Genomic DNA, 57250 nt, shown 5'->3' with positions numbered 1-57250 from the left:
TGACCGAGGCCACCGAGGTGCTGCTGGAGTGGGCCGACCGCGTGCTGCCGGGCGCCGACCGGGACGCGGTCGCCTTCGCCACGGACTCGGTCGTCCGGTTGGTGATCAGCCACATCGTCCTGCCCGGCGCCCCCGTCGCGCAGACGGCCGCCGCCCTCGCCGACCTGGCGGTGTTCCTGCTCGTGCACGCGGTCACCCGGGGCGACGGGACCGGCTGACCGGCCGTCGGGGTCAGCGCACGACGCGGCCGCGCAGCACGATGCGGGCGGGGCTGCGTACGGCACGCAGGTCGGCGCGCGGATCCTCGGCGTAGACGACGAGGTCCGCCAGGCCGCCCTCGACCAGCCCGGGGAAGCCGAGCCACTCGCGGGCCCGCCAGGACGCGGCGGCGAGCACCTCCGTGGTGGACATGCCGGCCTGCTCGTGCAGCAGCAGCATCTCCTCCGCGGCGAGGCCGTGGTCGATGCCGCCGCCGGCGTCGGTGCCCACGTAGATCGGCACGCCGGCCTCGTGCGCCGAACGGACCACCTCGGGGAAGCGGTCGCGCAGGGCGAGCATGTGCTCGGCGTAGCCGGGGAACTTCTCCCGGGCCTGCTCGGCGATCCCGCCGAACGTCCGGATGTTGATCATCGTGGGGACCAGGGCGGTGCCCCGGCGGGCCATCTCGTCGATCAGGTCCAGGCTCAGGCCCGTGCCGTGCTCCACCGAGTCCACCCCGGCGCGCACCATGATCTCCACGGCCGACTCGGAGAAGGTGTGCACGGCGGCGCGTACCCCGGCGGCGTGCGCGGCCTGGACGGCGGCCGTCATGGTGTCGGCGTCCCACGCCGGGGCCAGGTCGCCGACCCCCCGGTCGATCCAGTCGCCGACCAGCTTCACCCAGCCGTTGCCGGCGCGCGCCTGCGCGGTCACCGTCGCCGCCACCTCCGCCGCCCCCACCTCGACGCCGATGTCGCGCAGGTAGCGCTTCGGCGGCGCGACGTGCCGGCCGGCGCGGGCCAGCCGCGGCAGGTCGGGCTCGTCGTCGAGTTCGGGGTACGGGTACGGCGACCCGGCGTCGCGGATGGCGAGGACCCCGGCGTCGCGATCGACGCGGGCCAGCTCGCGGGCCTGGTCGAGCGAGGTGACCGGGGCGCCGCCGCGGGCGATGCCGATGTGGCAGTGCGCGTCGATCAGGCCGGGCAGCACGAACCCGCCGTCGGCGATCGTCTCCGCGCCGGGGACCGGGGTGAAGGTGACCCGGTCGCCGACCAGCCACAGGTCACGGACCTCGTCGTCGGGCAGCACCACGCCGCGTACGTGCCAGGCCATACGTCCTCCGTCTGCGCGCAAAGGGGGGGTCCGCCCGCCATTCTTCCCGGTCGGCACGGGCCGGGGACGCCCGGGTGCAGCGGATGCGCCGGTCCGCCGGCCGCGCCCGGCCCCACCCGGCACGGCGCCCCCCGACTCCGCTGCGTAGTCCTCTCACCACCAGGTGACACGAACGGTTGATTGACAGATTTCTTTATTTACGCATGTCTTGATGAAGAGATCCTTCGTCACCAGGATGCTCCCAGGCGCCCGGACACGGGCGTCCACAGTGTCGCCTCACCTCAAAAGGAGCGTCGGGACAGTGTCACCACGACGATGGCGAATGGCCGCGGTCGGCCTGGCGGTCGGCCTCACCCTGCCGATCGGCGCCGCGGCGCCGGCCGCCGCCGCACCGGACTCCGCCGACACGAAGGTCAGGGCGGTGGCCGCGAAGGTCGACAGGAAGGTCACCACCCGGCTCGCCCACGAGAGCAGGGCCAGCTACTGGGTCTTCCTGGACAGCAAGGCCGACCTGTCCGGCGCGGCCAGCCTGCGCGGCAAGACGGAGAAGGCCGCTCACGTGCACCGCACCAAGACCGCCCACGCCGAGCGCAGCCAGGCCGGCCTGCGCGCCATGCTGACCCGCAAGGGCGCGGAGTTCACCCCGTTCTGGCTGGTCAACGCCATCAGGGTGACCGGCGACGCCGAGTTGCTCGGAGACCTCGCCGTACGCACCGACGTCGCCGAGATCCTCGCCGACGACCCGGTCGAGATCCCGAAGCCGCTGCCCGGCGAGACCGTCCCCACCACCAACGCCACCGAGTGGAACATCGACCGGATCAACGCGCCGCGGGTCTGGAACGAGCTGAACGTGCGCGGCGAGGGCATCGTGGTCGCCAACATCGACAGCGGCGTCGACGTCACCCACCCCGCCGTGGCGGCCAGCTACCGGGGACGCAACGGTGACGGCACCCTCGACCACAACTACAACTGGTTCGACCCGGCCGACGTCTGCCCCACCGACGCCCCGTGCGACAACAACAACCACGGCACGCACACCATGGGCACGATGGTCGGCTCGGACGGCGCCAACGTGATCGGCGTGGCCCCGGGCGCCCGGTGGATCGCCGCCAAGGGCTGCGAGACCAGCGGCTGCTCGCGGGCGTCGCTGCTCGCCTCCGGCCAGTGGATCGTCGCCCCCACCGACCTCAACGGCGCCAACCCGCGCCCCGACCTCGCCCCGGACGTCGTGAACAACTCCTGGGGCTCCAGCGCCTACGACCCGTGGTACACCGAGATCGTCTCGTCGTGGGTGGCCGCCGGCATCTTCCCGGCCTTCTCCAACGGCAACAGCGGCCCGAGCTGCAACACCTCGGGCAGCCCCGGGTCGTACACGATCAGCTACAGCTCCGGCGCGTTCGACGTGAACAACGCGATCGCCAGCTTCTCCAGCCGGGGCACCGGCGAGAACGGCGACATCAAGCCGAACATCGCCGCGCCGGGCGCCAACGTCCGCTCCTCGGTGCCGGGCGGCTACTCGGCGCTCAGCGGCACGTCGATGGCCTCCCCGCACACCGCGGCGACCGTGGCCCTGATGTGGTCGGCCTCGCCGGCCCTGCAGGGTGACGTCGCCGAGACCAAGCGCATCCTCGACGACACCGCGATCGACGTCGACGCGCTCACCTGCGGCGGCACCGTCGACGACAACAACGTCTTCGGCGAGGGCCGGCTCGACGCGTACGCGGCGGTCGACGCCACCCCCCGGGGCGCCCTCGGCGCGCTGGGCGGTCAGGTCACCTCCGGCGGCAACCCGCTGGCCGGGGCGGACGTGACGGTCACCGGCCCGATGACCCGCGTCACCAGCACCGGCGCCGACGGCTCGTACGCGCTCGACCGGCTGATGGTGGGCAGCTACACGGTCTCGGTGAGCAAGTTCGGCTACACCACGGCAACGACCTCGGTGACGATCACCGAGAACCAGACGGCCGACGCGGACGTCGCCCTCGAGGCGGCCCCCTCGGCCACGCTCAGCGGCACGGTGCGCACCTCGAACGGCACGGCCGGCGGCGCCACCGTCGCCGTCCTCGGCACCCCGCTCACCGCCACCGCCGACGCCGACGGCCGCTACCGGGTGACCGTGCCGCACGGCACGTACGACGTCCGCTTCGCGCACACGTACCGCTGCTCGGACGAGGTGACCAGGTCGGCGCAGGTCGGCGCGGACACCGTCCTGGACGTCACCCTGCCCGACCGGGTCGACTCCTTCGGGTACGCCTGCGGCCCGGCCGGCGGCTCGTTCGTCGCCGGCACCCAACTGCTGGAGACGCTGACCGGTGACAACAGGTCCGTCCCCGTCACGCTGCCCTTCCGGGTCCCGCTCTACGGCAACTCCTACCGGCAGGCGTGGGTGAGCACCAACGGCGTGCTCGGCTTCGGCACCTCGTCGACCAGCCGCCTCAACACCGCCCTGCCGAACACCACCAACCCCGACCTCGCGCTCTTCCCGTTCTGGGACGACCTCTACGTGGAGGAGGACTCGGGGGTCTACACGGCCGTCACGGGTGCCGCGCCGCGCCGCACCTTCGTCGTGGAGTGGCGCAACGTGTCGATCTTCGCCGACCGGTCGATGCGGCTGACCTTCAGCGCCGCCATCGGTGAGGACGGCTCGATCACCTACCGGTACGCCGACATCGACGGCGACGGCGCGGAGACCGGCACCGGCGCGACGATCGGCCTGGAGAACGTCGACGGCACCGTCGGCTTCGAGTACTCGTACAACGCCCAGGCGGTCGCCGACGGCACGGCGATCACGTTCCGCACCACCCGCAGCGGGGTGCTCTCCGGTGTGGTCACCGACGCCAACGACGGGCGCCCGGTCGCCGGGGCCACCGTGACCGCCCGGGTGGGCGACGCGACGGCCACCCAGACCACGGAGGCCGACGGCACGTACCTGATCCAGGCCCCCGCCGGCACGGTCGAGTTCACCATCGACAAGCAGCACTACGAGGCGGCGTCGGGCTCCGTGGCGGTGCAGGCCGGCGCGGCCGAGGTCCGTTCGGCGGCGCTGCGCACCGCACGCGTCGGCACCCCGACGAGCGAGCTGACCGTCGTCTCGGGGGCCGAGCAGACCCGGAGCCGACAGATCACCCTCAGCAACACGGGGGTGCTCGGCACCGACGTCACGGTCACCGAGCTGAACTCCGACGGCACGCCGCAGGACGTCAGCTGGCTCGGCCTGTCGGGTGCCACCGTCACCCTGGGCAGCGGCGGCCGGCACACCGTCGGCGTGGCGACCAGCACCGCCGGCCTGGCCCCCGGCAGCTTCCACCAGGCCAAGCTGCGGATCTCCTCGGCCAGCGGGCGCCAGCCCGTGCTGGACGTCCCGGTCACCCTGGTGGTGCCGCGCACCACCCTGGCGATCGACGCCGGCGCGACGTCGGCCCGGGCCGACGTCGAGGGCCAGACCTGGTCGCCGGACCGGGCCTGGACCGCCGGCGGCGCCGGCTACCTCGGCACCTCCAGCCGCCGGACGACCAGCACCCCGATCACCGGCACCAACGACCCGGCCCGCTTCGCCAGCCAGCGGGAGGGAATGTACGAGTACCGCGTCGACGGTCTCGCGGACGGCTACTACACGGTGGAGCTGGACTTCGCCGAGGTGAAGCGGCAGTACCCGGACCGCCGGGTCTTCGACGTGCTGATCGAGGGCCAGGAGGTGCTGCCGTCGCTGGACGTGGCCGGTGAGGTGGGCAGCTACGCCGCGCTGAGCCGGACGTACACGGTGCGGGTGATCGACGGCCAGCTCAACGTGCGGTTCGTGACGCACAAGGGTTACAGCGTGCCGATCGTGAACGCGCTGCGCGTCACCGACCGGCCGGACCTGCTGTCCTGACGGTCGTACGAGAAACGGGGCCCGGCCGGTGACGGCCGGGCCCCGCCCGTGTGTACCGCGGGGCGCTCAGTCCCCGGCGCGGTCGAGCAACCCGGCCCGCCGTGCCGTCAGCGCGGGCAGGTCGACGGAGACCTTCCGGGGCCGCTCGGTGACGAAGAGGTCCTCGGTGTGGGTCACCGCCTCGTACTCGCCGGATCATGTCACCCGCGGTCAGCGACACGCCTCAGCGGGGCCGGCCGTCGCCGCCCTTGCCGAGCTTGTTGAAGTCGATCTTCGGCAGCTTAAAGCCCGGCGGGAGGCCCTGGCCGGCGGCCAGGTCGTTCGGGTCCATGCCCGGCGGGAGCTGCGGCATACCGCCGGGGAAGCCGCCCGGCATCCCGGCGCCCGCCCCGGCGCGCGGCCGGTTGCCGCCCTTGGTGCCCTTGCGCTTGTTCTTCGGCGACTTGGTGGCCTTGCGCCGGCCGCCGCCCGGCAGGCCCATCATGCCGCCCATCTGCTTCATCATCTTCTGCGCCTCGGCGAAGCGGTTGAGCAACTGGTTGACGTCCATCACCGTGACGCCGGAGCCGTTGGCGATGCGGGCCCGGCGCGAGCCGTTGATGATCTTCGGGTTGGTGCGCTCGGCGGGGGTCATCGACCGGATGATCGCGGTGACCCGGTCGAAGTGCTTGTCGTCGACCTCGGCGAGCTGGTCCTTCATCTGCCCCATGCCGGGCATCATGGCCAGCACGTTGGCGATGGGACCCATCCGCCGGACCGCGATGAGCTGGTCGAGGAAGTCCTCCAGGGTGAACTGCTCACCGCCCATCAGCTTGGCGGTCATCTTCTCCTTCTGATCGGTGTCGAAGGCCTGCTCGGCCTGCTCGATCAGAGTGAGGACGTCGCCCATGCCGAGGATCCGGCTGGCCATCCGGTCGGGGTGGAAGACGTCGAAGTCCTCCAGCTTCTCGCCGGTGGAGGCGAAGAGGATCGGCTGCCCGGTGACCTCCCGCACCGACAGCGCGGCGCCACCGCGGGCGTCGCCGTCGAGCTTGGAGAGGACCACGCCGGTGATGCCCACGCCGTCGCGGAACGCCTCGGCGGTGCGTACCGCGTCCTGACCCACCATGGCGTCGATGACGAAGATGACCTCGTCGGGGTCGACGGCGTCGCGGATGTCGGCGGCCTGCTGCATCATCTCGGCGTCGATGCCGAGCCGGCCGGCGGTGTCGACGATGACGATGTCCCGGGCGGCCCGCTTCGCGTGCTCGATCGAGGCGCGGGCCACCTGCACCGGGTCGCCGGTGCCGTTGCCGGGCTCGGGGGCGTACACCTCGACGCCGGCGCGGCCACCGAGCACCTGGAGCTGCCCGACGGCGTTGGGGCGCTGGAGGTCGGCGGCGACCAGCAGCGGCTGGTGCCCCTGGGCCTTGAGCCAGCGGGCCAGCTTGCCGGCGAGGGTGGTCTTGCCGGAACCCTGGAGGCCGGCGAGCATGATCACCGTCGGCGGCTGCTTGGCGAACTGGAGCCGCCGCCCCTCGCCACCGAGGACGTTGATCAGCTCCTCGTTGACGATCTTGATGATCTGCTGCGCCGGGTTGAGCGCCTGGGAGACCTCGGAGCCGCGCGCCCGCTCCTTGACGTTGGCGATGAAGCCCTTGACCACCGGCAGCGCGACGTCCGCCTCCAGCAGCGCGAGGCGGATCTCGCGCGCGGTGGCGTCGATGTCGGCGTCGGTGAGCCGACCCTTGCCGCGGAGCTTGGTGAAGATCCCGGACAGGCGGTCACTCAAGGTGTCAAACACGCGAACATCCCGTTTGTCAGTGTTCCGGCAGGCACATCGGCGACCGGGCGAGGTGTCCGGCCACCGCTAGGGTAGCCGGCCGGCCGCACGGCCGCTCCGGGCCGGGCACAGCCGGGGCGACCGGCGCGGGCCACGGCGCACACCGGCCCGGACGCCGGGCGGACTCCCCCGGAGCCCGGCCCCCTCCTCACACCGCCGCCAGCACCGCGACCTCCAGCCGGGCCCGGTCCGCCTCGGCCGGCCAGCCGCCGACGAGGTAGAAGGCGTCGACGACGTCGCCGCCGAGGGTGGAGATGCGGGCCGCGCGCACCTGGGCGCCGGCCTCGTCGAGGGCGCAGGTCACCCGGTAGAGCAGGCCGGCCGCGTCGGCGGCCCGCAGCTCCAGCAGCACGGCGTCGGTGGCCGCCTCCCGGTGCCAGACCACCCGTGGCGCGGCCCCGCCGGCCCGCGCCGCCAGGGCCCGGCCGCGCAGCCGCTGGGTGACCGAGACGTCGCCGTTCACCGCGCGGCGCAGGTCGGCGCCGAGGGCGATCGGGTCGGGCGCGAGCCCGTAGCGGGGCTGCACCCGGCACTCGACCAGGGCCCGGCCGTCGACGGTCGAGGCGTCGGCGGAGAGCACCTCCAGCCGGTGCAGCGCCAGGCAGCCGGCCACCGTCGCGAGCAGGCCGCGCCGGTCCGCCGCGGCCACCGCCACCCGGTCGGCCGTCAGGTGTACGACCGGCAGGGGCCCCGCCAGCAGCGCCGGGTCGGGGGCGGGCGGGGCGGGCAGCACGCCGGTGTCCAGCGCGGTCCGCACCCGGGCGACCAGCTCGGCGACCAGCCGGCCCTTCCACTGCGACCAGGCGGCCGGCCCGGTGGCGGCGGCGTCGGCACGCACCAGGGCGTGCAGCAGGTCCAGCGTGGCCGGGTCGCCGACCCGTTCGGCCACGCCCGCGATGGTGACCGGGTCGGCGAGGTCCCGCCGGGTGGCCACGTCGGGCAGGAGCAGGTGCAGCCGGACCAGCGTGCCGATCAGCGCCACCTCCGGGGCGGGCAGGCCGATCCGGGCGGCCACCGCCTCGGCCAGTGGCGCCCCGACGGTGCTGTGGTCGCCCGGGAGCCCCTTGCCGACGTCGTGCAGGAGGCCGCCGAGCAGCAGCAGGTCGGGGCGGTCCACCTCGCGGGTGTGCCGGCTGGCCTCGTACGCGGTCTGCACGAGGTGCCGGTCGAGGGTGAACCGGTGCACGGGGTTGTGCTGCGGGAGGCTGCGCAGCCGCGTCCACTCGGGCAGCCAGCCCTCGATCAGCCCGTACCGGTCGCAGGTCTCCCAGGCCGGCACCAGGCCGGGACCGGCACCGAGCAGGGTGACCAGCGCGGCCCGGGCCTCGGCCGGCCACGGCGCCGGCAGCGGCGGGCAGTACGCGGCCAGCCACTCGCAGGTGGCCCGCGCGATGGGCAGCCGGGTGACGGCCGCGGCGGCGGCGACCCGCAGCGACAGGCTCGGGTCGGGGCGCGCTCCGATCGCCGTGCGGGCCAGCACCAGCTCGCCGTCGTGCTCGACGACGTCCCGGGCGACCGGTCGGCGCAGCGGCCGCCCGTCGGCGCCCCGGCGGCGACCCGAGCGCAGCCGGTCGGCGGCGCGGAAGGCGTCGTCGAGGGCGTGGCTGACGGTCCGGGCGTCCCCGGCGACCCGGCGCAGCAGCGCGTCGCCGTCCCCGACGGCCCGGGCCCCACGCGGAGCGTCGGACGTGTCCGGCCGCGCGGGGTCCGACGGCGGAAGGTGCCGCAGGCCGAGCAGCGCGGCCACCCCGTCGCGCTCCTGCGCGACCAGGCGGTCGACCCGGCGGCCGACCTGCCGGTGCAGCGCGTCGCGGGTGTCCAGCAGCCGCAGGTGCGCGGCGCGGACGGCGGGGCGCAGCGCGTCGGTGATCCCGGCGGTGGCGACCGCCCGCAGGATGCCCACGTCACGCAGCCCGCCGGCCGCCTCCTTCAGGTCGCCCTCCAACAGGAACGCCAGCTCGCCGTGGGCCGCCCAGCGGGCGGCGGTGATCTCCCGCAGCGCCGGAAGCTGCCGCACGGCGGTCCGCCGCCAGTGGTCGACGGCGGTCCGGACGAGGGTGTCCGCCAGCGCGGCGTCCCCGGCGACCAGCCGCGCGTCGAGCAGCCCGAGGGCCACCTTCACGTCGTCCTGGGCGACGGAGAGCGCCTCGGCGACGGTCCGGACGGAGTGGTCCAGCCGCAGTCCGGCGTCCCACACCGGATACCAGACGGAGGCGGCCAGCTCGTCCACGCCGGGCACCCCGGCGTGCAGCAGGACGAGGTCGAGGTCGCCGTACGGCGCGCACTGCCGGCGGCCCAGCCCGCCGACGGCGATCAGCGCCACCCCGGGCCGCCGGGGCAGCAGCCCGCGCAACCACCGGTCGTACGCGTCGGCCCGCGCCGCCCGCGCCGCCTCCCCGACGCCGACGACCTCGTCGACCAGGAGTCCGGCGCCGCCGGTGTGTGCCGACGCGTCCTTCCTGGTCGACGAGGTCATGTCGGTCGGTGCCCGGTCAGAGCGCGTCGAGGCCGCGCTCGCCGGTGCGGACCCGGACGACCTCCTCGACGGCGGTCACCCAGACCTTCCCGTCGCCGATCTTGCCGGTCCGGGCGGCGCCGACGACGGCGTCCACGATCTTGTCGACGTCCATCTCGTCGGTGAGCACCTCCACCCGGATCTTGGGCAGGAACTCGACCGTGTACTCGGCACCCCGGTAGACCTCGGTGTGCCCCTTCTGCCGCCCGTACCCCTGGACCTCGCTGACGGTCAGGCCGGCCACGCCGAGGGCGTGCAGGGCCTCCTTCACCGCGTCCAGCTGGTACGGCTTGATGACCGCGGTCACCAGCTTCATGTCCAACCCCTCCATCCCAGGAACGTTAACCGGCGACCTTCTCGTCGACCGGCGCGGCGGGTGCGGCCGGCTCGGTCGACTCCGCGGGCGCGGGTGCCGTCGGCGGCTTGGCGCCGGTCAGCCCGGCCATGGCGAACGCGCTGCCCCCGCCGCTGCCGGCGGCCGGCGACAGGTCGTAGCCGCTCTCGGCGTGCTCGGCGATGTCGATCCCGCCGACCTCGTCCTCGGCGCGCAGGCGGAAGCCGATCGTCTTCTCGATCGCGAAGGCCAGCACCCAGGCCACCGCGAAGGACCAGGCGGTGACGATCAGGCCGGCCAGGGCCTGCCGGCCGAGCTGGGTGACCCCGCCACCGTAGAAGAGCCCGTCGGAGGCGCCGATCACGTCGCCGATCGCGCCGTTGACGGAGTTGGTGGCGAAGAGGCCGAGCCAGAGCGAGCCGATCCAGCCGCCGACGAAGTGCACGCCGACCACGTCGAGCGAGTCGTCGTAGCCGAGCCTGTACTTGAGGCTGATCGCCAGCGCGCAGACCGCGCCGGCCACCAGGCCGAGCAGCACCGCCGCCCAGGGCGCGATGAAGCCGCAGGCCGGGGTGATGGCGACCAGGCCGGCGACGGCGCCGGACGAGGCGCCGACCAGGGTCGGCTTCCTGTCCTTGATCCATTCGACGACGATCCAGCCGAGCACCGCGGCGGCCGTGGCGAGCTGCGTGTTGACGAAGGCCAGGCCGGCGACCGAGTCGACGGTGAGTTCGGAACCGGCGTTGAAGCCGAACCAGCCGAACCAGAGCAGCCCGGCGCCGAGCGCGACGAGCGGGATGTTGTGCGGCTTCATGCCCTCCCGGGGCCAACCGAGCCGCTTGCCCAGCACCAGCGCCAGGGCCAGGGCCGCCGCGCCGGCGTTGATGTGCACCGCGGTGCCGCCGGCGAAGTCGAGCGCGTGCAGGTCGCCGCCGATGATGCCGCCGCCCCACACCCAGTGCGCGACCGGGAAGTAGACCAGCGTCGCCCAGCCGAACGCGAACAGCAGCCAGCCGGCGAACTTCGCCCGGTCGGAGACCGCGCCGCTGATCAGCGCGACGGTGATCACGGCGAACATCATCTGGAAGGCCATGAACACGTAGAGCGGGACGCCGATGCCGCTCGGGTTGTCGGCCGTGGCACCCCAGAGGTCGGTCTCGGCGAGGAAGGTCTTGGTGCCGAGGTAGGCGCCCGGGTCGCCCCAGAGCCCGTTGACATCGCTGCCGAAGGCGATGCTGAAACCGTAGAACCACCACAAAACGGAGATGAGCCCGATCGCGGAGAAGCTCATCATCATCATGTTCAGTACACCCTTGGCCCGGTTCAGGCCGCCGTAGAACAGCGCCAGTCCGGGCGTCATGAGCAGCACGAGCGCCGTCGACACCAGCAACCAGACGGTGTTGCCGGAATCGATCGTGGGTGCCTCAGGCACGCTGGCCTCCTAAAGGTGAAGTTCCCTCCTTCACGGCTTCCGGGGCAGCGTCGCCCGTACGCCGGATGCGCGGAAGCCTGCTCGCTCCCTGTTTCCCCCAGCGTCACCCGTCGATTTCCATGCTGTGACGGGTTGTTTCGGACGTGTGAAGCAATCCTCACCGGCCGGCGGCACGAACCGCTCAGCTCAGCGCAGCGCGTACTCCAGGGCGTTGCGCTCGTAGTCGAGCAGCCGCAGGTCGCGCATCGGCCGGCGCAGGTGCCCCTTGTGCACGATCCGGACGAAGGCTGGTTCACCGGCGGCGGCCATCCGGCGGATGCCCTCCACGTGGTCCACGATCCGCTTGCGGATGGTCCGGATCAGCCGGTGCCGGTCGCGGGGGATCAGCCCGTACGCGTCGGCGAAGAGGCGCAGCCGGCGCGGGCGGTCGGGCTGCTTCCAGCCGAGCGTGATCGAGTCCCGGTCGGAGAAGATCGGCACCCAGGTCCAGGCCGCGTACGCCACGTCGTAGATCCGGGCGCCGGGCGAGGCGAGGTCGAAGTCGATCAGCCCGAGGGTGCCGTCGGGCCGCCAGATCACGTTGTGCGGGGCGGCGTCGTGGTGGCAGATCACCTCGGTGTCCGGCGGCGGCGGGCCGAACGAGCGCCACACCGCCCCGGGCGGCGGCACGAAGCCGTACTGGGCGTCGTGGAACATCCGCAGCATGGTGGCGACGGTCACCAGCGCCTCGTCGGTGACCCAGTGCGGGGCCAGCGGATATTCCCCGCACTCCCCCTCCAGGTACGACAGGACCTCCCGGTTGCGCTCGTCCATGCCGAGCGCGCGGGGGGCGCCGGTGAAGCCCACGTATTCCAGGTGGCGCAGCAGGGCGTGCACGGAGGGCGTCCACGGCCCGGCGTTGCGCCGGACGGTGTCGCCCACCCGGACGACAGTGCTGACGTTCCCGCCGTGCAGCGGGATCTCCTGCGAAGTCACGTACGGTCTCCCGAGGCGCGGCGACGGGTGGCTGGGGTCGCGCCACCCGGCGTAGGCGCGATCGTCGGTCGTCACTGCGAGGTTACGCGTCCCGGGCGAGCGGCTCGGTACCGAGCAGCGCGTCGACGAACTGGGCGGGGTCGAACGGGGCCAGGTCGTCCTTGCCCTCGCCGAGCCCCACCAGCTTGACCGGGATGCCCAGCTTGCGCTGCACGGCGATGACGATGCCGCCCTTGGCGGTGCCGTCGAGCTTGCTGAGCACGACGCCGGTCACGTTGACCACCTCGGTGAAGACCCGGGCCTGCTCCAGCCCGTTCTGCCCGGTGGTGGCGTCGAGGATCAGCAGCGTCTCGTCGATCGGGCCGTGCTTCTCCACCACCCGCTTGACCTTGCCCAGCTCGTCCATCAGGCCGATCTTGTTCTGGAGCCGGCCGGCGGTGTCGATCAGCACGGTGTCGACGCCGGTGTCGATGCCCCGCTTGACGGCGTCGAACGCCACGCTGGCCGGGTCGGCCGCCTCGGGCCCACGGACGGTCTCCGCGCCGACGCGCCCGCCCCAGGTCTCCAACTGGTCCGCGGCGGCGGCCCGGAAGGTGTCGGCGGCGCCGAGCAGCACGGTGCGCCCATCGGCGACGAGCACCCGGGCGATCTTTCCGCAGGTGGTGGTCTTGCCCGCGCCGTTGACGCCGACGACCAGCACCACCGCCGGCACGCCCTCCTTCGGCGCGGTCCGCAGCGACCGGTCCAGGGTCGGGTCGAGCGCGTTGACCAGCTCGGCGGCGAGCAGGGCGCGCAGCTCGCCCGCGGAGCGGGTGCCGAGGACCCGGGTCCGCTCGCGCAGCCGGTCGACGATCTCCCGGGTGGCGTCGATGCCGACGTCGGCGGTGATCAGGCTGTCCTCGATCTCCTCCCAGGCGTCCTCGTCGAGGTGGTCGCGGCTGAGCAGGCCGAGCAGGCCCTTGCCGAAGGCGTTCTGCGAGCGGGACAGCCGCGAGCGCAGCCGGACCAGCCGCCCGGCGGTCGGCTCGGGGACCTCCAGCACCGGGGCCGGGGCCTCCACGACCGGCGGCTCCACCAGGATCCCGGTGGACAGTTCGGCCTCCGGCGCCTCCACCGGCGGGCCGGCGAGATCCTCCTCGGCCCGGGTCTCGACCTCCGTCTCGGGCAGCGGCGGCTCCGGTCGCCGGCGCAGCCGCGGCACGACCAGCCCGATGCCGCCAAGGATCAGCACGCCGAGCAGGGCGAGCGCGATGAGGAGGTATTCGGTCATGCCGGAATCCTGTCAGATGCCGGCGAAGCTGTCCCAGCCACCGCTCCCGGCCGCGTGCGGAAAGCCGGCGGTAGGCTCGGTCACAGCCAGCAGTGGTGCGACCGCCGGCCGGGTAGTAAGGATGAAGTCCGCTCATCTGGAGGTCGACCATGCCCGCGGCACACCTGCTCATCGGCCCGCTGCTTCGCAGAGTGGTGGACACGCGGGCCACCATCTGGGTCGAGACCAGCGCGCCCGCGGTGGTCACCGTCCGGACCGCCGACGGCGCCGGCGGCACCGCGCCCACCTTCTCGGCGTACGAGCACCACTACGCGCTCGTCGTGGTGGAGGGGCTCACCCCCGACAGCGCCACCACCTACGAGGTGCTGATCGACGACGAGGTCGCCTGGCCGGTGCCGAAGAGCAACTTCCCGCCCAGCGTGATCCGTACCCGGGCGGCCGACGACCTCGACCAGCCGGTCCGGTTGGTCTTCGGTTCCTGCCGGGAGACCACCCAGCACGCCACCACCCGGCGGCTGCCCCCGGACGCGCTCGACGCGTACGCCCGGCGGCTCATGGCCGACCCGGACGCGACCGAGGTGCCCGACCTGCTGGTGCTCCTCGGCGACCAGGTCTACGCGGACGTGACGTCGCCCACCGTCCGGCGGCTGCTGAAGCGGCGCCGCCGGCGGCCCAAGGGCGCGCCGAGCGACCAGGTGGTCAGCTTCGACGAGTACACGAAGCTCTACCTGGAGTCCTGGCGGGATCCGGAGATCCGCTGGCTGTTCTCCACCGTGCCGAGCGTCATGATCTTCGACGACCACGAGGTCATCGACGACTGGAACACCTCCGCCTCCTGGCGCTCCGACATGCGCGAGCAGCCGTGGTGGGCGGAGCGGATCACCAGCGGCCTCGCCTCGTACTGGGTCTACCAGCACCTGGGCAACCTCTCCCCCGACGAGATCGCCGCCGACCCGGTCTACGCCAAGGTCGTCGCGGCGGAGGACGCCACCGGCGTGCTGCGCGAGTTCGGGCAGCGGGTCGACACCGAGGCCGACCTCGCCCACGACACCGAGCGGTGGCGCGCGGTGCAGTACCAGTGGAGCTACGCGCTGGACCTGGGCCGGACCCGGCTGGTCATGCTCGACAACCGGTGCAGCCGGGTGCTGGAGCCGGGCCAGCGGGCGATGCTGCCCCCGGGCGAGTGGTCGTGGTTCCTCGACCGGGCCCACGGCGTCTACGACCACCTGGTGGTCGGCGCGTCCCTGCCCTGGCTGCTGCCGCCGGGCATCCACCACGTGGAGGCGTGGAACGAGAAGCTGGCCGACTCCCGGCGGCGCTGGGTGGCCCGGCTGGCCGAGAACCTGCGCCGGGGGCTGGACCTGGAGCACTGGGCCGCGTTCCGCCGCTCGTTCGAGGCGCTCGGCGCACTCTTCGCCCGCCTCGGCAGCGGCACCCCCGGCACCCCCGGCGAGCGCGTCGGGGCCGGCCCCGCGTACGCGCCACCGGCGTCGATCAGCGTGCTCTCCGGCGACGTGCATCACTCGTACGTGGCGCGGGCCTGGTTCGACGACCGGAGCGTGGTCACCCCGGTGCACCAGCTCACCTGCTCGCCCATCCACAACCAGGTCCCGGCCGGGATGCGCCCGCTGATGAAGCTCGGCTGGTCGTCCGGGCCGTCCGGGGCCACCCGGGCGCTGGCCCGCACCGCCGGGGTGCGCCGCCCACCGTTGCGGTGGAAGCGGCTCGCCGGGCCGTACTTCGGCAACGCCGTCGCCACGCTGGTGCACGCCGGCCGGACGGCCGAGGTGACCATCGAGGGCACCACCAGCGAGGGCCACCTGCGCGAGGTGATGCGCCAGCGCCTCACCTCCGGCGGGTGAGCGGGCGGCCTGGCGCCTCGATAAGCGGTCGCGGACTGTCGGGGGTGCCCGCCAGGATGACCGGCATGACCTGGCGAGCACCGGAGATCACCCGGACCCCCGAGCCCTACGTCGGCGACGAGCGCACCATGCTGGAGGGCTGGCTGGATTACCACCGGCAGACCCTGCTGCTCAAGTGCGCCGGGCTGACCGCCGAGCAACTACGCACGCCGAGCGTCGAGCCCTCCGGGCTCACCCTGCTCGGCCTGGTCCGGCACCTGGCCGAGGTGGAGGCCTGGTGGTTCCGGGAGAACTTCGCCGGCCAGCAGGTCGACTACCCCTACTTCACGCCCGACAACCCGGACGCCGACCACGACGTCAGCACCGCCGACGCCGAGGCCGACCTCGCCACCTTCCACCGGGAGGTCGCGCTGGCCCGCGCCGCCACCGCCGGCCGGTCGCTGGACGAGACCTTCACCGAGGTCGGCCCGAAGCGCCGCACGTTCAACCTCCGCTGGGCCTACGTGCACATGATCGAGGAGTACGCCCGGCACAACGGCCACGCCGACCTGATCCGCGAACGCATCGACGGCGTCACAGGCGAGTAGCCCGCGCCGGGGTGGACGGCTCAGCCGGTCAGTACGCCAGCGCCGCCCGCGCGTACCGCAGGTCGGCCGGGCCGCTCCAGCGCAGCGCCGACAGGCCGGCGACGCGCGCGCCCCGGATCGCCCAGTCCTCGTCGTCGAGAAAGAGGACCCGGGCCGCCGGGGTCTCCAGGGCCGCGCAGGCGGCCTGGAAGTACTCCTTCGCCGGCTTGTTCACCCCGATCCTGGACGAGTTGACCACCGCGTCGAACTCGTCCGTCAGGTCGAGCGCGGCGAGGTCGGCGTCGAGCAGGTCGGTGGCGTTCGTGCCGAGCCCGATCCGGATGCCGCCGGCCCGCGCCTCGCGGACGAAGGCGAGCACCTCCGGGTCCACCTCGCCCCGGTAGCGCTGCCACTGCTCCACGGCGGCCCGGGCGCGCTCGGGGCCGCCCACGGAGTCGGCCAGCGCGTCGGCCACGCTGCTCATCCAGTCGGCGTGGCTGACCCGCCCGGTCAGCACCGGCTGGAGCCGCCCCCACTGCATGGCGATCTCGGTGAGCACGCCCTCGGAGAGGCCGTACTCCCGCTCCACCCCGGCGGCCACCGCGGGGTCCCACCGGCGCAGTACGCCGTCGAAGTCCACCAGGAGCGCCGTCGCCCGTTCCCGACCCACTACTCGTTCTCCTCGCCGCGGTCACGCCGCTCGTCTCCGTCGGCCCGGTTGAGCCGCTGGCTGATCACCTGGGTCACCCCGTTGCGCATGGTCACGCCGTACAGGGCGTCGGCGACCTCCATCGTCCGCTTCTGGTGCGTGATGACGATGAGCTGGCTCTTCTCCCGCAACTGTGCCAGCAGCGTGATCAACCGGCCCAGGTTGACGTCGTCCAGCGCCGCCTCCACCTCGTCCATGATGTAGAACGGGCTGGGCCGGGCCCGGAAGATGGCCACCAGCATCGCCACCGCGGTCAGCGAACGCTCGCCGCCGGAGAGCAGCGACAGCCGCTTGATCTTCTTGCCCGGTGGGCGGGCCTCGACCTCGACGCCGGTGGTGAGCAGGTCGTCGGGGTCGGTGAGCACGAGCCGCCCCTCGCCGCCGGGGAAGAGCACCGTGAAGACCTGCTGGAACTCCCGGGCCGTGTCCTCGAACGCGCTGGCGAAGACCTCCAGGATCCGGTCGTCGACGTCCTTGACCACGGTGAGCAGGTCGCGGCGGGTGGCCTTGAGGTCCTCCAGCTGCTCGGAGAGGAACTTGAAGCGCTCCTCCAGCGCGGCGAACTCCTCCAGGGCCAGCGGGTTCACCTTGCCGAGCAGGGCCAGTTCCCGTTCCGCCTTGGCCGCCCGCTTCTCCTGCACCGGCCGCTCGTAGCGCACCGGCTCGGGCACCGGCAGGCCGTCGCGTTCGGCCGCCGCCACGTCGGCCTGGGTGGGCGGGACGGGCTGGGTCGGGCCGTACTCGGCGACGAGCGTCTCCACGTCCAGCCCGAAGTCCTCGGCGGCCTTCGCCTCCAGTTGCTCGATGCGCATCCGCTGCTCGGCGCGGGCCACCTCGTCGCGGTGCACCTGGCTGGTCAGCCGCTCCAGCTCCGCGCCGAGCCGCTTGGCGGCGCCGCGTACCTCCTGGAGCTCGGCCTCGCGGGCGGCGCGTTCGCGCGCCACGGCGTCGCGGTGCTCCTCGGCCGCGGCGATGGAGGTGGCCAGCCGGGTGAGGGCCTCCCGGGCCCCGCCCGCCACCGCCCGGGCGATCCCCGCGCCCCGGGTGCGCGCCGCCCGCCGGGCCGCCGCGCGTTCCCGCGCGGCCCGCTCGGCCGTGGCCTGCCGGCGCAGCGAGTCCGCGCGACCGGCGATCGAGGAGACCCGCTCCTCGGCGGTACGCACCGCGAGCCGGACCTCCATCTCGTTCTGCCGTGCCTGCGGCACCATCGCGGCGAGCTGGTCGCGTTCCTCCGTGGAAGGTTCCGCGTCGACGGGGGTCTCCTCGGCCAGCCGCAGCCGTTCCTCCAGCTCCGCCAGGGTGAGCAGGTCCCGCTCCCGGGCCGCCTCGGCGCGGGCCCGGGAGTCGCCGAGCCGGTCGGTCTCCGCCTTCGCGGAGCGGGCCGCCGCGCCCAGCTCGGCCAGCCGGCGGGCGGCGGCGTTGCGGTGGCTCTCCGCCTCCCGCTTGGCGGCGGCGGCGTGCTGCACGGTCTCCTTGGCGGCGGCCACCTCGGCGCGGGCGTCGACGAGCTGTTCGCGCAGTTCCGCGCCGGTCTGCTCGGCGGCGAGCCGGTTCGACCGCGCCTCCTCGACGGCGGCCTGCACCTCGATGAAGCTGGGCGCCTTGGCCGACCCGCCGGCCGCCGCGTACGCCCCCACCACGTCGCCGTCCGGGGTGACCGCGCGCAGCTCCGGGTTGCCGGCGACCACCTCGGCCGCCGCCGCGAGGTCGTCGACCAGCACCACGTCGCGCAGCGCCCGGTGCACCGCCGGGCGGATCTGCGGGGAGCACTCCACCAGGTCGGGCGCCCAGCGGGCGCCGTCGGGCAGCTTCGGCCGCAGCGCGTCGACCGGGGCGTCCATGCCCGGCCCGGCGGGGCTGCCGACCAGCAGGCCGGCCCGGCCGGCGTCGGAGATCTTCAGCAGCCGCATGGCCTCGACCGCCTCGTCGACGCCGCTGACCGCGACCGCGTCGGCGAGCCCGCCGAGGGCGGCGGCGAGCGCGGCCTCCTGCCCGGGGGCGACGGTGAGCAGCCCGGCCAGGCTGCCCAGCAGGCCCGGGACCTCGTCGGCGCGGGCCAGCAGCGCGCCCGCGCCGTCCTTGCGGCGCAGGCCGAGGGCGAGCGCCTCCTCCCGGGCCTTCCAGGTGGCGGCGTCCTTCTCCGCCGCGCGCTCCGCGTCGGTCAACGACCGTACGGTGGCCTGCGCCCGCTCCTGGGCGGCGACCGCATCGGCGTGCCGGGCGTCGAGGTCGGCGTTGTCCCGGTCCGCCTCGGTGGACTGCTCGGCGACCGCGTCGAGTTCGGCCTGGGCCTGGTCGGCCCGGGCGAGCGCGTCGGCGTGCGCGGTGGCGAGCCGCTCGATCTCCTCGCCGGCGCTGGTGGTGCGGGCGCGGGCGGAGTTGACCTGGCCGGTCAGGCGGGCCAGGCCCTCCCTGCGGTCGGCGATCGCCTTGGCCGCGGCGACCAGCTCGCGCTCGGCGGCGGCGAGCTGCCGTTCCAGCTCCTGGCGGTGCTCGACGGCCTCGGCCAGCCTGATCTGGTCGTCGGTGAGCGCGCCGCGCAGCTCCTCCTCCTGCTCGCGGATCCGCTCGGCCTCGGCCTCCAGCTGGTCGGGGTCGCGACCGGGGCGCTCGTCGTCGGGCGTGGCGCTGAGGTGCCGCAGCCGCTCCCGGGCGAGCTGCTCGATGGAACGGAACCGCTCGGAGAGGGCGGAGAGCTTGTACCAGGTGTCCTGGGCGGCGGCCAGCAGCGGCGCGTCCTCGGCGAGGGCCGCCTCCAGCTCGGCCAGCCGCGCCTGCACCTCGGTGTGCTCGGCCTCGACCTGCTCGCGCCGCTCACGCACCGCCGTCTCGTCGGCGATCTCCCGGTCCAGGGTGGCCCGCAGGGTGGCCAGGTCGTCGGCGAGCAGCCGCAGCCGGGCGTCGCGCAGGTTGGCCTGGATGGCGGCGGCGCGGCGGGCCACCTCCGCCTGCCGGCCCAGCGGCTTGAGCTGGCGGCGCAGCTCGGCGGTGAGGTCGGTGAGCCGGTTCAGGTTCGTCTGCATCGCGTCGAGCTTCCGCAGCGCCTTCTCCTTGCGCTTGCGGTGCTTGAGGACGCCGGCCGCCTCCTCGATGAACGAGCGCCGGTCCTCCGGCTTGGCGTGCAGCATCCCGTCGAGGCGGCCCTGGCCGACGATGATGTGCATCTCCCGGCCGATGCCGGAGTCCGACAACAGCTCCTGGATGTCGAGCAGCCGGCAGGTGTCGCCGTTGATCTCGTACTCGCTCTCGCCGGAGCGGAACATCCGACGGGTGATCGACACCTCGGTGTACTCGATCGGCAGCGCGCCGTCGGTGTTGTCGATCGTGAGGGTCACCTCGGCGCGGCCCAGCGGGGCCCGGCCGGCGGTGCCGGCGAAGATGACGTCCTCCATCTTGCCGCCGCGCAGCGCCTTGGCGCCCTGCTCGCCGAGCACCCAGGCGATGGCGTCGACGACGTTGGACTTGCCGGAGCCGTTGGGGCCGACCACGCAGGTGATCCCCGGCTCCAGCTTCAGCGTCGTCGCGGAGGCGAAGGACTTGAAGCCCTTCACCGTCAGGCTCTTGAGATGCACCTTCTCGATCCTCGTCCGGTGGCCGCCGTACCGTCGCCGGCTGCGCGGACCTGGGTGAACCCGCAGACTAACCCGGGACGGGGAACCGCCGGGCACGCGACCCGCCTGGCGACCGGCGGGTGCTCATCCGGCTGACGCGGGCCGAGGTGGCGGAAAAGAGGCGCGGACAGAGCTGCGCGCCGGCACGGAAGTGTCGGCGCGCTCTTTTTGCGTGGTGCGATTCAGTTGTGCGATCCGGAGATCAGGTCAGCGCGGGCTCGGCCAGACGGAGCAGGTCGTCCGCCTCCGCCGCAGCCGCCGCGAGCCGATCGTTCTCGGCACGCAGCCGCGTGATCTCGAACTCCAGAGACCGAACCGTGGCACGCAGTCGGGTGACCTCGTCGAGCAGGCGCCGATCGGACGCCGCACCTACGTGGCCGTACAGGGCCTTAGCCATGTTGACTCCTTGATATGCGCTGCCGGAAGGGCCGGCCAACGCGCGCCCAAATGTGTACGCGGCTGTCATCCCAGACGATTCTGGGCATGACCGGGCGCGACTGGCGACACCTACATATTGAGCCGACACCCCCTCTTTCGTCAAGTTCTCGCAGGCCGTAGATCATTCCCACGTCGACCTGACCACTTGCCGGGGGCTGCCACAAGGCGCGGACACACTCTGTCCGGACACCCTGACTCTACGCCTCGGATCCCGGGAAGTCCCCACCCTGGCGTCCGGCTTCCCCTTAACTCTTCCTTAGCCACATTGCCGCTGTTCGCGCCCGCCACGTAGCGTCACCCCGGCCCGCAAGCGACCCCTTGGAGGCACAGGCGTGTACGGCTGGACCGATCCGAACGACCCGGCCGGCGCCCCCCGGCGCCACGAGCAGCCGCTGGGCGAGGAGCCGCCGGCCTGGCTCACCGACCGTCCGGAGCCGAGGTCGGCCTACCTGTTCGGGGACGACCCGCAGCAGCCCGCCGACGAGTGGCACCGCGACCAGCCGACCGCACGCTGGCAGGCCGAACCCGTCGACGCCCGGCCCGCGCACCGGCAGCCCGCGTACGACGACGCCCCCACCGCGCGCTGGCAGGCCGCGCCCGCCGACGCCCCGACCGCTCCCGTCGACCTCGCCGCGCTGCGGGCCGCCCCGGCCGAGGCGACGCCGGCCGTCGCCGAGGGCCGCCACCGCCCGCGCCGGCGGATCCCCCGCCCGCTGCTGATCGGTGGCGCCGCCGCGGCCGCCACGCTGGTGGTGAGCCTCGGTGTGGGCGCGGTCGCGCTGACCGGCGACGGCCCGGCGACCGATCCGGCCGCCGTCGACGAACCGATCGCCGCCGCCCCGGTGCTGCCCGACACGGAGCCGACCCCCAGCGACGCGCTGGTCCCGCCCACCCCGAGCACCGCGCCGACCACCGCCAGGCCCACCCCGTCGGCCTCGAAGACCGCGAGGCCGACGCCGGCGCCGTCGCGTACCACCGCGCCCTCGCGGCGCACCGCCGAGCGGAGCACGGCGCCGGCCGGCGGCGGTACGAGGACCCCGGCCGGCAGCGCCGCGACCGGCAGCCAGGCCAGCCAGGTGGTCGCCCTGGTCAACGCCGAGCGCGCCAAGGCCGGCTGCGGCGCGGTGGGCGTCGACGACAAGCTGATGACCGCGGCCCAGCGGCACAGCCAGGACCAGGCCGACCACCGGAACATGTCGCACACGGGCAGCGACGGCAGCAACGTCGGGACCCGGCTGGACCGGGTCGGCTACTCCTGGCGCACCTACGGCGAGAACGTCGCCTGGAACCAGAAGACGCCCGCCGCCGTCATGGACGCCTGGATGAACAGCCCCGGGCACCGGGCCAACATCCTGAACTGCGCCTTCACCGAGATCGGCGTCGGCGTCGCCAACAGCAACGGGCCGTACTGGACGCAGGTCTTCGCCGCGCCACGCTGAACGCGAGTCGTGGCCGGGTCCGCGCTCGTTTGACCGGGTGAGGTACGCCGACACGGCGTACCCGCTCCGGGCGGTGTGCCGCCGCCCCGCGACCCGGGAGCTGCCGATGCGGATCCGGCCGCGTACGCGCGCCGTGGGGCGGGCCCTGCCGGCCTGTGTCGCGCTCGCGCTGCTGAGCGTGGTCGCCGCCTGCCGGGTGGGCCTCACCGCGCCGGGGGCCCCGACCACCTGGCCGGCCCCGTCGGCGGGCCGGTGGCAGTGGCAGTGGCAGCTCAGCGGCGTGCTGGACCCGACCGTCGACGCCGACGTCTTCCTGCTCGACCCCGTCGCCACCACCGCCGCGCAGACCGCCGAGCTGCGCTCCCGCGACCGCCGGCTGGTCTGCCAGGTGCACGTCGGCTCGGTCCTGCCAAGCGACCCGGACGCGGACCGCTTCCCGGCCACCGTACGGGGTGCCGCGTCCCGCCGGCCGCAGAGCCGCTGGCTCGACGTACGGCAGTGGGACGCGCTACGCCCGGTGCTGGCCGACCGGTTCCGGCTCTGCCGGGGCAAGGGCTTCGGGGCCGTCGCGCTGGCCGACGCCGACGGGTACGCGAACCGGTCCGGCTTCCCGCTCGGCTTCGACGACCAACTGCTGTTCAACCGCCGGTTGGCCGGGCTGGCCCGCTCACTGAGCCTCTCCCCCGGCCTGATCAACGACCTGGGGCAGGTGGCCGCGCTGGCCCCGGACTTCGACTTCGCCGTCAACGAGGAGTGCGTACGGCGCGACCAGTGCGCCCGGCTGCTGCCGTTCGTCGAGGCGGGCAAACCGGTGTTCCACGTGGAGTACGCCGGCTCGACGACGGAGTTCTGCGTCACCACGGTCGGCTACGGTCTCTCCTCGATCCGCAAGGAACGCGAGCTCGACGCGTGGCGGATCCCCTGCCCGGCGCCCTGAGCGGCGGCGGGGTCAACCCCGAAGCGCCGCCCGGGGGCGGGGCTGACAGCGCGGGCAGCTGTACGACGAGCGGTTCATGAACGCCTCGCGCCGCACGGGCGCGCCGCAGCGGGGGCACGGCAGCCCCTCCCGCCCGTAGACGTTCAGCGCCCGGTCGAAGTAGCCGCTCTCCCCGTTGACGTTGACGTAGAGGGCGTCGAAGCTCGTGCCGCCGGACTTGATCGCCTCGGCGAGGACGTCCCGGACGTGGCCCAGCAGCCGCAGCGCGGCCGGGCCGGTCAGCGCGTCGGTGGGGCGGGCGCCGTGCAGCCTCGCCCGCCACAGCGCCTCGTCGGCGTAGATGTTGCCGACGCCGGAGATCAGCGTCTGGTCCAGCAGCGCCCGCTTGACCTCCGTACGCCGCCGGCGCAGCGCGGCGGCGAACGCCGCGTCGGAGAACTGCGGGTCCATCGGGTCCCGGGCGATGTGTGCGATCTCCGCCGGCAGCTCCGCGCCCCCGGCCGAGACCGACAGGCCACCGAAGGTGCGCTGGTCGACGAAGCGCAGCTCGGGACCGTCGTCGGTGAACCGGAACCGGACCCTCAGGTGCGTCTCGTCGGGCGCCTCGGCCGGCTGCACCAGCAGCTGGCCGGACATGCCCAGGTGCCCGATCACGGCGTCGCCGCTGTCCAGCGGCAGCCACAGGTACTTGCCGCGGCGGCGCACGTCCAGCACCGTCCGGCCGGCCAGCACGTCGGCGAAGTGCCCGCCGCCGGGGGTGTGCCGGCGTACCGCGCGGGGGTGGCGCACCTCGACGGAGGAGATCCGCCGGCCGGTGACCCAGCGGGCCAGCCCCTGCCGGACCGTCTCGACCTCCGGCAGCTCAGGCACGACCCAGGCCCGCCTCGGCAGCCTGCGTCGTCCCGTCCCCGGCCACCGGGTCGACCGCCCCCGCCGGCTCCCGCTCCGCCTGCTCGTTCAGCGTCCGCCAGGCCGCCTCGGCGGCCCGCTGCTCGGCCTCCTTCTTGCTGCGCCCGTCGGCCCCGCCGTAGCGGTTGCCGGCGACCACCACCCAGGCGGTGAACGTCTTGAGGTGGTCCGGGCCGGTGCCCTCGATGCGGTACTCGGGCACGCCGAGCCCGAGCGCGGCCGTCAGCTCCTGGAGGCTGGTCTTCCAGTCCAGGGCCGCGCCCCGGCCGGCCGACTCAGCCATCAGCGGATCGAACAGCCGGTGGATCACGATGGCCGCGGTGTCCAGCCCGTACTGGAGGTAGATCGCGCCGAGCAGCGCCTCCAGGGTGTCGGCGAGGATGCTCGCCTTGTCCCGGCCGCCGGTGGTCTCCTCCCCCTTGCCGAGCAGCAGGTAGGCGCCGAGCCCGTCCGGGCCGAGGCCCCGGGCCACGTCGGCGAGGGCGCGCATGTTGACCACGCTGGCCCGCAGCTTGGCCAGCTGCCCCTCGGGCAGGTCGGGGTGGTTGTGGAACAGCGCGGTGGTGATCACCACGCCGAGCACCGAGTCGCCCAGGAACTCCAGCCGCTCGTTGGTGGGCAGGCCGCCGTTCTCGTACGCGTACGAGCGGTGGGTCAGGGCGCGCTGGAGCAGCTCCGGATCCAGGCTGACGCCGAACGCGGCTTCCAGGTGACCGACGGACGCCCGCCGCCGCTTGTCGTTGCTCATGATGTGGGTACCTCGGTGTCGGTGGTGCGGTCGGTGCGTTCCTCGCGGTCGCCCGCCTCGGCGCCGTCGAGCAGCGCGCGTACCTGGTCGGTGGCGCGACGCCGCCAGAGATGCGCGGCCAGCCCGATGCCGGCGGCGACGTCCTCGGCCCGGGCGGCGCCGTGACAGACGACCACCGTCCCGGCGACCCCGAGCAGGGCCGCCGCGCGGGGGGCGCCGCCGCCCGTCGGGGGCCCGCCGGCCATCGCGTACGCGCCCTCGATCGCCTTGAGCAGCACGTTACCGGTGAACCCGTCGGTGACCACCACATCGGCGCGCGCGCCGAGGGAGACGTCGTACCCCTCGACGAGGCCGACGTAGCGCCCGTCGCAGGGCAACGACGTGGCGGCGAGGACGGGATCGGCGAGGCGGCGGGCGCGGTCGCCCTTGCCCGCCTCGGTGCCCACCGACAGCAGCCCCACCCGGGGCGCGGCGACGGCGTGCGCGACCGCCGCGTAGGCGGTGCCGAGCGCGGCGTGGCGGGCCAGGGTGGCCGGGCGCGGCTCCAGCGAACCGCCCACGTCCAGCAGGACCACCGGGCCGGCCACGGCCGGCAGGGTCGCGATCAGCGCCGGACGACGCACGTCCGGCCAGCGGCCGAGGCCGAGCGCCACGGCGGTGACGGTGGCGCCGGTGGAACCGGCGGAGACGAGCGCGTCGGCGACGCCGTCGCGGACGGCGTGCACCGCGGCGCGGACCGTGCTGTCGGCGCGGGCGGCCACGGGATGGTCGGCCATGCCGACGACGGTGCGGACCGGCCGTACCGTGACCCGGGCGCGCTGCGCCGGGTCGAGGGCACGGATCACCTCGCCGGCGGTCTCGGCCGGGCCGACGAGCAGCAGGTGCAGGTCCGGGTCGGCGCGCACGGCCCGCAGAGCGCCGTCAACCACGACGGCGGGAGCGTCGTCCCCGCCGAGGAGGTCAACGGCGATCCGCGCGGTGCCCGACTCCATCGGAACGCCGGCCGGAACGGACCGGCCGGCGTCGGAGGGAGCCGGGACACCGGGCGAGTGCCAGGGTGCGCGTGCCGCCCGACCAGGGGTCGGGGGCGTCACTCGGCGTCCAGGTCAGACCTCGAGGACCTGGCGGCCGTTGTAGGTGCCGCAGACGGAGCAGGCGGCGTGCGGCAGCTTCGCCGACTTGCACTGGGGGCAGGCCACGGTCGCGACCACGGTCGCCTTCCAGTTCGCCCGGCGGGCGCGGGTGTTGCTGCGCGACATCTTGCGCTTGGGGACGGCCACGGTTCCTACTCCTCTTTACGGTTCAGTTGCGACAGGCCCGCCCAACGCGGGTCGATCTGCTCGTGACTGTGGTCGGCCGGCAGATCGTCCCAGTGCACCCCGCATTCGGGGCACAGTCCTGGGCAGTCCTCCCGGCAGAGCGGGTTGGTCGGCAGCGTGAGCACCACCGCGTCCCGCAGCGCCGGCTCCAGGTCGATCAGATCGCCCTGCATCCGGCCCACCTCGTCCTCGTCGGTCGTGGAGTCCGTGGTGCTGTTCTCGTACGCGTACAGCTCCTGGACCCGCACGGCCAGCGAGTCGTCGATCTCGCGTAGGCAGCGACCGCACTCGCCCCGGACGCGACCGCTGACGGTCCCGGAGACGAGCACGCCCTCGGACACCGACTCCAACCTCAGGTCGAGGTCGAGGTCCGCGCCCTGCGGCACGGCGATCATCTCGCCGCCGAGGTCCGCCGGTGCCGGCACCACCCGCTTGACCGTACGCAAGGCTCCAGGCCGGCGCGGCAGCTCCCTCGTGTCGAGGACCAGCGGCGACCTGGGGTCGAGTGTCGAAGGCGTGTGTTTGGGCATAGTCAGACTCCGGCCGGTGAGAGGCCGACAAAAGAGGTTACCTGGGCGACCGCCGGACCGTCGAACCGGGGGCGACGCCCGCCCCGTCTGCCGGCTGGTGAGGTGCCGCTCAGAAGGGTAGCGGGCGTTCCGCCTCCTCCCCACCGAAGGTGCCGATCTCCCGCAGCGCGTGCATCTTGTCCCGACCGCGCTCGATCGAGGCCAGCGCCCGGGTGAGGAACTGCTCGAAGTTGGCCAGCGCGGTGTCGACGTAGTCGTCGACCTCCTCCCGCAGGCGCTGCGCCTCGGCGCGGGCCTCGGCGATGATCCGCGCACCCTCGTGCTCGGCGGAGACAGTGATCTCGTTCACCGAGACCAGCCGGGCGTGTTCCGCCTCACCCTCGCTGATGATCCGGTCGGCCTCACGCTTGCCGGCCTCCATGATCTTGTCCCGCTCCTCCAGCAGCGCGGCGGCCCGGCGCAGGTCGGCGGGGAGTTCGGCGCGCAGCTCGTCGAGGACCGCGATGAACTCGCCCCGGTCGACCATGCAGTTGTTGCGCGACATCGGGACGGAGCGGGCCTGCTCCACCATGGCGATCAGTTCGTCGATGCGATCGAGCGGGTCCACCGGTACCTCACTCCTGTCGTTCGTCGGGCCGATCTACATGATGCGGGCTACGGCCGGTTTCCCGCTCCACACATCATGTCGCGCCCCGACCACAGCGCGCCGCTCACCCCGGCCCGGCGCGTCGCGGTGCGCCACGGCGCCATCCCCGCCGGGCACGGCGCCGGCGGGGTGGTGGCGGGGCGGTCGGCCCCGGGCGATCAGTCGCGCGGCGGCCGGACGAGCCGGGCGCTCAGCTCCTCGCGGACCCGGTCGGGCACGTGGGCGGAGATGTCGCCGCCCCACTTCGCCACGTCCTTGACCAGGCTGGAGGAGAGGAACGAGTAGAGCGGATTGGTCGGCATGAACAGGGTCTCGACGCCGGCCAGGCCGATGTTCATCTGCGCCATCTGCAACTCGTAGTCGAAGTCGCTGACCGCCCGCAGGCCCTTGATCAGTACGCTCGCCTGCTGCGCCCGACAGAAGTCGACCAGCAGGCCACGGAACGACTCGACCCGGACGTTGTCGTAGGAGGCGGTCACCTCGCGGAGCATGTCGATCCGCTCCTCGACGGTGAACAGGCCGCTCTTCGACTGGTTGACCAGCACGCCCACGATCACCTCGTCGAACAGCCGGCTCGCCCGGCCGACGATGTCGAGGTGCCCGTTGGTGACCGGATCGAACGAGCCGGGACACACCGCACGTCTCATGATCGGCGACCGTACCAAAGGGTCGTCTCACCGTAGCGCCGGCTGCGCTCGCCGGTGATGCCCTGCACCCACCCGACCGGGCCCGTACGGCTCGACCGTTCCACCACCACCAGGGCGTCCGGGGCCAGCCAGCCGCCGTCGACCAGCGCGACGAGCATCGCCGTGATCTCCGCGTCCGGCACCGCGTAGGGCGGGTCGGCGAAGACCACGTCGTACGGGTCGCCGTCCGGGCCGGCCGCCAGCACCGTGGCCACCCTGCCGGTGACCAGCCGGGCGGCCGGGGCGGCGCGCAACGTCGCCACGTTCTCCCGGACCACCCGGGCCGCCCGGGGGTCGGACTCCACCAGCAGCACGTGCGCGGCCCCCCGGGAGAGGGCCTCCAGACCGACCGCGCCGGAGCCGGCGTACAGGTCGGCGAAGCGGGCGCCGGCCAGGTCGACCTCGGCCTGCACGGCGCTGAACAGCGCCTCGCGCACCCGGTCCGACGTGGGCCGCGTGCCCGCGCCGGGCGGCGCGGCGATCCGGCGCCCGCCGAGGGTCCCGGCCACGATCCGGGTCACCGTCTCCTCCTGCTCATGAGCACGACGCTACGCGACGCGCGGGCGACCGGCGCGGACACGGCACGTGCCTCCGACCGACCCGGACGACCACCCTCCGTATATCGATGATCTCGCATTCATAACAACATCCTCGGTCTTTGCTGTGCGCTGTGCCGCGCGCGGTGATCTCGCTAGGGTCTGCCGGTGCCGGCGGGTCGCCCGCCGGCCCGACGGCACGAGGGGGCGCCCGCATCGCCGCGCGCGCTCGGTGGAGCCGCCCGATCGCCCCTTGCGTGCCGGTCCTCCGACGCTTCCTCACACCCCGGGAGTACGCGTGATCCGTCCCCCGCTGTCGCCGCGGCGACCGCTCACCGTGGCAGCCGCCGCCCTGGCCGGTCTCGTCACGGCGTTCGCGGTCTCGTCGCCGGCGATCGCCACCAACCCGTCGCCCTCGGCCTCGGCGAGCGCGACCACCTCCGCCCCCACCCCCCTGCCGACCCGGTCCGCCACCCCCCAGGAGCCGACCTGCGTCAGCGCGGCCGACGCGCGCTACACGCACACGTTCGACGGGGCCCGGGGCGAGGCGTCGATCACGCTGACCAACGGCCCGCTCTGCGAGGGCGAGAAGCAGGACTTCGCCCTGGTGTCCTACGTGGCGCCCTCGGCGAAGTTCGCCGTGCCGCAGTACCTGTTCGACAAGTCCGTCAAGGCGTTCGCCCCGGTGCCGGACGGCGGGATCGGCACCGTCGCCAAGCTGGAGTTCAAGGTCGCCGTACCGACCTGCTTCACGCAGGTCGACTTCGTCTTCGGCAGCGAGGTCATCGACCCGCTGGTCGAGGGCGGCAAGCGCTACGACAACCGCAAGGTCGGCAGCCCCGCCGGCATCGGCGCCCGCTCCGAGGGCCCGGCCGCCTGGTACAACGGCGGCAAGGGCACCTGCGTGGCCGAGCCCGCCGTCGAGGCCACCTACGACTGCGACGGCACCGCCCGGCTCACCCTGGTCAACCGGGGCAACGTGGCGGCGGTCTTCGCGATCACCGGCAGCGGCGAACTCGCCGAGAAGGTCACCGTGGCGGCGGGCAAGTTCGAGACCCTCGAACTGACCGCCCCGCAGGCCAAGGAGATCACCGTCGCGGCCGAGGGCATGGAGACCTGGAAGGGCGGCTGGAAGCAGCCCGAGGACTGCCAGCAGCCCGAGGTCGGGGAGCCGGAGACCTCCTACGACACCACCTGCGACGAGCTGATCCTCACGGTGGCCAACCCGAAGGACGGCGTCAGCCTCACCTCGACGTTCACGCCGAGCACCGGCCAGCCGAAGACGGTGACCTTCGAGCCGGGCAGCACGAAGACCGTGACGTTCCCGGCCGCCGAGGGGCTCAGCGTCGTCGTCACCGGTGACCTGGAGTCGGCGAAGCCGATCGCGTGGACCGCCCCCGAGGGCGGCTGCGACGACGGCGGCGAGGGCGGCGAGGGCGGCGGCCTCCCGGTCACCGGCGCGGCGGCCGGCGGCATCGCCGCCGGCGCGGCGGCCCTGCTCGCCCTGGGCGCGGTGCTGTTCGTCGTCGCCCGCCGGCGTCGGGTGCGCTTCACCGCCTGAGCCGAACCGGGCTGACCCTTCGAGGGCGCGTCGACCGTTCGGTCGGCGCGCCCTCCCCGTTCGGGGGCCGGGGCCCGTCGCCGCCGGCCGACCCGGCGGTCAGGCGCTCGGGGCGCCGACCCGGCTCGGCGACGGACCGCCGCTGCGGGACACGCCGCACGGCGACCGCGGCGAACTCCACCCGGGCCGGGGCCCTCGTCGGAGGTGACCAGCAGCACGTCGTGGTCGAAGCGGCGGGCGGTGGCCCGCGTCAGCCCTTCTCCAGGTACTCCGCGCGCTCCTCGTCGACCAGGGCGGCCACCGACGCGGCCAGCGCCGGGTGCCGGGCCAGCTCCGGGTCCTCCTCGACCAGGGTGATCGCCTCGGCGCGGGCGTCGCGGATCAGGTCGGCGTCGCGCAGCAACGAGAGCAGCCGCAGGTGCGAGCGGCGCCCCGACTGGGTGGCACCCAGCACGTCGCCCTCCCGGCGCTGCTCCAGATCCAGCTCGGCCAGCTTGAACCCGTCGGTGGTGGAGGCCACCGCGTCGAGCCGCTCCCGCGCGGGCGTGCCCTCCAGCGCCTCGCTGACCAGCAGGCAGAGCCCCGGGGCGGACCCCCGACCGACCCGGCCGCGCAGCTGGTGCAGCTGGGAGACGCCGAACCGGTCGGCGTCGAGCACGATCATCACGGTCGCGTTCGGCACGTTGACGCCGACCTCGACCACGGTCGTGGCGACCAGCACGTCGAGGTCGCCGTCGGCGAAGGAGCGCATCACCGCGTCCTTCTCGTCGGTCGGCAGCCGCCCGTGCAGCACGCCGATGCGCAGGCCGTGCAGCGGCCCCTCGGCGAGCAGCGGCGCGACCTCGGTGACCGCCATCGGCGGCCGGCGCCCGTTGTCGTCCTCCGACGGCGGCTCCTCCTCGCTCGCCGGCCCCTCGCCGATGCGGGGGCAGACGACGTACGCCTGGTGGCCGGCGGCCACCTCCTCGCGCACCCGGCGCCAGGCCCGGTCCAGGAAGGCCGGCTTCTCGGCGACCGGGACCACGTGCGAGGCGATCGGCGAGCGGCCCTGCGGCAGCTGGGACAGCGTGGAGGTCTCCAGGTCGCCGTAGACGGTCATCGCCACCGTGCGCGGGATCGGGGTGGCCGTCATCACCAGCACGTGCGGGGGCTGCTCGGCCTTGGCGCGCAGCGCGTCGCGCTGCTCCACGCCGAAGCGGTGCTGCTCGTCGACCACCACCAGGCCGAGGTCGGCGAAGTCGACGCCCTCGTAGAGCAGGGCGTGGGTGCCGAGCACGATGCCGGCGGCGCCGCTGGCGACCTCGGTCAGCGCCCGCCGGCGGGCCACCGCGCCCAGCGAGCCGGTGACCAGCTCGACCCGGGTGGCGTCGTCGGCCGCGCCCAGCTCGCCGGCCCGCCCGAGCGGCCCGAGCAGGTCGAGGATGCCCCGGTGGTGCTGCGCGGCGAGCACCTCGGTCGGGGCCAGCAGCGCGGCCTGCCCGCCCGCGTCGACCACCTGGAGCATCGCGCGCAACGCGACCACCGTCTTGCCGGAACCGACCTCGCCCTGCAGCAGCCGGTGCATCGGGTGGGCCGTGGCCAGGTCCGCCGCGATCTCCACCCCCACGTCGCGCTGGCCGGGCGTCAGCTCGTAGGGCAGCCGGGCGTCGAAGGCGTCGAGCAGGCCGCCGGGCCGCGCCGGGCGGGGCCGGGCCGGCGAGGCGGCGGCGCGGTGCTTGCGCTGCACCAGGGTGAGCTGCACGGCGAACGCCTCGTCCCACTTGAGCCGGTGCCGGGCCCGGTAGAGCGCCTCCTTGCTGGTCGGCCTGTGGATCTCGCGCAGCGCCGTGCCGATGCCGCCCAGGTTGCGGCTCGCCCGCAGGGTCGCGGGCAGCGGGTCGTCCGGCGCGGTGAACGTGTCCAGCACCACCCGGACGCAGCGGGCGATCACCCAGGTGGGCACGGCCGCGGCGGCCGGGTAGACCGGGATCAGCGCGCCCGCGAACTCCTCGATCTCCTCGTTGGCCGCCGCCTCGCCGTCGCCGCCCTCGCCGAGCAGGACGTATTCCGGACCGTTGAGCTGCCGCCGGCCCCGGAACTCGGTGACCTTGCCGGCGAAGAGCCCCCACCGGCCGGGACGCAGCTCACGCTCGCGCCAGGCCTGGTTGCCGAAGAAGGTCAGCGTCAGGGTGCCGCCCGAGCCGTCGCCGACCGTGACCTCCAGCAGGTTGCCCCGGCGCTGGCGCATCGGGCGTACGGCGGTGCGCTGCACCTGGGCCAGCACGGTGACCTGCTCGCCGACGTCGAGCGAGCGGATGTCGGTGTGCTCGCCGCGCTCGTCGTAGCGGCGCGGGAAGTGGTAGATCAGGTCGCCGGCGGTGTGCAGGTCGAGGTGCCCGGCGAGGGCCTTCGCGGTCTTCTCGCCGACCAGCTTCTTCAGCGGCGTGTCCATCGTGGACGGCTCGGACGTCATTCGACCCCCACCAGGAGCGGATAGTGCGGTTGCCCACCCGGGTAGGCCTGCACCTCGACGAACGGCCAGCGCCGACCGACGTGCTCGCGGACCGCGTCGGCCAGCCCGGCGGGGGCGTCGGCCCCGGAGAGCAGCGTCACCAGCTCGCCGCCGCCGCCGAGCATCCGGTCGACCACGGCGGCGCAGGTGTCGGCCAGGTCGGCGCCGATCAGGTGCACCTCCCCCTCGACCAGCGCCAGCACGTCGCCCGGGCGGCACGGGCCGGCCACGGTCAGCGCCTCGCGGCGGGCGTAGCAGACCTCGGCGTAGCGGCAGGCCCCGGCCGCCTCGGCCATCGCGATCACGTCGTCCTCGAAGCGTCGCCCCAGGTCGCGCACCGCGAGGGCGGCCAGCGCCTGCACGGGCGAGCGGGTCGGCACCACGCTGACCTTGATGCCGAGCGCGTGCGCCTCCCGGGCGGCGGCGCTCGCCACCGCCTGCGTGTCGGGGTCGTTGGGCAGCACCACCACGCGGGCCGCCCCGGTGACGCGGATCGCGTCCACCAGCTCGCCGATCGACGGGTTGCCGGGCACCACCGTCGCGCCCTCGCCGGCGAAGAGCCCGGCGATGCCCGCGCCGGTGGCCACCACCACGGCGGCCCGCCCGTCCGCGGCCACGGCAGGCGGCACCGGTGCGAGCTGGTCGGCGAAGCGGGTCACCGAGATCCGGTGCGGCCGGCCGGCCACCACGCCCGCCTCGATCGCCGCGCCCACGTCGTTGACGTGCACGTGCACGTTCCAGGTGCCCGTGCCGGCGCTGCCGTCGCCGACGACCACCAGCGAGTCGCCCAGCGCGGCCAGTTCGGCGCGCAGCCGGGCCACCTCCTGCGGCCCGGCGTCGAGCAGGTACTGCACCTCGTACGCGTACTCCTCGGAACCGGTCTCGCGGACGGCGGTGGCCGGCGGACGGACCGGGCGCGGCGCGGGCGCGGGCGCGGGCCGCTCGGGGCTCTCGCCGGTCACGACCTCGACCAGGGCGTCGAGCAGCAGGCACAGACCCCGGCCGCCGGCGTCCACCACGCCGGCCCGGGCCAGCGCCGGGAGCTGCTCGGGGGTGCGCGCCAGGGCGTGCGCCGCCCCGCCCGCCGCCGCCCGGGCCACCGCGCACAGGTCGTCGCTGTCAACGCACCCGGCGGCGTGCGCCGCGGCGGCGACGACGCTGAGCAGCGTGCCCTCGACGGGGCGGGCGACCGCGGCGTAGGCGGCGGCCGTGCCGTCGCGCAGGGCGGCGGCCAGCTCGCGCCCCCGCACGGCCGGCACGGCGGCCACGGCGTCGGCGAAGCCGCGCAGGATCTGCGACAGGATCACCCCCGAGTTGCCCCGCGCGCCCAGCAGCGCGCCCCGGGCCATCAGCCGCAGCGCGTGCCCGTGCGCGGTCGGCCCGTCCTCGGGGAGGGTGCCGAGGTCCATCGCGAGCGCCTGCTGGGCGGAGGTGAGGGTGAGCACCATGTTGGTGCCGGTGTCACCGTCGGGCACCGGGTAGACGTTGAGGTCGTCGATCTCGCCCTGGTGACGCTTGAGCGCGACCAGCCCGCCCGCGCACCAGCGGCGGACCGCGGCGGCGTCGAGGGTGTCCAGCACGGCGAGAAGCCTACTGGCGCGCACCGACACGCGCCGGGGTCGCCGGCACTCGCGCGGCGTGTCCGGCCGTCCGCGCGCACCCGCCGTCCGCGTGGCCCGTCCCAGCGCGGCGACGACGCAGGGGCCGGTACGGTCGCGCCCCTGCCGGGCGCGACGCGTCGGGCCGGCGGGCGCACGGGAGCGCGGCGAGGGCGCCGGCTCGGGCCGCCGTCCGGGGCCGGTTGGTCGGCACCCGGGCCATCGGGTAACCTGGCCAGGTTGCCCGGGCTGCGCCTGGCGGCGACCTCATGAACGTTTCAATCCCAGGAGTATCCCGTGGCTAGCGTGTGCGACGTCTGTGGCAAGGGACCGGGCTTCGGCCACAACGTGTCCCACTCGCACCGGCGGACCAACCGCCGCTGGAACCCGAACATCCAGTCGGTGCGTACCCCGGCCGGTGGCGGCAACACCAAGAAGTTGAAGGTCTGCACCTCCTGCATCAAGGCGGGCAAGGTCACCCGCGCCTGACGCGGTAGGCCCCACCCCTCATCACTCGTCATTGCCGGCGGGCCGTCACGGCCCGCCGGCTCTGTCGCGTCCGCCGGCCGACGCCTCCGCGGCGCACGGCGGGCGTGCAGCGCGACGCGTCGCGGCGCCCCGGCGACGGCCGGAGCGGCCCGCGACGGGGCCAGCGCGTCCGGGGGCGGGTCAGAGCGTCCGGGCGAAGGAGATGCAGCCCGGGGCGTCGCGGTAGAAGCCGAAGTTCGGGATCCGCTCATAGCCGGCCGCCGTGTACATGGCGATGGCCTCGGGCTGCTTGTCGCCGCACTCCAGGACGATCCGCTTGCGCCCGTGCTCCCGCGCGGAGCGCTCCACCGCCGCCAGCACCGCCCGGGCCACGCCCCGGCCCCGGGCCGCCGGCGCGGTGTACATCCGCTTCAGCTCGGCGGTGTCGCCCTCGTCACCGTGGCTGCGCCAGCCGCCGCAGCCCACCGGCTCGCCGCCGAGGTGGGCGACGAGGAAGGCCCCGGCGGGCGGCTCGAACTCGCCCGGGTCGACCGGGGTCTCGTCGCCGCTGCCGCCGTACCGGGCACCGAGGTCGGCCAGGGCGGCCCGGATCAGTCGCCGCGCCACCGGCGAGTCGAAGCGCTCGGCCCGAATCTCGATCTCACTCACGCAGTAAAGGCTACGACTCTGGTCGGCCCTTACCGGAAGTGGTCCCAGCCAGCGGGTCCGTCGTACGGGCGCCCGTCGACCGTCACGCCCGAGCCCTCCGCGACCCGCCCGATCGGCCGCCAGTCCGGCGGCAGCGCCACCGCCGACGGGAAGGTCGCGGCCAGCGCGTGGTCGTCGCCCCCGGCGAGGAGCCAGGAGTACGGGTCGACGCCGAGCGCCTGGGCGGCGTCGCGCATCTGCCGGGGCACCTCGAAGGCGTCCCGGCGCACGTCCACCGCGACCCCGCTCGCCTTCGCGACGTGCCCGACGTCGGCGAGCAGCCCGTCCGACACGTCGATCATGGAGGTGGCGCCGAGCCGGGCGGCGTGCGGCCCCGCCGCGTAGGGCACCTCGGGCCGCCGGCAGGCCTCCACCAGCAACCGGGGCGTACGGAAGCCCCGGGAGAGCACGGTCAGCCCGGCCGCCGCGTACCCGATGCGGCCGGCCAGGGCCAGCACGTCACCGGGCCGCGCGCCGGAGCGCGTCACCGGCGGCCGGCCGCCCAGGTCGCCGAGGGCCGTGACCGCGATGGTCAGCGTGGGGCTGGCCGACATGTCCCCGCCCACCACGCTCGCGCCGACCTTCGCCGCCTCGGCGGCCAGCCCGTCGGCGAGCTCCTCGGCCCAGCCGGTCTCCAACTCCGGCGGCATGCAGAGCGCCACCAGCAGCGCGGTCGGCTGCGCCCCCATCGCGGCGATGTCCGCCAGGTTCGCCGCCGCCGCCCGGTGGCCGACGTCACGCGCGCCGGACCAGTCCCGCCGGAAGTGCCGGCCCTCCACCAGCACGTCGGTCGAGGCCACGACCCGGGCGTCCGGGGCGGCCACCACCGCCGCGTCGTCCCCGGGACCGAGCAGAACCGTCGATCCGTACGACAACCGGGCGGTCACCCGGTCGATCAGGCCGAACTCGCCGACCCCCGCGACACTCATACCGGCCCTCCGCCGCGCTCGCTCACCGCTTCTCCTCGACCACCGATAGGGATCAGACCTGGTCCGTAAGGTACTTTCTCCCTTCGGGCCGCCCCGCAGGCGGCGACGGACGGAGGTCGAGTCGTGGTACAGGCGTACATCCTCATCCAGACGGAGGTCGGCCGCGCGCGCGACGTGGCCGGTCTCATCTCTGACCTTGCCGGCGTGGTACGCGTCGACGCCGTCACCGGGCCGTACGACGTGGTCGTGCTCACCGAGGCGAACACCGTCGACGAACTCGGCAAACTCATCGTCAGCAAGGTGCAGATGGTGCCCGGCATCACCCGCACCCTCACGTGTTCGGTGGTGCGCCTGTAAGTGGACAAGATCACTGACTCTCCCGTGACCGATTCCGACCAGCCGGACGAGGTGGCCCCCGACCGGCCGGCCCGCGACCGGACGACCCGGGGCGCCGCGCTGATCGCGACGCTGATCGCGCTGCCGGTCACCGTGCTGGTGGGCGCGCTCGCGTTCACCCAACTCTCCCCCGACGAGCGGGCCGAGCCGGCCGCCACGCCGAGCGCGACCGCCACGAGTGTCGGCCCGCGCTCCACCGCCCCGGTCGAGATGGCCGCGCCGGCGCTGGCCGAGCGCCCCGCCACGGTCTGCCGGGCCCTGCTCTCCCAACTGCCGGCCACGGTCAACGACCTGCCGCAGCGCCCCGTCACCGCCGGCCCGGAGCAGAACGCCGCGTACGGCGATCCGGCGCTCACCGTCGCCTGCGGTGGCACGGAGCCGGCCGTCGGCGACACGGACGACGTCTGGACGGTCAACAAGGTCTGCTGGTACGCCACCGAGCAGTCCGACGCCACCGTGCTCACCACCCTGGACCGGGAGACCGCCGTCACGGTCCGCGTGCCGCGCTCCTACGGGCAGGCGTTGCAGTGGGTCGCGCCCGTCTCCGACACCATCGTGGCCTCGGTACCCTCCGGCGGCGACGCCCCGAGCGGCTGCCGGAACTGACCGACGCTCCCCGGCCCACCGTGCCCCGGGGGCACTGCGGAAAAGGGCCCGTTCCCCGCGCCGTGCGGGAACGGGCCCTTTTCGCTGCCGCTGTCAGTGCAGGCCCACGCCGCGGTGCAGGGCGGTGCGGATGAGGCGGTGGACCAGCTTCGGGTACTCCAGGCCGGAGGCCGCCCACATCCGGGGGAACATCGACGTCGGCGTGAAGCCCGGCATCGTGTTGATCTCGTTGAGGTAGACGTCCAGGTCGGGGGTGACGAAGAAGTCGACCCGGGCCAGCCCGGCGCAGTCGAGCGCGGTGAAGGCGCGGACGGCGTACTCGCGGACCTGGCGGGTCACCCGCTCCGGCAGGCCGGCGGGGATGTCGTACTCGCAGGCGGACTCGGAGTCGATGTACTTCGCCTCGAAGTCGTAGAAGTCGTAGTCCCCGACCACCCGGACCTCGGCGAGCACGGAGGCCTCCGGCGCCCCGCCGGCCTCGCCCTCCAGCACGCCGCACTCGATCTCGCGGCCGACGATCGCCCCCTCGATGAGCACCTTCGGGTCGATCTGCCGGGCGGTGGCGACCGCCGCGTCGAGGTCGGCCCAGTCGTCGACCTTGCTGATGCCGAACGACGAACCGGCCCGCGACGGCTTCACGAACACCGGCAGGCCGAGCCGCTCCTTGTCCGCCTCGCTCAGCGTCATCCCGTTGCGCAGCACGGCGTACGGGCCGACGGGGATGCCCTCGGCGGCGCAGAGCTTCTTGGTGAACTCCTTGTCCATGGCGGCGGCGGAGGCGAAGACGTTCGCCCCGACGTACGGGATGCCGGCCATCTCCAGCATGCCCTGGATGGTGCCGTCCTCGCCGTACGCGCCGTGCAGCACCGGGAAGACCACGTCGACGTCGGCGAGCGCCCGGGGCCCCTCGGTGGGGTCGAGCACCATGAGCCCGTTGCCGGTCGGGTCGGCGCGCAGCACGATGTCGGTGCCGGAGTCGGCGGTGATCTCCGGCAGCCGGCGCGCGTCGATCGCCAACTGCCCGGGGTCGCCGCTGGTCAGCACCCACCGGCCGGCCCGGGTGATGCCCACCGGCACCACCTCGAACTCGTCCGGGTCGAGGGCGCCGAGAACGCTGCCGGCGCTGACGCAGGAGATGCCGTGCTCCGGGCTGCGGCCGCCGAACACGATCGCCACGCGGGTCCTGCCTGGGGTGGTCACTGCGTCACCTCTTCGTACGCGACTGCTCCGGTCGTGGCGCTCACCCGGTTGACCTTACTGTGCGTGGCGGGCGCCGGATGCCGATACCCGGGGAGAGCCGAGCCGTGGCGGCATTCGGTCAACAAAGGATATACGTAGCGTTACCACGCACCCGGCGATGCGGGGCGGTGACGGCGCCGGGCGCCCACTACGCTGCACGTCCTATGAGCGCTGATCCCCTCATCGAGTCCCTGTCGGCGGCGCTGGACGCCCGCCCCGACGACCTGCCGCTGCGGCTGCACCTCGCCGCGCTGCTGCTCGACTCCGGCCGGGCCGGGGAGGCGATCGCACAGGTCGGGCAGGCGCTCGCCCGGGATCCGGGCAGCGCCGAGGCGCAGGCGTTGATGCAGCGGGCGCTGGCGGGCCCCGTACCGCCGCCGCCCCCGGCGGATCCGCGACCGCCGGCGCGGCGCGCGGCGCCGGACGGGCCCGGCGGCGCCGCCGCGACCGCCGACCACGATCCCCTCGCGGCCTACGAGCAGGAGCTGGCCGACGTGGTGCCGCCGCGCTTCGCCCGCGCCGGCGACGAGCCGGAGCCGGTGGCGGGCGACGCCGACCGGGTGTACGACGTGGAGTCCTCCGGCATCCGGCTGGCCGACGTGGGCGGTATGGCTGCGGTCAAGGAGCGTCTGGAGCTGGCCTTCCTCGGCCCGCTGCGCAACCCGGAGCTGCGCAGGATGTACGGCAAGAGCCTGCGGGGCGGCCTGATGCTCTACGGCCCGCCCGGCTGCGGCAAGACGTTCCTGGCCCGGGCGGTCGCTGGGGAGATGGGCGCGAAGTTCATCTCCCTGTCCATCGTGGACGTGCTGGACATGTGGATGGGCAACTCGGAGCGCAACCTGCACGAGCTGTTCCAGGCGGCCCGCCGCAACGCGCCGTGCGTGCTCTTCCTCGACGAGGTCGACGCGCTGGGGCACAAGCGTTCACAGGTCGGCTCCAGCTCGATGCGGACGCTGGGCAACCAGCTGCTGGCGGAGCTGGACGGGATGGAGGGCAGCAACGAGGGGGTCTTCGTGCTGGCAGCCACCAACACCCCCTGGGATGTCGATCCGGCGCTGCGCCGGCCCGGGCGGCTCGACCGGGTGGTGCTGGTGCTGCCGCCCGACGCCGAGGCGCGCCGGTCCATCCTGGAGTACCACCTGCGGGAGCGGCCGATCGCGGGGATCGACCTGCGGAAGATCGTCGCGGCCACCGAGGACTACTCGGGCGCCGACCTGGCCCACCTCTGCGAGACGGCCGCCGAGTTCGCGATGGCCGACTCGGTACGCACCGGCGAGGTGCGGATGATCGAGCACCGGGACCTGGAGCGGGCGGTCAGGGAGGTCCGGCCGTCGACGAAGCCGTGGATGGCCACCGCCCGCAACGTGGCGATGTTCGCCAACGAGGGGGGCGTCTACGACGATCTGGTGGCCTACCTGAAGCGGCGCAGGATGCTGTGACGCTCCCTGCGGCTCCCAAACGGGACCGCCGCCTGACGGGACCGCCGCCTGACGGGACCGCCGCCTGACGCCGGACGGCCCGGCGGGGCGCCGGGCCGCGCCTCCCGCCGGGCCGGGCCGCCTGCCGGATGATGTTCCGCCCGGCGGGGCCGTCTCCGTCGACCGCACCGCGGGCGGCGTCAGCCGCGCGCGTGCCGCCGGCCGATGGCGATCACCTTGACCCGCTGCCGGCCGGCCCGCACCATGCCGAGCGCCATGAACGCGCCCGCGATCCGGTCGGCCGCCTCCCGGCTGCTCGCCCCGACCACCTGACGGCGCCGCTCGGGGCAGTTGCGTTCGTCGCGGCCGGCGCTCTCGGTCGGCCGTACGTCGGTGAGCACCACCAGGAACCGCGTCATCGGAGCCCGCCGGCGCGGTCGGCGCGGGTCTGTCGAGCAGTACGCACGTCGAATCCCTTCCGGCGAGCGGGCCACGGGGCGTGGCACGCGGCGATCGGGTACGGGGGAGAAACCCGATCGCCGCGCGCCCCATCCCCTCCGGTCACTCACCACCACCGTCGCCACGACAACCGGCGGTGAGGACGCGATGACAGACTGACATGTATACAGCCATGAATGCAACTCTCATCGGCGTTCTCTCATCTACACCTTCCCGGAAAGATGTGCGACGATCGATGCATGGCTCCCAAGACCGCCCGTGCCCGGCGACTGGGCATCGCGCTGCGTACCCACCGGGAAGCCGCCGGCCTCACGCTGGAGGCGGCGGCGGACGAGATCAGCAGCACCCGCAGCACCCTGTCCCGCTACGAGAACGCACAGACGCTGGTCAGCCCGGCCACCGTGCGCGCCCTGCTCACCCTCTACGGCGTCGGCGCGGACGAGGTCGCCGCCGCCGTTCAGCTCGCCAAGGACGCGCGCAAGCCCGGCTGGTGGGTGTCGTACTCGTACCTGCTGGACCGGCGCACCATCGACTTCATCGCGCTCGAGGCCGAGGCGACCGGCATCGCCAACTTCGAGCCGTCGGTGGTGCCGGGGCTGTTGCAGACCGCCGACTACATCCGGGGCGTGATGCGGGGCGGTCCGCACACCCTCGGCGACGACGAGGTGGAGCAGCGGGTCCAGTTCCGGCTGGACCGGCAGCAGCGGCTGACCAGCGACCAGCCGCCGATCCTGGACGCGATCATCGACGAGGGCGCGCTGCTGCGACCCGTCGGCGACCGGTCGGTGATGGAGGCACAGCTGCACCACCTGGTCAAGATGGGCGAGCTGCCCAACATCACCGTCCAGGTGATCCCGCTCGCCGCCGGCTACCACCGGGGCACCCGGGGCTCGCTGCACATCCTGGAGTTCGCGGACCCGGAGGACCCGATCATCGCCTCGGTGGAGACGGTGGCCGGGCAGATGGTCCTCGACCGGCCGGGCGACCTGCGTACCTGCACCAAGATCATGGAGCACCTGCGGACCGTCGCGCTCAGCCCGGCGGCCAGTCGCGACCAGCTCCTCCAACTGTTGAAGGGACGGTAGGACCATGACACCGACGATCAGCGCGGCGCTGGCCGTGGCGCGGTGGCGCAAGAGCAGCCGCAGCGGCGACGAGGGGGCGTGCGTGGAGATGGCGGTGCTCCCGGGAACGGTCGCCGTCCGCGACTCCAAAGACCCCGGCGGCCCCGCCCTGCTCTTCCCGCCGGCCGCGTGGGCCGCCTTCGCCGGGGCGCCGCCCCGGCACTGACCCCTCCTCCGGAAGGCGCCGGCGCGCCCGCTGACCAGGTCGCGCCGGTGCCTCGCCGGCGACGGTCCCACCGATGGGAGCCGGTGGGGCCGTCGCCCGGCGGGGTTCGGCCCCGCGCGACGACCGGCCGGCCGAACCGCCGGGCCACCGGAGCGCGCCCGCCCGACGGGGAGGCGGGCGGGTCAGCCCGCGACGACCGGGCGGGGCGCGGGACCCGCCCGCAGCGCCTCCAGCGCCGCGATGGCCACGCCCCGGGCGCCGGCCATGTCCCGCTCGGGCACCAGAGCGAAGGTCGCCGACGCGGCCTGCTCCTCCCGGAGCACCGTGTGCTCCCGCACCGTCGCGAGGAACCAGTCCCGGAAGTCGGGGGCGGCCTCCACCACCCCGCCACCGACGAAGTACGCGTGCGGATCGGTGAAGTTGGCCGCCACGGTGAAGAGCCGGCCCAGCGCCATCGCCTGCTGGGTGAACACCTCCCGGGCGAGCGCGTCGCCGCGCTCGGCGTAGCCACGGAGCAGCTTGGCCGCCCGCTCCGGCGCCTCGCCGGTCAGCGGGTGGTCGGGAAAGCGACCCAGCCAGTACGGCAGCAGGTTCCGCCCGATCGCGGTCAGCGACGCCACGCTCTCCGCGTCCCCCGCGAAGCCGCAGGCGCACGTGGGCACCGGCTGGTCCGGCGCGAGCAGCCCGGTCAGCGGGATGTGCACGTGCCCCAGTTCGCCGGCCATCCCCGCCGCGCCGGCGACCACCCGGCCCGCCTCGACCACGCCCCCGCCCAGTCCCGTGCCGACGATGGCCGACACGGACGAGCGGCGCATCGCCTCCGCGCCGAAGTACGTGTGGTGGGCGTAGAGCGCGGCGGCGTTGCCGTCGTTGTGGTAGAGCACCGGCAGGCCGAGCCGCCGCTCCAACGCGGTCCGCACGTCGTAGCCGCGCCAGGCGGGCTGGGAGAAGTTGGTCGACCCCCGGGAGGAGATCACCCCGGTGGCGCTCGCCGGCCCGGGCGTGTCCAGCCCGACCGCGCGCACCGCCGCGCGGGGCACCCCGGTCAGCGCCAGCACCCCGTCGAACGCGCGGGCCAGCGCCTCGATCGCCGCCGCCGGGCCGGCGCGTACCTCGCTCGGGTTCTCCACCAGGCCGTCCACCAGGAAGCGACCGTCCAGGGTGAGCACGGTGGCGTTGTTGCTGGTGCCCCCGTTGTCCAGCCCGACGACCACCGGCACGTCCGCACCGCCCACGACAACCCGCCTCCCGCCGCCACGCCTGACGTGAGGCTAGTGCCCCGCCCTCGGCCCCGCCAGGCAGCGCCGGGCGGTCCCATCGACGGGGCAGCTCGACAGCGCCACGACGCGGGCACGCCGGCCGGCCGGGTGCCCGCCCGCGACGGGCCGCAGGTCAGCCCGGGCGGCGGGCCGTGACGGCGACGGCGTCCCGCTCGTCGTCGCGGAGCACGGTGGGGTGCAGGCCCACGGCGGTCAGCGCCGCGCGCAGCGCGTCCACCTGGGTCTCCCCCGCCTCCACCACCAGGTGCCCGCCCGGGGCCAGCCAGCGCGCCGCGCCCTCGGCCACGCGACGCAGCACCGCCAGCCCGTCCGGCCCGCCGTCGAGGGCCACCGGCGCCTCGTGCAGCCGCGCCTCCGGCGGCATCAGCGCCACCGCCGCCGTCGGCACGTACGGGGCGTTGGCCAGCACCAGGTCCAGCCGGCCCCGCCAGCGCACCGGCAGCGGGTCGTACAGGTCGCCCTCGAAGACCGGGACGGCCAGCGGGGCGAGGTTGCGCCGGGCGCACGCCACGGCGGCGGGGTCCACGTCGGCGGCGGCCAGCCAGCGCGGCGCGAGCCGGCGGGCCAGGGCCACGGTGGTGGCGCCGGAACCGCAGCACAGGTCCACGACGGCCGCCGCCGGCCCGGTCACCGCGACGGCGGCGTCGACCAGCAGGGCGGTACGCGCACGCGGCACGAACACGCCGGGGTCGACGGCGATCCGTTCGCCGCAGAACTCGGCCCAGCCGAGCACGTGCTCCAGCGGCAGCCCGGCGACCCGGCGCTCGACCAGGTCGGCCAGCGCCTCGGCCGAGTCGGCGGCGGCGATCAGCAGCTCCGCCTCGTCCTCGGCGTAGACGCAGCCCGCGGCGCGCAGCCGGTGCACGAGGGCGGGCCGATCGGGGCGGAAGGAGAAGACGGTCATGGAGGACCTCCGGGCCCGGCGCGGGGTGTCAGCGGCTGGCGTCCAGCGCGGCGGCCACGTCGGCGACCAGGTCGACGGGATCCTCGACGCCGCAGGAGAGCCGGACAAAGCCGGGCGGGGTGTCGTCGCCCCACTGGGCCCGCCGGTCCGCCGTGGTGTGCAGGCCGCCGAAGGAGGTGGCGGCGGCCACGAGCCGGGCCGCGTCGAGGAACCGCGCCACCCGCGCGGCGTCGCCGAGGTCGAAGCAGAGCACCCCGGGAATCCGTCGCATCTGGACCGACGCCACCGGGTGGGCCGGGTCGCCGGGCAGCCCCGGCCAGCGCACGCCGGTCACGTCGTCGCGCCCCGCGAGCAGCTCGGCGAGGGCCCGCGCGTTGGCGGTCTGCCGGGCCAGCCGCAGGTCCAGGGTGGCCAGCGACCGGTGGGCGAGCCAGGCGTCGAACGCGCCGGGCACCGCCCCGGTGGCGTTCCGCCAGGCGGTGACCGCGTCGCGCAGCTCGGCCGAGCGCGTCGCCACGTAGCCGATCAGCAGGTCGGAGTGCCCCGTCAGGGCCTTCGTCCCGGAGGCCACCACGACGTCGGCGCCCAGGTCCAGCGGACGCTGCCCGAGCGGCGTGGCCGTGGTGTTGTCGACCGCGACCAGGGCGCCGGCGGCGCGCGCCCGGGCGGCCAGCGCCGCCACGTCCGCGACGTCCAGGCCCGGGTTGGCCGGGGTCTCCAGCAGCACCAGGCGTACGCCGTCGAACGCCGGGTGCGGGCCGGCGGTCGGGGCGAGGAGCACCCGTACGCCGATGCCCTCCAGCGTGTCGGCGGCGAAGGCCCGGACGGAGAAGTAGCCGTCCGACGGCAGCACCACGGTGTCGCCCGGCCGCAGCACCGTCAACAGCAGCCCGGTGATCGCGGCCTGCCCGCTGGCGAAGACCCGGCAGTCGCCGCCCTCCAGCTCCCCGACCGCCGCCTCCAGCAGCCGCCGGGTGGGGTTGTCCGGCCGGCCGTAGCCGTCGGGCGCCGCCGCCGGCCCCGCCCACGGGTCCAGGTGGTACGGCGCGGCGAACACCGGCCCGGGCAGGAACGGCTGGCCGGGGGCCGGCTCGGGCAGGCCGGCGCGGACGCAGCGGGTGCCGTCCCGGTCTTCGGTCATGTCCCTCACTCCGGCTTGGTGGTGCGGCTCATCAGGGCCTCGACGGCGAGTCGCGGGTCCATGCCCTCGTGGCAGACCAGCTCGACCTGCTCGGTGATCGGCATCTCCACCGCGTGCGCGCGGGCCAGGTCGCGCAGGGCCAGCGCGCTCTTGACGCCCTCGGCGGTCTGCCGGGTCGCGATGCGGGCCTCCTCCAGGGTCGCGCCCCGGCCGAGGTGCTCGCCGAAGGTGCGGTTGCGGGCCATCGGCGACGAGCAGGAGGCGACGAGGTCTCCCATCCCGGCCAGGCCGGCGAAGGTGAGCGGGTCGGCGCCCAGGGCGACGCCGAGCCGGGCCGTCTCGGCCAGTCCCCGGGTGACCAGCATGGCCCGGGTGTTGTCGCCGAAGCCCATCGCCACGGCGATGCCGTACGCCAGGGCGATCACGTTCTTCACCGCGCCGCCCAGCTCGCAGCCGATGACGTCGTCGTTGGTGTACGGACGGAAGTAGGGCGTGGTGATTGAGCGCTGCACCAGCGTGGCCCGGTCGGCGTCGGTGCAGGCGACCACGGTGGCGGCGGGCTGCTCGGCGGCGATCTCCGGGGCCAGGTTGGGGCCGGAGACCACCACCACGCGGTCGGCGGCGACTCCGGCGGTCTCCACGATCACCTCGCTCATCCGCCTGGTGGTGCCCAGCTCGATGCCCTTCATCAGCGACACCAGGGTGGCGTCCGGATGCAGGTGCGCAGTCCACTCGGCCAGGTTGCCGCGCAGCGTCTGCGACGGCACCGCCAGCACCACCTGCTCGGCGCCGGTGATCGCCTCGGCGGCGTCGCCCGTCGCCGTGACCCGCGACGGCAGCAGCACGTCCGGCAGGTACTCCGGGTTGCGCCGCTCGGCCCGGATCGTGTCGGCGACCGCCTGACGGCGGGCCCAGACGGTGACGTCCCGGCCGGCGTCGGCCAGGATCTTGGCGAACGCGGTGCCCCACGAGCCGGCCCCCAGGACCGCGACGTGCCCGCTCACGCCGCCGCCCCCGGCCGCCGCCGCTCGCCGGCGGGACGGGCCGGGCGTTCCCACAGTGGGGGCGGGGTGCCGCCCCGGATCTCGGTGAGCATGTCACGAAGGCGCAGCATGATGGTGTCGGTCATCTCCTCGAGGACGGCCTTCGTCGGAGTCGACCCGGCCCACCGGCCCAGGTCGATGGGGGGCCCGGCGACCACGGTCACCGGGATCCGGGGGCGCGGGTCCAGTCGGGACCGGCGCGGGTCGAACATCCGCTCCGGGCCCCACATGACGAGCGGGACCACCGGCGCCCCGGTGGCGAGCGCGAGCCGGGCGGCACCGGTCTTGCCCTTCATCGGCCACAGCTCCGGATCGCGGGTGATGGTGCCCTCCGGGTAGATCACCACGGCGCCGCCCTGGTCGAGCGCGGCGACGAGGTGGTCCAGCGACCGCACCGCCTCCACGGTGTTGCGCTCGACCGGGATCTGCCGGCACCGGTGCAGGATCCAGCCGATCACCGGGACCCGGAACACGCTGGCCTTGCCGAGGAACTGCGGCCAACGGCCGGAGTCGTAGACGAAGTGGGCCGCGACGAGCGGGTCGGCGTGCGAGATGTGGTTCGGCACGATGATCACACCGCCGTCGCCGCGCAGGTGCTCCATGCCGCGCCAGGTGCGCCGGGTCCAGACGGTCATCACCGGTTTGACCAGCACCACGGCGAACCATTGCCAGAACCCCAGCCTCGGCCGTGCCACCCGCGCCTCCTCGTGCCGCCCCGCCCCGCACCGGATCCGCACCCGGTGACGCCCCGCAGCGGAAATCATGCCTGCTCGACCCGGGTCCGGCCAGAGAGGGTACCGCCGTGCGGCTGGCAGGATGGCGGTGTGAGTCAGCCGAGGTGGACCGTGGTGGTCCCGGTGAAGCGCCTCGCCGCCGCGAAGAGCCGGCTGCGGGGGGCGCTGCCGGCCGTACCGCACGAGGAGTTGGCGCTGGCCCTGGCCGCCGACACGGTCGCCGCGGTGCGGGCCTGCCCGGCGGTCGCCGGGGTCCTCGTCGTCACCGACGACGCCCGCGTGGCCGAGGCCGCCCGCCGGGCGGGCGCCCGCGCGCTGCCCGACGCCCCCGACGCCGGGCTGAACGCCGCCTTCCGGCACGGCGCGTCGGCCGCGGGCGGCGGCTGGGTGGCCGGGCTGACCGCCGACCTGCCCGCGCTGCGCCCGGCCGAGCTGGCGGCGGCGCTGCGGGCGGCGCAGGCGGCCCCCCGGGGCGTACGCCGGTTCGTGGCCGATGCCCCCGGCCGGGGCACCGTACTGCTGGCCGCGCCGCCGGGCGTGGCCCTGGATCCCCGCTTCGGGGTCGGCTCGGCCGCCGCGCACGCCGCGAGCGGGGCGCTCGCCCTCACCGGGGACTGGCCGAGCCTGCGCCGGGACGTGGACACCGCCGACGACCTGGCCGCGGCGGCCCGGCTCGGGCTGGGGCCCCGCACGGCCGCCCTGGCCGCCGCCGGCTGCGCGGCCTGAGGGGCGTGTAGCGTGCGGGGCATGCAGGGCACGGTGGCCACCTACGACGCGGCGACCCGCAGCGGGACGCTGCTCCTCGACGACGGAACCGAGCTGGCCTTCCCGGCCCGGGCGTTCGATGCCTCCGGGCTGCGGCTGCTCCGCCTCGGTCAGCGGTTGCGCGTCGAGACCGACGCCGCCGGTGAGGTGGTCCGGGTGACATTGCCGACGATGGCCTGAGCGGCTGGCCGAAGTTCATTTTGCGTTAACCGCATCCGGGTGATTATGGGCGGGTGAGCACCCCTCGCAAGCCCTCCGCCAACCGCCCGCACACCGACCCCGCCGCACCCCGCAACGGCGCCCGGTCCCGCGGCGCCGACGGCCGGTTCCACGCCGACCCGGCCGCCGCCACCCCGGCGGAGGCGCCCGCCGCGACCCCGGGCGACGCGCCCGCCGCGACCCCGGGGGAAACGCCCGCCGCGACCGGCACGGCCGACGCCGCCGGTACCGGCGGCGCGGCCGCCTCCGCCGGGCTGGAGGAGGTGCTGGACGCGGCGCCGCCCGCCGAGGTGCCGACGCCCGACCTCGTCGACGGGCCGCCCCCGCCGGAGCCGCTGCCGGAGGACCGCTTCCTCAACCGGGAGCTCTCCTGGCTCGACTTCAACGCCCGGGTGCTGGCGCTCGCCGAGGACCCGCGCACACCGCTGCTGGAGCGGGCCAAGTTCCTGGCGATCTTCGCCAGCAACCTCGACGAGTTCTACATGGTGCGGGTCGCGGGGCTCAAGCGCCGGCTCCAGGCCGGCCTGCCGGTACGCGGCGGCGACCGGATGCCGCTGCGTACCCAGTTGGAGCTGGTCGCCGGCAAGGCCGCGACGCTGGTGGCCCGGCACTCGGCCTGCTTCACCGACGACGTGCTGCCGAAGCTGGCCGCCGAGGACATCCGGATCCTGCGCTGGGCCGACCTGGACGACCCCGAACGGGAGCGGCTGCGCGCGTACTTCCGGGAGCAGATCTTCCCGGTGCTGACCCCGTTGGCGGTGGACCCGGCGCACCCCTTCCCGTACATCTCGGGGCGGTCGCTCAACCTCGCGGTGGCGGTCCGCGACCCCGACGGCGGCTCCGAGTTCTTCGCCCGGGTCAAGGTGCCGAACAACGTGCCCCGCTTCGTCCGGGTGCACCGTGACCTGCCGGGCCTGCGGATGCTGCCGGTGGAGGACCTGATCTCGGTGCACCTGGGGCAGCTCTTCTCCGGCATGCAGGTGGTCGAGTGCCACCTGTTCCGGGTCACCCGCAACGCCGAGGTGGAGGTCGACGAGGACCGCGACGAGGACCTGCTCCAGGCGCTGGAGCGGGAGCTGGCCCGGCGCCGGTTCGGCCCGCCCGTGCGGCTGGAGGTGGCCACCTCGGTCTCCGAGCACGTGCTGGAACTGCTCGTCCGCGAGCTGGACATGCACGACCAGGAGGTGCTGCGGGTGCCCGGCCTGCTCGACCTCTCCGCGCTCTGGCAGCTCTACAACGAGGCGGACCGGCCGGACCTGAAGGACCGGCCGTTCGTGCCGGCCACCCACCCCCGGCTCACCGAGGGCGAGGTGCCCCGCAGCGTCTTCGCGACCCTGCGCGACGGGGACATCCTGGTCCACCACCCGTACCACTCGTTCGCCACCAGCGTGCAGCGCTTCATCGAGCAGGCCGCCGCGGATCCGGACGTGCTTGCCATCAAGCAGACCCTCTACCGCACCAGCGGCGACTCCCCCATCGTGGACGCGCTCGTCGACGCGGCGGCCGCCGGCAAGCAGGTGGTGGTGCTCGTCGAGCTGAAGGCGCGCTTCGACGAGGTGGCCAACATCGGCTGGGCGCGCACGCTGGAGCGCGCCGGCTGTCACGTCGTCTACGGCCTGGTCGGGCTCAAGACACACTGCAAGACCGCCCTGGTCGTACGTCAGGAGGGCAACCAGATCCGCCGCTACTGCCACATCGGCACCGGCAACTACCACCCGAAGACCGCCCGGCTCTACGAGGACTTCGGCATGCTCACCGCCGACCCGGAGATCGGCGCCGACCTGACCGACCTGTTCAACGTGCTGACCGGCTACAGCCGGCAGACCGCGTACCGGCGGCTGCTGGTGGCGCCGCAGGGCATCCGCAGCGGGCTCATCGAGCGCATCGAACGGGAGATCGCGCACGTCCGGCTGGGCATGCCGGGGCTCGTGCAGATCAAGGTGAACTCGCTGGTCGACGAGGAGATCACCGACGCGCTCTACCGGGCCTCCCGCGCCGGCGTCCACGTCGACCTGGTGATCCGGGGCATGTGCACGCTGCGCCCGGGGGTGCCCGGCCTGTCGGAGAACATCCGGGTCCGCTCGATCCTGGGCCGGTTCCTGGAGCACTCCCGGATCTTCCGGTTCGGCAACGACGGCGACGCCGAGTTCTGGATGGGCTCGGCCGACCTGATGCACCGCAACCTGGACCGCCGGGTCGAGGCGCTGGTGCGGGTGAGCGACCCGGTCGCCCGCGCCGAGCTGGACCACGTGCTGACCGCCGCGATGAGCCCGGACGTGGACGCCTTCGAGCTGGCGCCGGACGGCACCTGGAGCCGGCGTACCGGCACGGCCGACGAGCCGCGGGTCCACCTCCAGGAGTTGTTGCTGCGTCGTGTCGGTGGCACGGCGGGCTGACCCGTACGCGCATAGGCTGACCAGATGCTGGATGAGCGGGACGCGGCCGGCCCCGGTCGGAGCTGGCCGACCGCGGGCGGCGACGCGGGGCCGCCGATCCGGGCGGCGGGCGGTGTCGTGTGGCGTCCCGCCGACGACCCCGGGCCGGCCGACGGGCGCGCGCGCGGCGGGGTGTTGGTCTGCCTGGTGCACCGGCCCCGCTACGGCGACTGGTCGCTGCCCAAGGGCAAGCTGGAACGCGGCGAGCATCCGCTGCTCGCCGCCGTCCGGGAGGTGGCCGAGGAGGCCGACGTCCGGGCGGTGCCGCAGGTGCGGCTGCCGACCGTGCGCTACCGCAGCGAGGGCCGCCCGAAGGTGGTCGACTACTGGTCGATGCGGGCGGCGGCCACCGGCGGCTTCCAGCCCGCCACCGAGGTCGATGACGTGCGTTGGCTGGGCGTCGACGAGGCGGTCCGGCTGGTCAGCTACCCGCACGACGCCGAGGTGCTGGCCGCGTTCGCGGCCCTGCCGACGGTCACCGGGACGGTGACGCTGGTCCGGCACGCCCACGCCGGCAAGCGGGCCACCTGGTCCGGCCCCGACACCGCCCGGCCGCTCGACGCGCAGGGCTGGGCGCAGGCCCACGCGCTCGCCCCGCTGGTGGCGCTGTCCCGCCCGGTACGCCTGCTGTCGGCGTCGGCCCGCCGCTGCGTACAGACCCTCGACCCGGCGGCGGCGCTGCTCGACCTGCCGATCGAGGTCGACGGCGACCTGGACGAGCCGCGCCCCGGCCAGCACCCCGACGAGTGCACGCTGGCCGCCGCCGCCCGCCTGGCCGCGCTGGCGGCCACCGGGGAGCCCGCCGGGGTGTGCAGCCAGGGCAAGGTGATCCCGGGCGCCTTGGCCCGCCTCAGCGGGCGGTCGGACGACCTCACCACGCCGAAGGGCGGTGGCTGGCTGCTCGCCTTCGCGGGCGACCGGCTGCTCGCCCTCGACCGCCTCTGACACGGATCAGGCGCCTCGACCGCCTCCGACGCGGATCAGGCCCACCCTCGACCGCCTCCGACGGGGACGACGCGGAGGCGGGTCACCCGGCCGGTCCGCCCCGGGACGGCACGGACGCGGGCGCGTGCGGGCGGGTCAGCCCCGGGGCAGGGTCAGGGTCACCGCGACCGGCAGGTGGTCGCTGGCCGTCCCGGGCGGGGCCGCCGCCTCGCCGGCCGTCAGGTCGGGAGTGACGAAGACGTGGTCGATCTGCTGGCGCGGGGCGTCGGCCGGGCTGGTCGGCAGGGGACGGGCGGCGGCCAGCGCATCGACCAGACCCGCCCGGGTGAACTCCGCGAACGCCGGGTCGCCCGGCTCGGTGTTCAGGTCGCCGGCGACCACCAGGGGCCGGCCGGCCGCGTACCGCACGGCGAAGTCGGCGACCGCCCGGGCCTGGACCACCGGATCCTCGCCGGGCGGCGGTTGCAGGTGGGTGGCGACCACCGCGAGGCGGACGTCCTCGCTGAAGTCGACCGTGATCCCGAGCGCCTGCGCCCCGGTGGGCGCGCCGACCGCCGGCAGCGGCCGGGTCCGCGCCGCGTCCAGGGGCCACCGGCTCAGCACGGCGTCGCCCCAGAGCGGATCGGCGGCCGGCGCGAAGACGTACGGCATGTCCAGCCGCTCGGCCAGCAGGTCGAGCGTGTCGTGCCCGCCGTTGAGCAGCCAGCCCCGGTCCACCTCGCTGAGTGCCACGACGTCGGCCCCCGCGGCGGCGCGCGCCAGCGCGTCCGGGTCGAAGCGGCCGTGGATGCCGAACCCCATCCGGACGTTGTACGCCACCACCCGCACCGTCTCCGGCGGCCCGTCCCGGTTGCTGGCGGACAGCAGCTCGTCGCTGGCCACCGCCGCCAGCAGCGTCAGTACGGCGGCCGAGGCGGCCGTCCACACCGGCGGCAGGGACGGGCGGAGCGGGCCCGGGGCCGGACGACCGGGCCCGCTACCCGCCCGGGCGCGGTCACGCGAAGGGGCGGGCCGGGTCGCCAGCGCGACGGCGGCGACCAGCACCGCCACCGCCACCGGCACCCCCGCGTTGGGGTGGCCGAGGTCGTACGCGGCGTAGTAGGCCACCGCCGCGACGGCGAAGACGAGCATCCCGGCGACGGCCGCGTACCCGCGCCGCCTGGCCGCCCGCGCCGGGTCCTGGCCGCCGTCCTGGACCGGGTCCTGCCCGCCGACGGCGGGACCCGGGGCGCCGGTGGCGTCGGTGCCGCCCCGGGTCCCGCCGTCGGCCGCGCCGGCCGACGCCAGGCACGCGCCGAGGCCGACGGCACTGAGCAGGACGGCCGGCAGCAGCAGTTCCCCGCGTTCGAGGGCGACGAGGACGGCCCCGGCGACCAGCGCCACCGGCCCGAGCCACCGCCAGGCCCCCTGCCGGGGCGACGCCAGCGCGGCGAGCAGGAAACCGCCGACCGCCACGGCGAGCGGGGCGACGCCGAACAGCGGCACCGTGGCCACCCCCACCGCGTCGGCGGGGTCCGAGCGCAGGAGCCCGAACTGGTACGACGTCGCCGTCCGGGCGACCGCCGGGGAGAGCGCCACCATGCCGGCGAGCAGCAGCGCCGGCCCGGCCAGCAGCCAGCTCCGTACGCCGCCCGGGCCGGCCGCCGACGCGGGCCGCGCCTGCCCGGCCAGGAAGAGGCCGGCGACCGCGACGGCGGCGAGCCACGCCGGCCAGTCCCCGAAGAACGCCGAGCGGTACGTGTCCAGCGCCGTGTGCAGCAGGGCGCCGACCGCCAGCCCGAGGGCCAGCCCGGGGACGGGGCGGTCGGTGGTGGCGGCGGCGCCGGCGAGCCAGACCAGCCCGGCGAGCAGCCCGGCCGTGGCGAGCCAGAGCTGGAGTGGCCCGCCCGGCTGGCCGTTGACGGCGAGGCGGGCCACGACCAGCAGCAGCGCGGCGGCGAGCGTGACGGGGCGGGCGCCGACCCGGCGGATCAGCGCGGGCGCGGCCAGGGCCAGCAGGAACCAGCCGAACGCGAAGGCCCCCAGCAGTTCGGCGGGGGTCGAGGCGGCCTGCCCGAAGATGGTGATGACCGCTGGCAGGAAGACGCGCAGGACGTCGACCAGGAGCACGACGCCGAGGGCGAGGGTGACGGTGGGGAAATGGCGGTAGCGCACCGGGGGCTGCCTTTCGCCGACCGGAAGGGGTGCGGCGATTCTGCGGGCGGGGCACGGTCCCGGTCAACGGTGCCGCAGTACGACGGTGCCGCCGAAGCCGTCGACGCGTCGGGGGCGGACACGACGAAGGGCGTCCACCGGCCGGTGGACGCCCTTGCCGTACCGCTGGGCTCAGCGCTTGGTCGCGGCCTTCTTGGCCGGGGCCTTCTTCGCGGCGGTCTTCTTGGCCGCCGCGCTCTTGCTCGCCGTCGTGGCGGTCTTCTTCGCCGCCGTGGCCTTCGTCGCCGCGGTGGTCTTCTTCGCCGGGGCGGCCTTGGTGGTCGCGGTCTTCTTCGCCGCGGTGGTCTTGGTCGCCTTCGCCGCGGGGGCCTTCTTGGCCGCCGTGGTCGCCTTGGCCCCGGTCGCCTTCGCGCCCGCCGCCTTGGTCCCGGTGGCCTTCGCCCCGGTCGCCTTGGCTCCGGTGGCCTTCGCCCCGGTGGCCTTGGCCCCCGTCGTCTTGGCCGCCGCCGTGCTCTTGGCGGCGGTCGTGGTCTTGGCGGCGGCCGCCGTGGTCTTCTTCGCCGCCGCCGTGGCCTTCGGCACCTTGCCGCTGGCCACCATCTCCTTGAACCCGGCGCCGGGACGGAAGGTCGGGACGGATGTCTTCTTGACCTTCACCGCCTCGCCGGTACGCGGGTTGCGCGCTGTTCGGGCACCCCGGACACGCTTTTCGAACGCTCCGAATCCGGTGATCGCCACCTTCTCGCCCTTGGTGACCGCCGCCTGGACCTCAGCGAGGACCGCGTCGAGCGCGGCCGTCGCCGTCTTCCGGTCCCCCAGGCGAACGGCGAGCGCCTCGATGAGCTCGGCCTTGTTCACGACTTCCTCCCGATTGTGCAACTGACTCGACGCGAGCCATTCTGCGCGCACCGTATGCCCTGTGCTGCCGGGACACAAACATTCGGTCGAAAAAAGCCCTTGTGTCGTAACGGATTCGCCCCCACCGGCGAGACCGGTGGGGGCGGAAACCGCTGTGGGATCGGGCGTACGGCTATGCGACCGAGGGCAGGAACGGCGGCCGGGCGGCCTCGAAGGCACTGATCTGCGCCTCGTGGCGGAGGGTGAGTCCAATGTCGTCCAAGCCCTCCAGCAACCGCCAGCGGCTGAAGTCGTCCATCGGGAACGACCAGGTGGCATCCCCGAGACGCACCTCGCGGGCGGTCAGGTCGACCGTCACCGGAGTGCTCGGGTCGGCCTCCACCCGGTCCCAGATCTCCTCGACCGTCTTCAATTCCAGCTCGACCGGGAGCAGCCCCTCCTTGAGGGCGTTGCCGCGGAAGATGTCGCCGAAGCGGGGCGAGATCACGGCGCGGAAGCCCCAGTCGCGCAGCGCCCAGACGGCGTGCTCCCGGGAGGAGCCCGTGCCGAACTCCGGACCGGCCACAAGAATCGACGCACCCGAATGGGCGTGATCGTTGAGGACGAATTCCGGGTCCTCGCGCCAGGCGCTGAACAAGCCGTCCGCGAAACCGGTCCGGGTCACCCGCTTGAGGTACACGGCGGGGATGATCTGATCGGTGTCCACGTTGGACCGCCGCAGCGGCACGGCGGTGCCCGTGTGGGTGGTGAACCTCTCCATCTGGGTGCCCTTCTACAGGTCGGCGGGAGCGGCCAGCCGGCCCGCCACGGCGGTGGCGGCGGCGACCGGCGGGGAGACCAGGTGGGTGCGTCCGCCCCGGCCCTGGCGGCCCTCGAAGTTGCGGTTGGAGGTGGAGGCGGAGCGCTGGCCCGGCGAGAGCGTGTCGGGGTTCATCCCCAGGCACATGGAGCAGCCGGCGAAGCGCCACTCGGCGCCTGCGTCGGTGAAGACCTTGTCCAGGCCCTCCGCCTCCGCCGCCTCGCGCACGGCGGCGGAACCGGGCACGACCAGCATGCGCACCCCGTCGGCGACCCGGCTGCCGCGCAGCACGTCGGCGGCGGCCCGCAGGTCCTCCAGCCGGCCGTTGGTGCAGGAGCCGACGAAGACCACGTCGACCGCGAGGTCCCGCAGCGGGGTGCCGGGGCGCAGGTCCATGTACTCCAGCGCGCGCCGGGCGGCCGTCCGCTCGGCCTCGGTGCCGAACTCCTCCGGCGTGGGCACCACCGCGCCCAGCGGCGCGCCCTGACCGGGGTTGGTGCCCCAGGTGACGAACGGGGTGACGGCGCCGGCGTCCAGGGTCACCTCGGCGTCGAAGGTCGCGCCCTCGTCCGTGGGCAGGGTCCGCCACCACTCGACCGCCGCGTCCCAGTCGGCGCCCTTCGGCGCGTTGGGCCGCCCCTTCAGGTACGCGAAGGTGGTCTCGTCCGGCGCGATCATGCCGGCCTTGGCGCCCCACTCGATGGACATGTTGGCGATCGTCATCCGCCCCTCCATGGACAGCGACCGGATCGCCTCGCCGCGGTACTCGACGATGTGCCCGCGCCCGCCGCCCGTGCCGACCTGGGCGATCAGCGCGAGGATCAGGTCCTTGGCGGTGACCCCCGGGGCGAGCCGCCCCGTCACGTTCACCGCCATCGTCTTCGGCCGGGCCTGCGGCAGCGTCTGGGTGGCCAGCACGTGCTCGACCTCACTCGTGCCGATGCCGAACGCGAGCGCGCCGAACGCGCCGTGGGTGGCCGTGTGCGAGTCGCCGCAGACGATGGTCATGCCGGGCTGGGTGACACCGAGTTGCGGGCCGATGACGTGCACGATGCCCTGGTTCTCGTCGCCCAGCGGGTGCAGCCGCACGCCGAACTCGGCGCAGTTGCGCCGCAGCGTCTCGATCTGCGTACGCGAGGTGGGGTCGGCGATGGTGAGCAGGTCGCCGCGCCGCTGCCGGAACGACGGGTCGGCGTACCCCGTCGGGGTGTTGTGGTCCTCCGTCGCGAGCGTGAGGTCGGTGCGGCGCACGCGGCGCCCGGCGAGGCGCAGCCCGTCGAAGGCCTGCGGGCTCGTCACCTCGTGCAGCAGGTGCAGGTCGATGAAGAGCAGATCGGGCTCGCCCTCGGCGGACCGTACGACGTGCGCGTCCCAGACCTTCTCGGCCAGGGTCCTCGGCTCGGTAGTAGTGACTCCCACCATCTGGACATCCTAAATTCTGGGAGGTAAGTTTCGGCTTGTGGGACACAGTATGAGCGGTGTCGGCGTTCTCGACAAGGCGGTGGTCATCCTGGCCGCCTGCGTCGACGGCGCCAGCCTGGCCGAACTCGTTGAACGCACCAAGCTGCCCCGGGCCACCGCGCACCGGCTGGCGCAGGCGCTGGAGATCCACCGGATGCTGGTCCGGGACACCCAGGGGCGCTGGCGTCCCGGCCCGCGCCTGGGTGAGCTCGCCAACGCGGCGCCGGACGTGCTCCTGACGGCGGCGGAGCCGCTGCTCGCGGCGCTGCGGGACGCGACGGGCGAAAGCGCCCAGCTCTACCTGCGCCGCGCCGACGAGCGCATCTGCGTGGCCGCCGCCGAGCGGGCCAGCGGCCTGCGCGACACCGTGCCGGTCGGCTCGGTGCTGCCGATGACGGCCGGCTCGGCGGCGCAGATCCTGCTCGCCTGGGAGCCGCCCGAGGCGGTGATGCCGCTGCTGCCCCGGTCGAAGTTCACCGGCCGCACCCTCGCCGAGGTACGCCGTCGCGGCTGGGCGCAGAGCGTCGCCGAACGCGAGGCCGGTGTGGCGAGCGTCTCGGCGCCGATCCGCGACCGCACCGGTCGGGTCATCGCCGCGATCAGCATCTCCGGCCCCATCGAGCGCCTCGGACGCCGCCCCGGCGAACGCCACGCGATGGCCGTGGTCCGAGCCGGCCAACGCCTCTCCGGCCTCTGAGCCCCCACCGCCCCGCCCTCCCATCGGCCCCGCGTCGGCCCCTGTCGGCCGCGTGTCGATCAAGAAGTTCGCGACCGGGTTCGACGCCGGATCGGACGCGAACTTCTTGGTCGACACGACCGACAGCGGCGTGGTCAGGCCGGGGGCGCAGCCCCGGGCGGGGTGGGCGGGGTGGAATGCCGAACG

52 protein-coding genes (2 of these 52 cut by a window edge) are annotated in these 57250 nt (G+C 74.6%); 19 read left to right on the top strand and 33 right to left on the bottom strand.

The features are described 5' to 3' along the window. Window positions 1-218: the 3' portion of a TetR/AcrR family transcriptional regulator gene (locus AC5L34_RS11255; protein ID WP_363903394.1), read on the top strand. It extends 388 nt beyond the left edge of the window; 218 of the gene's 606 nt are visible here — the last part of the coding sequence; the start codon falls outside the window, past its left edge; it ends in the stop codon at window positions 216-218. Between the two features lie 13 nt (window positions 219-231). Here the strand turns inward: AC5L34_RS11255 and AC5L34_RS11250 are convergent, their stop codons facing one another. Then, window positions 232-1311 carry an amidohydrolase family protein gene (locus tag AC5L34_RS11250; protein ID WP_441175367.1) on the bottom strand — a complete coding sequence of 360 codons (1080 nt, stop codon included), beginning with the start codon at window positions 1309-1311 and terminating at the stop codon, window positions 232-234. Between the two features lie 322 nt (window positions 1312-1633). Between AC5L34_RS11250 and AC5L34_RS11245 the strand changes: the two genes are divergently transcribed. Further along, window positions 1634-5182: a S8 family serine peptidase gene (locus AC5L34_RS11245; RefSeq protein WP_494824772.1), complete on the top strand. Its 3549-nt coding sequence runs from the start codon at window positions 1634-1636 to the stop codon at window positions 5180-5182. 223 nt (window positions 5183-5405) lie between these two features. On the opposite strand, the gene ffh is transcribed toward AC5L34_RS11245, so the two are convergent. The 6 genes from ffh to ftsY form a co-directional block, all read right to left on the bottom strand. Beyond that, window positions 5406-6965, bottom strand: a complete 1560-nt coding sequence (gene ffh / locus AC5L34_RS11240; RefSeq protein WP_441175369.1) for a signal recognition particle protein — start codon at window positions 6963-6965, stop codon at window positions 5406-5408. Window positions 6966-7152: 187 nt separating this feature from the next. After that, window positions 7153-9480, bottom strand: coding sequence for a [protein-PII] uridylyltransferase (locus tag AC5L34_RS11235; protein ID WP_494824770.1), 2328 nt, complete (start codon window positions 9478-9480; stop codon window positions 7153-7155). Window positions 9481-9496: 16 nt separating this feature from the next. Then, window positions 9497-9835, bottom strand: coding sequence for a P-II family nitrogen regulator (locus AC5L34_RS11230; protein ID WP_172896701.1), 339 nt, complete (start codon window positions 9833-9835; stop codon window positions 9497-9499). A 25-nt stretch (window positions 9836-9860) separates the two neighbouring features. Next, window positions 9861-11285: an ammonium transporter gene (locus tag AC5L34_RS11225; protein WP_494824768.1), complete on the bottom strand. Its 1425-nt coding sequence runs from the start codon at window positions 11283-11285 to the stop codon at window positions 9861-9863. 186 nt (window positions 11286-11471) lie between these two features. Then, on the bottom strand, window positions 11472-12335 hold the full coding sequence (locus AC5L34_RS11220; RefSeq protein ID WP_357662355.1) for an aminoglycoside phosphotransferase family protein: 864 nt from the start codon (window positions 12333-12335) through the stop codon (window positions 11472-11474). Between the two features lie 7 nt (window positions 12336-12342). Then, window positions 12343-13530: a signal recognition particle-docking protein FtsY gene (ftsY, locus tag AC5L34_RS11215; RefSeq protein WP_357719704.1), complete on the bottom strand. Its 1188-nt coding sequence runs from the start codon at window positions 13528-13530 to the stop codon at window positions 12343-12345. Window positions 13531-13679: 149 nt separating this feature from the next. Between ftsY and AC5L34_RS11210 the strand changes: the two genes are divergently transcribed. Both AC5L34_RS11210 and AC5L34_RS11205 read left to right on the top strand, forming a co-directional pair. Beyond that, window positions 13680-15392, top strand: coding sequence for an alkaline phosphatase D family protein (locus tag AC5L34_RS11210; RefSeq protein ID WP_441175372.1), 1713 nt, complete (start codon window positions 13680-13682; stop codon window positions 15390-15392). A 65-nt stretch (window positions 15393-15457) separates the two neighbouring features. Further along, the gene (locus tag AC5L34_RS11205) at window positions 15458-15979 is read left to right on the top strand and encodes a DinB family protein (protein WP_089003632.1); all 522 of its coding nucleotides are present in this window, start codon (window positions 15458-15460) and stop codon (window positions 15977-15979) included. Between the two features lie 28 nt (window positions 15980-16007). On the opposite strand, the gene AC5L34_RS11200 is transcribed toward AC5L34_RS11205, so the two are convergent. From AC5L34_RS11200 to AC5L34_RS11190, 3 genes are all read right to left on the bottom strand, one after another. Beyond that, complete coding sequence (locus AC5L34_RS11200) at window positions 16008-16628, bottom strand: HAD-IA family hydrolase (RefSeq protein ID WP_363621318.1); 621 nt, start codon at window positions 16626-16628, stop codon at window positions 16008-16010. Further along, complete coding sequence (smc, locus tag AC5L34_RS11195) at window positions 16628-20239, bottom strand: chromosome segregation protein SMC (RefSeq protein ID WP_494824765.1); 3612 nt, start codon at window positions 20237-20239, stop codon at window positions 16628-16630. Before smc ends, AC5L34_RS11200 begins: the two co-directional genes overlap by 1 nt. 241 nt (window positions 20240-20480) lie before the next feature. After that, complete coding sequence (locus AC5L34_RS11190) at window positions 20481-20675, bottom strand: hypothetical protein (RefSeq protein WP_101414566.1); 195 nt, start codon at window positions 20673-20675, stop codon at window positions 20481-20483. Window positions 20676-21048: 373 nt separating this feature from the next. On the opposite strand from AC5L34_RS11190, the gene AC5L34_RS11185 reads away from it, so the two are divergent. Next, entirely contained in the window at window positions 21049-22155 is a 1107-nt protein-coding gene (locus AC5L34_RS11185) for a CAP domain-containing protein (protein ID WP_494824763.1), read from the top strand. 37 nt (window positions 22156-22192) lie between these two features. Continuing rightward, entirely contained in the window at window positions 22193-23092 is a 900-nt protein-coding gene (locus tag AC5L34_RS11180) for an endo alpha-1,4 polygalactosaminidase (RefSeq protein WP_494824761.1), read from the top strand. Window positions 23093-23104: 12 nt separating this feature from the next. On the opposite strand, the gene mutM is transcribed toward AC5L34_RS11180, so the two are convergent. From mutM to rsmD, 8 genes are all read right to left on the bottom strand, one after another. Next, window positions 23105-23962 carry a bifunctional DNA-formamidopyrimidine glycosylase/DNA-(apurinic or apyrimidinic site) lyase gene (mutM, locus tag AC5L34_RS11175; RefSeq protein ID WP_089001568.1) on the bottom strand — a complete coding sequence of 286 codons (858 nt, stop codon included), beginning with the start codon at window positions 23960-23962 and terminating at the stop codon, window positions 23105-23107. Beyond that, window positions 23955-24749, bottom strand: a complete 795-nt coding sequence (gene rnc, locus AC5L34_RS11170; RefSeq protein ID WP_441175376.1) for a ribonuclease III — start codon at window positions 24747-24749, stop codon at window positions 23955-23957. The genes mutM and rnc overlap by 8 nt, the downstream gene beginning before the upstream one ends. Continuing rightward, window positions 24746-25741: a phosphate acyltransferase PlsX gene (locus AC5L34_RS11165; protein ID WP_441175377.1), complete on the bottom strand. Its 996-nt coding sequence runs from the start codon at window positions 25739-25741 to the stop codon at window positions 24746-24748. Before AC5L34_RS11165 ends, rnc begins: the two co-directional genes overlap by 4 nt. A gap of 114 nt (window positions 25742-25855) precedes the next feature. Beyond that, window positions 25856-26029 (bottom strand): 50S ribosomal protein L32, encoded by a 174-nt coding sequence (gene rpmF, locus AC5L34_RS11160; RefSeq protein ID WP_018786309.1) that lies wholly within the window; start codon window positions 26027-26029, stop codon window positions 25856-25858. A 5-nt stretch (window positions 26030-26034) separates the two neighbouring features. Continuing rightward, the gene (locus tag AC5L34_RS11155) at window positions 26035-26598 is read right to left on the bottom strand and encodes a YceD family protein (RefSeq protein WP_089001570.1); all 564 of its coding nucleotides are present in this window, start codon (window positions 26596-26598) and stop codon (window positions 26035-26037) included. A 109-nt stretch (window positions 26599-26707) separates the two neighbouring features. Further along, window positions 26708-27205 (bottom strand): SPFH domain-containing protein, encoded by a 498-nt coding sequence (locus tag AC5L34_RS11150; protein ID WP_357876005.1) that lies wholly within the window; start codon window positions 27203-27205, stop codon window positions 26708-26710. A gap of 197 nt (window positions 27206-27402) precedes the next feature. Next, a complete protein-coding gene (coaD, locus tag AC5L34_RS11145; RefSeq protein WP_089001572.1) occupies window positions 27403-27891 on the bottom strand; it encodes a pantetheine-phosphate adenylyltransferase in 489 nt (162 codons plus the stop codon). Then, window positions 27888-28451 carry a 16S rRNA (guanine(966)-N(2))-methyltransferase RsmD gene (gene rsmD, locus AC5L34_RS11140; protein WP_101414560.1) on the bottom strand — a complete coding sequence of 188 codons (564 nt, stop codon included), beginning with the start codon at window positions 28449-28451 and terminating at the stop codon, window positions 27888-27890. The genes coaD and rsmD overlap by 4 nt, the downstream gene beginning before the upstream one ends. A gap of 313 nt (window positions 28452-28764) precedes the next feature. Between rsmD and AC5L34_RS11135 the strand changes: the two genes are divergently transcribed. Then, entirely contained in the window at window positions 28765-30027 is a 1263-nt protein-coding gene (locus AC5L34_RS11135) for a hypothetical protein (protein ID WP_494824754.1), read from the top strand. 250 nt (window positions 30028-30277) lie between these two features. Here the strand turns inward: AC5L34_RS11135 and recG are convergent, their stop codons facing one another. Together recG and AC5L34_RS11125 are read right to left on the bottom strand one after the other, a co-directional pair. Continuing rightward, a complete protein-coding gene (recG, locus tag AC5L34_RS11130) occupies window positions 30278-32479 on the bottom strand; it encodes an ATP-dependent DNA helicase RecG (RefSeq protein WP_494824752.1) in 2202 nt (733 codons plus the stop codon). Next, entirely contained in the window at window positions 32476-34098 is a 1623-nt protein-coding gene (locus tag AC5L34_RS11125) for a DAK2 domain-containing protein (protein ID WP_494824751.1), read from the bottom strand. Before AC5L34_RS11125 ends, recG begins: the two co-directional genes overlap by 4 nt. A 315-nt stretch (window positions 34099-34413) precedes the next feature. Here AC5L34_RS11125 and rpmB point away from each other — a divergent pair, with 315 nt between their 5' ends. Further along, on the top strand, window positions 34414-34605 hold the full coding sequence (gene rpmB, locus AC5L34_RS11120) for a 50S ribosomal protein L28 (protein ID WP_011905179.1): 192 nt from the start codon (window positions 34414-34416) through the stop codon (window positions 34603-34605). 180 nt (window positions 34606-34785) lie between these two features. Here rpmB and AC5L34_RS11115 read toward each other — a convergent pair whose 3' ends face one another. Both AC5L34_RS11115 and AC5L34_RS11110 read right to left on the bottom strand, forming a co-directional pair. After that, complete coding sequence (locus tag AC5L34_RS11115; protein WP_089001577.1) at window positions 34786-35253, bottom strand: GNAT family N-acetyltransferase; 468 nt, start codon at window positions 35251-35253, stop codon at window positions 34786-34788. A gap of 29 nt (window positions 35254-35282) precedes the next feature. After that, window positions 35283-36221 carry a thiamine-phosphate kinase gene (locus AC5L34_RS11110; protein WP_363621339.1) on the bottom strand — a complete coding sequence of 313 codons (939 nt, stop codon included), beginning with the start codon at window positions 36219-36221 and terminating at the stop codon, window positions 35283-35285. A 123-nt stretch (window positions 36222-36344) separates the two neighbouring features. Here AC5L34_RS11110 and AC5L34_RS11105 point away from each other — a divergent pair, with 123 nt between their 5' ends. Further along, window positions 36345-36578: an Lrp/AsnC ligand binding domain-containing protein gene (locus AC5L34_RS11105; RefSeq protein WP_089001579.1), complete on the top strand. Its 234-nt coding sequence runs from the start codon at window positions 36345-36347 to the stop codon at window positions 36576-36578. After that, the gene (locus AC5L34_RS11100; protein ID WP_441175383.1) at window positions 36579-37223 is read left to right on the top strand and encodes a DUF3515 family protein; all 645 of its coding nucleotides are present in this window, start codon (window positions 36579-36581) and stop codon (window positions 37221-37223) included. A gap of 93 nt (window positions 37224-37316) precedes the next feature. Here AC5L34_RS11100 and AC5L34_RS11095 read toward each other — a convergent pair whose 3' ends face one another. Then, on the bottom strand, window positions 37317-38423 hold the full coding sequence (locus tag AC5L34_RS11095) for a D-alanine--D-alanine ligase family protein (RefSeq protein ID WP_494824747.1): 1107 nt from the start codon (window positions 38421-38423) through the stop codon (window positions 37317-37319). Window positions 38424-38626: 203 nt separating this feature from the next. On the opposite strand from AC5L34_RS11095, the gene AC5L34_RS11090 reads away from it, so the two are divergent. Next, the gene (locus tag AC5L34_RS11090; RefSeq protein ID WP_494824745.1) at window positions 38627-39901 is read left to right on the top strand and encodes an ATP-binding protein; all 1275 of its coding nucleotides are present in this window, start codon (window positions 38627-38629) and stop codon (window positions 39899-39901) included. Window positions 39902-40080: 179 nt separating this feature from the next. Here the strand turns inward: AC5L34_RS11090 and AC5L34_RS11085 are convergent, their stop codons facing one another. Beyond that, window positions 40081-40299, bottom strand: coding sequence for a hypothetical protein (locus AC5L34_RS11085; protein WP_101414550.1), 219 nt, complete (start codon window positions 40297-40299; stop codon window positions 40081-40083). A gap of 279 nt (window positions 40300-40578) precedes the next feature. On the opposite strand from AC5L34_RS11085, the gene AC5L34_RS11080 reads away from it, so the two are divergent. Both AC5L34_RS11080 and AC5L34_RS11075 read left to right on the top strand, forming a co-directional pair. Beyond that, window positions 40579-41424: a helix-turn-helix domain-containing protein gene (locus AC5L34_RS11080; RefSeq protein WP_089001584.1), complete on the top strand. Its 846-nt coding sequence runs from the start codon at window positions 40579-40581 to the stop codon at window positions 41422-41424. Between the two features lie 4 nt (window positions 41425-41428). Beyond that, window positions 41429-41629 (top strand): DUF397 domain-containing protein, encoded by a 201-nt coding sequence (locus tag AC5L34_RS11075; RefSeq protein WP_363621348.1) that lies wholly within the window; start codon window positions 41429-41431, stop codon window positions 41627-41629. A 182-nt stretch (window positions 41630-41811) separates the two neighbouring features. On the opposite strand, the gene AC5L34_RS11070 is transcribed toward AC5L34_RS11075, so the two are convergent. From AC5L34_RS11070 to AC5L34_RS11050, 5 genes are all read right to left on the bottom strand, one after another. Continuing rightward, window positions 41812-42864: an ROK family protein gene (locus AC5L34_RS11070; protein ID WP_441175386.1), complete on the bottom strand. Its 1053-nt coding sequence runs from the start codon at window positions 42862-42864 to the stop codon at window positions 41812-41814. A gap of 157 nt (window positions 42865-43021) precedes the next feature. Then, complete coding sequence (locus AC5L34_RS11065; RefSeq protein WP_494824742.1) at window positions 43022-43813, bottom strand: putative protein N(5)-glutamine methyltransferase; 792 nt, start codon at window positions 43811-43813, stop codon at window positions 43022-43024. A gap of 28 nt (window positions 43814-43841) precedes the next feature. Then, a complete protein-coding gene (locus AC5L34_RS11060; RefSeq protein ID WP_494824740.1) occupies window positions 43842-44954 on the bottom strand; it encodes a cystathionine gamma-lyase in 1113 nt (370 codons plus the stop codon). 5 nt (window positions 44955-44959) lie between these two features. After that, on the bottom strand, window positions 44960-45958 hold the full coding sequence (locus tag AC5L34_RS11055; protein WP_441175389.1) for an NAD(P)H-dependent glycerol-3-phosphate dehydrogenase: 999 nt from the start codon (window positions 45956-45958) through the stop codon (window positions 44960-44962). Continuing rightward, window positions 45955-46692, bottom strand: coding sequence for a lysophospholipid acyltransferase family protein (locus AC5L34_RS11050; protein WP_494824738.1), 738 nt, complete (start codon window positions 46690-46692; stop codon window positions 45955-45957). The genes AC5L34_RS11055 and AC5L34_RS11050 overlap by 4 nt, the downstream gene beginning before the upstream one ends. Window positions 46693-46821: 129 nt before the next feature. Between AC5L34_RS11050 and cofC the strand changes: the two genes are divergently transcribed. The 4 genes from cofC to AC5L34_RS11030 are packed head-to-tail and all read left to right on the top strand — an operon-like array spanning window position 46822 to window position 51095. Then, window positions 46822-47457: a 2-phospho-L-lactate guanylyltransferase gene (gene cofC, locus AC5L34_RS11045; protein WP_441175391.1), complete on the top strand. Its 636-nt coding sequence runs from the start codon at window positions 46822-46824 to the stop codon at window positions 47455-47457. 21 nt (window positions 47458-47478) lie between these two features. Further along, complete coding sequence (locus AC5L34_RS11040; protein ID WP_199184673.1) at window positions 47479-47676, top strand: cold-shock protein; 198 nt, start codon at window positions 47479-47481, stop codon at window positions 47674-47676. A 53-nt stretch (window positions 47677-47729) separates the two neighbouring features. Beyond that, window positions 47730-50111 carry an RNA degradosome polyphosphate kinase gene (locus AC5L34_RS11035; protein WP_494824736.1) on the top strand — a complete coding sequence of 794 codons (2382 nt, stop codon included), beginning with the start codon at window positions 47730-47732 and terminating at the stop codon, window positions 50109-50111. Between the two features lie 24 nt (window positions 50112-50135). After that, complete coding sequence (locus AC5L34_RS11030; RefSeq protein WP_494824734.1) at window positions 50136-51095, top strand: NUDIX hydrolase; 960 nt, start codon at window positions 50136-50138, stop codon at window positions 51093-51095. A 135-nt stretch (window positions 51096-51230) separates the two neighbouring features. On the opposite strand, the gene AC5L34_RS11025 is transcribed toward AC5L34_RS11030, so the two are convergent. The 4 genes from AC5L34_RS11025 to leuC all read right to left on the bottom strand — a co-directional run bounded on the left by AC5L34_RS11025 (window position 51231) and on the right by leuC (window position 56328). Next, window positions 51231-53249 carry an endonuclease/exonuclease/phosphatase family protein gene (locus AC5L34_RS11025; protein WP_494824732.1) on the bottom strand — a complete coding sequence of 673 codons (2019 nt, stop codon included), beginning with the start codon at window positions 53247-53249 and terminating at the stop codon, window positions 51231-51233. A gap of 171 nt (window positions 53250-53420) precedes the next feature. After that, on the bottom strand, window positions 53421-54107 hold the full coding sequence (locus AC5L34_RS11020; protein WP_441175395.1) for an HU family DNA-binding protein: 687 nt from the start codon (window positions 54105-54107) through the stop codon (window positions 53421-53423). 172 nt (window positions 54108-54279) lie between these two features. After that, the gene (gene leuD, locus AC5L34_RS11015) at window positions 54280-54867 is read right to left on the bottom strand and encodes a 3-isopropylmalate dehydratase small subunit (protein WP_441175396.1); all 588 of its coding nucleotides are present in this window, start codon (window positions 54865-54867) and stop codon (window positions 54280-54282) included. A gap of 12 nt (window positions 54868-54879) precedes the next feature. Further along, window positions 54880-56328: a 3-isopropylmalate dehydratase large subunit gene (leuC, locus tag AC5L34_RS11010; RefSeq protein ID WP_441175397.1), complete on the bottom strand. Its 1449-nt coding sequence runs from the start codon at window positions 56326-56328 to the stop codon at window positions 54880-54882. A 49-nt stretch (window positions 56329-56377) separates the two neighbouring features. Between leuC and AC5L34_RS11005 the strand changes: the two genes are divergently transcribed. Both AC5L34_RS11005 and AC5L34_RS11000 read left to right on the top strand, forming a co-directional pair. Further along, complete coding sequence (locus AC5L34_RS11005) at window positions 56378-57064, top strand: IclR family transcriptional regulator (protein ID WP_013284529.1); 687 nt, start codon at window positions 56378-56380, stop codon at window positions 57062-57064. Between the two features lie 52 nt (window positions 57065-57116). Then, window positions 57117-57250 carry the 5' portion of a hypothetical protein gene (locus AC5L34_RS11000; RefSeq protein ID WP_441175398.1) on the top strand. It continues 40 nt past the right edge of the window, so only the first 134 of its 174 coding nucleotides appear in the window; its start codon is at window positions 57117-57119; its stop codon lies beyond the right edge, outside the window.

The organism is Micromonospora sp. ZG13, from assembly GCF_059359355.1.
The sequence above is the reverse complement of the archived record's forward strand: the minus strand, read 5'-3'. Positions and strand labels throughout refer to the sequence as shown.

What these genes read in the sequence shown, in the direction of transcription:
- AC5L34_RS11250 (WP_441175367.1), bottom strand. Translation starts at nt 1,311, where the DNA reads ATGGCCTGGCACGTACGCGGCGTGGTGCTGCCCGACGACGAGGTCCGT.
- AC5L34_RS11245 (WP_494824772.1), top strand. Translation starts at nt 1,634, where the DNA reads ATGGCCGCGGTCGGCCTGGCGGTCGGCCTCACCCTGCCGATCGGCGCC.
- AC5L34_RS11235 (WP_494824770.1), bottom strand. Translation starts at nt 9,480, where the DNA reads ATGACCTCGTCGACCAGGAAGGACGCGTCGGCACACACCGGCGGCGCC.
- AC5L34_RS11230 (WP_172896701.1), bottom strand. Translation starts at nt 9,835, where the DNA reads ATGAAGCTGGTGACCGCGGTCATCAAGCCGTACCAGCTGGACGCGGTG.
- ftsY (WP_357719704.1), bottom strand. Translation starts at nt 13,530, where the DNA reads ATGACCGAATACCTCCTCATCGCGCTCGCCCTGCTCGGCGTGCTGATC.
- AC5L34_RS11210 (WP_441175372.1), top strand. Translation starts at nt 13,680, where the DNA reads ATGCCCGCGGCACACCTGCTCATCGGCCCGCTGCTTCGCAGAGTGGTG.
- AC5L34_RS11205 (WP_089003632.1), top strand. Translation starts at nt 15,458, where the DNA reads ATGACCTGGCGAGCACCGGAGATCACCCGGACCCCCGAGCCCTACGTC.
- AC5L34_RS11190 (WP_101414566.1), bottom strand. Translation starts at nt 20,675, where the DNA reads ATGGCTAAGGCCCTGTACGGCCACGTAGGTGCGGCGTCCGATCGGCGC.
- rnc (WP_441175376.1), bottom strand. Translation starts at nt 24,749, where the DNA reads ATGAGCAACGACAAGCGGCGGCGGGCGTCCGTCGGTCACCTGGAAGCC.
- AC5L34_RS11165 (WP_441175377.1), bottom strand. Translation starts at nt 25,741, where the DNA reads ATGGAGTCGGGCACCGCGCGGATCGCCGTTGACCTCCTCGGCGGGGAC.
- AC5L34_RS11155 (WP_089001570.1), bottom strand. Translation starts at nt 26,598, where the DNA reads ATGCCCAAACACACGCCTTCGACACTCGACCCCAGGTCGCCGCTGGTC.
- coaD (WP_089001572.1), bottom strand. Translation starts at nt 27,891, where the DNA reads ATGAGACGTGCGGTGTGTCCCGGCTCGTTCGATCCGGTCACCAACGGG.
- recG (WP_494824752.1), bottom strand. Translation starts at nt 32,479, where the DNA reads ATGACGTCCGAGCCGTCCACGATGGACACGCCGCTGAAGAAGCTGGTC.
- AC5L34_RS11110 (WP_363621339.1), bottom strand. Translation starts at nt 36,221, where the DNA reads ATGAGTGTCGCGGGGGTCGGCGAGTTCGGCCTGATCGACCGGGTGACC.
- AC5L34_RS11090 (WP_494824745.1), top strand. Translation starts at nt 38,627, where the DNA reads ATGAGCGCTGATCCCCTCATCGAGTCCCTGTCGGCGGCGCTGGACGCC.
- AC5L34_RS11085 (WP_101414550.1), bottom strand. Translation starts at nt 40,299, where the DNA reads ATGACGCGGTTCCTGGTGGTGCTCACCGACGTACGGCCGACCGAGAGC.
- AC5L34_RS11080 (WP_089001584.1), top strand. Translation starts at nt 40,579, where the DNA reads ATGGCTCCCAAGACCGCCCGTGCCCGGCGACTGGGCATCGCGCTGCGT.
- AC5L34_RS11075 (WP_363621348.1), top strand. Translation starts at nt 41,429, where the DNA reads ATGACACCGACGATCAGCGCGGCGCTGGCCGTGGCGCGGTGGCGCAAG.
- AC5L34_RS11065 (WP_494824742.1), bottom strand. Translation starts at nt 43,813, where the DNA reads ATGACCGTCTTCTCCTTCCGCCCCGATCGGCCCGCCCTCGTGCACCGG.
- AC5L34_RS11060 (WP_494824740.1), bottom strand. Translation starts at nt 44,954, where the DNA reads ATGACCGAAGACCGGGACGGCACCCGCTGCGTCCGCGCCGGCCTGCCC.
- AC5L34_RS11040 (WP_199184673.1), top strand. Translation starts at nt 47,479, where the DNA reads ATGCAGGGCACGGTGGCCACCTACGACGCGGCGACCCGCAGCGGGACG.
- AC5L34_RS11030 (WP_494824734.1), top strand. Translation starts at nt 50,136, where the DNA reads ATGCTGGATGAGCGGGACGCGGCCGGCCCCGGTCGGAGCTGGCCGACC.
- leuD (WP_441175396.1), bottom strand. Translation starts at nt 54,867, where the DNA reads ATGGAGAGGTTCACCACCCACACGGGCACCGCCGTGCCGCTGCGGCGG.
- leuC (WP_441175397.1), bottom strand. Translation starts at nt 56,328, where the DNA reads ATGGTGGGAGTCACTACTACCGAGCCGAGGACCCTGGCCGAGAAGGTC.
- AC5L34_RS11005 (WP_013284529.1), top strand. Translation starts at nt 56,378, where the DNA reads ATGAGCGGTGTCGGCGTTCTCGACAAGGCGGTGGTCATCCTGGCCGCC.